The sequence below is a fragment of the Rhodococcus sp. 05-2254-2 genome, assembly GCF_002259095.1.
In the GTDB taxonomy this organism is placed as follows: Bacteria; Actinomycetota; Actinomycetes; order Mycobacteriales; family Mycobacteriaceae; genus Rhodococcoides.
The window spans coordinates 346030-403700 of record NZ_NOZJ01000006.1; the positions used below are offsets into that span (position 1 = coordinate 346030).

At 63.1% G+C, this 57671-nt stretch carries 44 protein-coding genes (2 of these 44 only partly in view); 19 read left to right on the plus strand and 25 right to left on the minus strand.

Annotation, left to right across the window (positions count from 1 at the left end; all coding sequences use genetic code 11):
* Positions 1 to 3406, plus strand: the 3' portion of a protein-coding gene (locus CH283_RS09245; RefSeq protein ID WP_176460582.1) for a non-ribosomal peptide synthetase. It extends 3398 nt beyond the left edge of the window; the window shows 3406 of its 6804 coding nt (coding positions 3399-6804); its start codon lies off the left edge, out of view; the stop codon is at positions 3404 to 3406.
* A complete protein-coding gene (locus CH283_RS09250; protein WP_094641662.1) occupies positions 3403 to 9807 on the plus strand; it encodes a non-ribosomal peptide synthetase in 6405 nt (2134 codons plus the stop codon). Before CH283_RS09245 ends, CH283_RS09250 begins: the two co-directional genes overlap by 4 nt.
* Positions 9808 to 9872: 65 nt before the next feature.
* Here the strand turns inward: CH283_RS09250 and CH283_RS09255 are convergent, their stop codons facing one another.
* From CH283_RS09255 to CH283_RS09280, 6 genes are all read right to left on the minus strand, one after another.
* Positions 9873 to 10907, minus strand: coding sequence for an ABC transporter substrate-binding protein (locus CH283_RS09255; protein WP_176460526.1), 1035 nt, complete (start codon positions 10905 to 10907; stop codon positions 9873 to 9875).
* A 96-nt stretch (positions 10908 to 11003) separates the two neighbouring features.
* The gene (locus tag CH283_RS09260) at positions 11004 to 12995 is read right to left on the minus strand and encodes a TerD family protein (RefSeq protein ID WP_094641658.1); all 1992 of its coding nucleotides are present in this window, start codon (positions 12993 to 12995) and stop codon (positions 11004 to 11006) included.
* 132 nt (positions 12996 to 13127) lie between these two features.
* Positions 13128 to 13916: an amino acid ABC transporter ATP-binding protein gene (locus CH283_RS09265; protein WP_373557661.1), complete on the minus strand. Its 789-nt coding sequence runs from the start codon at positions 13914 to 13916 to the stop codon at positions 13128 to 13130.
* The gene (locus tag CH283_RS09270; RefSeq protein ID WP_094614187.1) at positions 13913 to 14653 is read right to left on the minus strand and encodes an amino acid ABC transporter permease; all 741 of its coding nucleotides are present in this window, start codon (positions 14651 to 14653) and stop codon (positions 13913 to 13915) included. Before CH283_RS09270 ends, CH283_RS09265 begins: the two co-directional genes overlap by 4 nt.
* Positions 14654 to 14683: 30 nt before the next feature.
* The gene (locus CH283_RS09275) at positions 14684 to 15544 is read right to left on the minus strand and encodes an ABC transporter substrate-binding protein (RefSeq protein ID WP_094641656.1); all 861 of its coding nucleotides are present in this window, start codon (positions 15542 to 15544) and stop codon (positions 14684 to 14686) included.
* Between the two features lie 228 nt (positions 15545 to 15772).
* Positions 15773 to 16777 (minus strand): LacI family DNA-binding transcriptional regulator, encoded by a 1005-nt coding sequence (locus CH283_RS09280; protein WP_094642335.1) that lies wholly within the window; start codon positions 16775 to 16777, stop codon positions 15773 to 15775.
* Positions 16778 to 16949: 172 nt separating this feature from the next.
* Here CH283_RS09280 and CH283_RS09285 point away from each other — a divergent pair, with 172 nt between their 5' ends.
* The 4 genes from CH283_RS09285 to hydA are packed head-to-tail and all read left to right on the plus strand — an operon-like array spanning position 16950 to position 20835.
* Positions 16950 to 17912 (plus strand): dihydrodipicolinate synthase family protein, encoded by a 963-nt coding sequence (locus CH283_RS09285; protein ID WP_094641654.1) that lies wholly within the window; start codon positions 16950 to 16952, stop codon positions 17910 to 17912.
* Complete coding sequence (locus CH283_RS09290) at positions 17902 to 19050, plus strand: NAD(P)/FAD-dependent oxidoreductase (RefSeq protein WP_094641653.1); 1149 nt, start codon at positions 17902 to 17904, stop codon at positions 19048 to 19050. Before CH283_RS09285 ends, CH283_RS09290 begins: the two co-directional genes overlap by 11 nt.
* Before the next feature lie 13 nt (positions 19051 to 19063).
* Positions 19064 to 19450, plus strand: a complete 387-nt coding sequence (locus CH283_RS09295) for an allophanate hydrolase-related protein (RefSeq protein WP_094641651.1) — start codon at positions 19064 to 19066, stop codon at positions 19448 to 19450.
* A complete protein-coding gene (gene hydA / locus CH283_RS09300) occupies positions 19420 to 20835 on the plus strand; it encodes a dihydropyrimidinase (protein WP_255183159.1) in 1416 nt (471 codons plus the stop codon). The genes CH283_RS09295 and hydA overlap by 31 nt, the downstream gene beginning before the upstream one ends.
* A gap of 55 nt (positions 20836 to 20890) precedes the next feature.
* Here hydA and CH283_RS09305 read toward each other — a convergent pair whose 3' ends face one another.
* The 5 genes from CH283_RS09305 to CH283_RS09325 form a co-directional block, all read right to left on the minus strand.
* Complete coding sequence (locus tag CH283_RS09305; protein WP_094641649.1) at positions 20891 to 21313, minus strand: phosphate acetyltransferase; 423 nt, start codon at positions 21311 to 21313, stop codon at positions 20891 to 20893.
* Positions 21314 to 22146: 833 nt separating this feature from the next.
* Positions 22147 to 23361: an acetyl-CoA C-acetyltransferase gene (locus CH283_RS09310; RefSeq protein ID WP_094641648.1), complete on the minus strand. Its 1215-nt coding sequence runs from the start codon at positions 23359 to 23361 to the stop codon at positions 22147 to 22149.
* Positions 23362 to 23409: 48 nt separating this feature from the next.
* Positions 23410 to 24138: a 3-oxoacyl-ACP reductase FabG gene (gene fabG, locus CH283_RS09315; RefSeq protein WP_094641646.1), complete on the minus strand. Its 729-nt coding sequence runs from the start codon at positions 24136 to 24138 to the stop codon at positions 23410 to 23412.
* A 31-nt stretch (positions 24139 to 24169) separates the two neighbouring features.
* Positions 24170 to 25384, minus strand: a complete 1215-nt coding sequence (locus CH283_RS09320) for a CaiB/BaiF CoA transferase family protein (protein ID WP_094641644.1) — start codon at positions 25382 to 25384, stop codon at positions 24170 to 24172.
* Entirely contained in the window at positions 25381 to 26559 is a 1179-nt protein-coding gene (locus tag CH283_RS09325) for an acyl-CoA dehydrogenase family protein (protein WP_094641642.1), read from the minus strand. Before CH283_RS09325 ends, CH283_RS09320 begins: the two co-directional genes overlap by 4 nt.
* 87 nt (positions 26560 to 26646) lie before the next feature.
* On the opposite strand from CH283_RS09325, the gene CH283_RS09330 reads away from it, so the two are divergent.
* The gene (locus CH283_RS09330) at positions 26647 to 27543 is read left to right on the plus strand and encodes a LysR family transcriptional regulator (RefSeq protein ID WP_094641640.1); all 897 of its coding nucleotides are present in this window, start codon (positions 26647 to 26649) and stop codon (positions 27541 to 27543) included.
* Between the two features lie 7 nt (positions 27544 to 27550).
* On the opposite strand, the gene CH283_RS09335 is transcribed toward CH283_RS09330, so the two are convergent.
* Positions 27551 to 29275 carry a sigma-54-dependent Fis family transcriptional regulator gene (locus CH283_RS09335; protein ID WP_094641638.1) on the minus strand — a complete coding sequence of 575 codons (1725 nt, stop codon included), beginning with the start codon at positions 29273 to 29275 and terminating at the stop codon, positions 27551 to 27553.
* A 221-nt stretch (positions 29276 to 29496) separates the two neighbouring features.
* On the opposite strand from CH283_RS09335, the gene CH283_RS09340 reads away from it, so the two are divergent.
* The 5 genes from CH283_RS09340 to CH283_RS09360 all read left to right on the plus strand — a co-directional run bounded on the left by CH283_RS09340 (position 29497) and on the right by CH283_RS09360 (position 35566).
* The gene (locus tag CH283_RS09340; RefSeq protein ID WP_094641636.1) at positions 29497 to 31128 is read left to right on the plus strand and encodes a flavin-containing monooxygenase; all 1632 of its coding nucleotides are present in this window, start codon (positions 29497 to 29499) and stop codon (positions 31126 to 31128) included.
* Between the two features lie 89 nt (positions 31129 to 31217).
* Positions 31218 to 32588 carry an NAD-dependent succinate-semialdehyde dehydrogenase gene (locus CH283_RS09345; protein WP_094642333.1) on the plus strand — a complete coding sequence of 457 codons (1371 nt, stop codon included), beginning with the start codon at positions 31218 to 31220 and terminating at the stop codon, positions 32586 to 32588.
* 37 nt (positions 32589 to 32625) lie between these two features.
* Positions 32626 to 33675 (plus strand): 2,3-butanediol dehydrogenase, encoded by a 1050-nt coding sequence (locus tag CH283_RS09350; protein WP_094641634.1) that lies wholly within the window; start codon positions 32626 to 32628, stop codon positions 33673 to 33675.
* A 45-nt stretch (positions 33676 to 33720) separates the two neighbouring features.
* On the plus strand, positions 33721 to 34494 hold the full coding sequence (locus tag CH283_RS09355; protein ID WP_094641632.1) for an SDR family oxidoreductase: 774 nt from the start codon (positions 33721 to 33723) through the stop codon (positions 34492 to 34494).
* Positions 34495 to 34519: 25 nt separating this feature from the next.
* Positions 34520 to 35566: an LLM class flavin-dependent oxidoreductase gene (locus CH283_RS09360; protein WP_255183160.1), complete on the plus strand. Its 1047-nt coding sequence runs from the start codon at positions 34520 to 34522 to the stop codon at positions 35564 to 35566.
* Here CH283_RS09360 and CH283_RS09365 read toward each other — a convergent pair whose 3' ends face one another.
* Together CH283_RS09365 and CH283_RS09370 are read right to left on the minus strand one after the other, a co-directional pair.
* On the minus strand, positions 35567 to 36547 hold the full coding sequence (locus tag CH283_RS09365) for an NADPH:quinone reductase (protein WP_094641630.1): 981 nt from the start codon (positions 36545 to 36547) through the stop codon (positions 35567 to 35569). It abuts the gene before it with no gap.
* Positions 36544 to 37155, minus strand: a complete 612-nt coding sequence (locus CH283_RS09370; protein ID WP_094641628.1) for an isochorismatase family cysteine hydrolase — start codon at positions 37153 to 37155, stop codon at positions 36544 to 36546. The genes CH283_RS09365 and CH283_RS09370 overlap by 4 nt, the downstream gene beginning before the upstream one ends.
* Positions 37156 to 37256: 101 nt before the next feature.
* Between CH283_RS09370 and CH283_RS09375 the strand changes: the two genes are divergently transcribed.
* Positions 37257 to 37784, plus strand: a complete 528-nt coding sequence (locus CH283_RS09375) for a PadR family transcriptional regulator (RefSeq protein ID WP_094641626.1) — start codon at positions 37257 to 37259, stop codon at positions 37782 to 37784.
* Positions 37785 to 37793: 9 nt separating this feature from the next.
* On the opposite strand, the gene CH283_RS09380 is transcribed toward CH283_RS09375, so the two are convergent.
* From CH283_RS09380 to CH283_RS09410, 7 genes are all read right to left on the minus strand, one after another.
* The gene (locus tag CH283_RS09380; protein ID WP_094641624.1) at positions 37794 to 38510 is read right to left on the minus strand and encodes a maleylpyruvate isomerase family mycothiol-dependent enzyme; all 717 of its coding nucleotides are present in this window, start codon (positions 38508 to 38510) and stop codon (positions 37794 to 37796) included.
* Positions 38511 to 38522: 12 nt separating this feature from the next.
* The gene (locus CH283_RS09385) at positions 38523 to 39350 is read right to left on the minus strand and encodes a fumarylacetoacetate hydrolase family protein (RefSeq protein ID WP_094641622.1); all 828 of its coding nucleotides are present in this window, start codon (positions 39348 to 39350) and stop codon (positions 38523 to 38525) included.
* Positions 39351 to 39355: 5 nt separating this feature from the next.
* Positions 39356 to 40432 (minus strand): cupin domain-containing protein, encoded by a 1077-nt coding sequence (locus CH283_RS09390; RefSeq protein ID WP_094641620.1) that lies wholly within the window; start codon positions 40430 to 40432, stop codon positions 39356 to 39358.
* Positions 40429 to 42114 (minus strand): (2,3-dihydroxybenzoyl)adenylate synthase, encoded by a 1686-nt coding sequence (locus CH283_RS09395; protein ID WP_094641618.1) that lies wholly within the window; start codon positions 42112 to 42114, stop codon positions 40429 to 40431. The genes CH283_RS09390 and CH283_RS09395 overlap by 4 nt, the downstream gene beginning before the upstream one ends.
* On the minus strand, positions 42114 to 44225 hold the full coding sequence (locus CH283_RS09400) for an acetate--CoA ligase family protein (RefSeq protein ID WP_094641616.1): 2112 nt from the start codon (positions 44223 to 44225) through the stop codon (positions 42114 to 42116). The genes CH283_RS09395 and CH283_RS09400 overlap by 1 nt, the downstream gene beginning before the upstream one ends.
* Entirely contained in the window at positions 44222 to 45919 is a 1698-nt protein-coding gene (locus tag CH283_RS09405) for an FAD-dependent monooxygenase (RefSeq protein ID WP_094641614.1), read from the minus strand. Before CH283_RS09405 ends, CH283_RS09400 begins: the two co-directional genes overlap by 4 nt.
* A gap of 105 nt (positions 45920 to 46024) precedes the next feature.
* Complete coding sequence (locus CH283_RS09410; protein ID WP_094641612.1) at positions 46025 to 46837, minus strand: PaaX family transcriptional regulator; 813 nt, start codon at positions 46835 to 46837, stop codon at positions 46025 to 46027.
* 261 nt (positions 46838 to 47098) lie between these two features.
* On the opposite strand from CH283_RS09410, the gene CH283_RS09415 reads away from it, so the two are divergent.
* From CH283_RS09415 to CH283_RS09430, 4 genes are read left to right on the plus strand one after another with little or no spacing between them, the layout of a single operon-like run.
* Positions 47099 to 48388, plus strand: a complete 1290-nt coding sequence (locus tag CH283_RS09415; RefSeq protein WP_255183162.1) for an MFS transporter — start codon at positions 47099 to 47101, stop codon at positions 48386 to 48388.
* Positions 48385 to 49491 carry an NAD(P)-dependent alcohol dehydrogenase gene (locus CH283_RS09420; protein ID WP_094641608.1) on the plus strand — a complete coding sequence of 369 codons (1107 nt, stop codon included), beginning with the start codon at positions 48385 to 48387 and terminating at the stop codon, positions 49489 to 49491. The genes CH283_RS09415 and CH283_RS09420 overlap by 4 nt, the downstream gene beginning before the upstream one ends.
* A gap of 42 nt (positions 49492 to 49533) precedes the next feature.
* Positions 49534 to 50979: an aldehyde dehydrogenase family protein gene (locus CH283_RS09425; protein ID WP_094641606.1), complete on the plus strand. Its 1446-nt coding sequence runs from the start codon at positions 49534 to 49536 to the stop codon at positions 50977 to 50979.
* A 45-nt stretch (positions 50980 to 51024) separates the two neighbouring features.
* A complete protein-coding gene (locus CH283_RS09430; protein ID WP_094642331.1) occupies positions 51025 to 51852 on the plus strand; it encodes an alpha/beta fold hydrolase in 828 nt (275 codons plus the stop codon).
* A 113-nt stretch (positions 51853 to 51965) separates the two neighbouring features.
* Here the strand turns inward: CH283_RS09430 and CH283_RS09435 are convergent, their stop codons facing one another.
* On the minus strand, positions 51966 to 52712 hold the full coding sequence (locus CH283_RS09435) for an SDR family NAD(P)-dependent oxidoreductase (protein WP_176460527.1): 747 nt from the start codon (positions 52710 to 52712) through the stop codon (positions 51966 to 51968).
* A 416-nt stretch (positions 52713 to 53128) separates the two neighbouring features.
* On the opposite strand from CH283_RS09435, the gene CH283_RS09440 reads away from it, so the two are divergent.
* Entirely contained in the window at positions 53129 to 54493 is a 1365-nt protein-coding gene (locus CH283_RS09440) for an MFS transporter (protein WP_094641602.1), read from the plus strand.
* A gap of 93 nt (positions 54494 to 54586) precedes the next feature.
* A complete protein-coding gene (locus CH283_RS09445) occupies positions 54587 to 55690 on the plus strand; it encodes a mandelate racemase/muconate lactonizing enzyme family protein (RefSeq protein WP_094641600.1) in 1104 nt (367 codons plus the stop codon).
* 64 nt (positions 55691 to 55754) lie between these two features.
* Here the strand turns inward: CH283_RS09445 and fabG (CH283_RS09450) are convergent, their stop codons facing one another.
* The 3 genes in view from fabG (CH283_RS09450) to CH283_RS09460 are tightly spaced (at most 45 nt apart) and all read right to left on the minus strand, a layout consistent with a single transcriptional unit that may run on beyond the window.
* Entirely contained in the window at positions 55755 to 56510 is a 756-nt protein-coding gene (gene fabG / locus CH283_RS09450) for a 3-oxoacyl-ACP reductase FabG (RefSeq protein ID WP_094641598.1), read from the minus strand.
* A gap of 45 nt (positions 56511 to 56555) precedes the next feature.
* Positions 56556 to 57554, minus strand: a complete 999-nt coding sequence (locus CH283_RS09455) for a cyclase family protein (protein ID WP_094641596.1) — start codon at positions 57552 to 57554, stop codon at positions 56556 to 56558.
* Positions 57551 to 57671, minus strand: partial view of a VOC family protein gene (locus tag CH283_RS09460; protein ID WP_094641594.1) — the 3' end only. The gene runs 338 nt beyond the window's last position; only the last 121 of its 459 coding nucleotides appear in the window; its start codon lies off the right edge, out of view; its stop codon occupies positions 57551 to 57553. Before CH283_RS09460 ends, CH283_RS09455 begins: the two co-directional genes overlap by 4 nt.

The window sequence follows — 57671 nt, forward strand, 5'->3', positions numbered from 1 at the left end:
CTTGCAGTCTACGAAGGTGGCGCAGGCGATCGAGCAGTTCCTGCAGGAACGATTCGATCCCTCGGAGTCGATTGCGCTGCGCGCCGGCGTGTTCGTTCACGACGACGAGCAGGACTGCGCGACACTCGTTCTCGCCGTGCATCACATCGCGACGGACGAATGGTCGGAGCCGGCGTTGCTGCGCACCCTCTCGCGCGCTTACGCTGCGCGCGGTGCCGGCCGGACACCGCTGGACCTGGGCACAGCACCGCCCCCGACGGCGGTGTTCGAGGAGGATCACGAGTCCGAGATCGCCTCGTGGCGAGCACATCTGACTCCACTACCGCCGGTCCTGGACGTACCGGGCTGGCGCGCTGCCCGCCATACCGGTGCACGGACCGGGCGGACGATCAGACGCGTCGTTGCCGACGACGTCGCAGCGGCGGTGCGGTCCACGGCGCGCGAGTGCGGGGCGAGCATGTACATGGCCACTCAGGTTGCGACGGCGATCGCACTGCGCGCGTGCGGATCGGGTGAGCAGTTCCTCACGGCGTCGCCGATGTCGATCAGGTCCCCGGAAACAGGCCACGACGACGCGAGCGACGAAGTGGGTTTCCACCTGAACACCGTGCTGCTGCGAGCAGATCTACGCGGAAACCCCACGGTACGAGAAGTGTTCGCGCGTACCCGGGACCAGACGCTGCACGCGCTCGCGCATTCGAGGGCGCCGTACGAGGAGGTCGTGGCTGCGGTGCCGGCGCTGCGCGAGCAGCCTCCGGTGCGCGTGATGGTGGTCCACCAACCACACCGGGACGGCGGGGGCACTCTCGCTCTCGGCGATCTGGTCACCGAACGGCTGCCCGTCGACACCGGTACGGCCAAGTACGACGTGAGTGTCACTCTGTACGAGAACGATTCGGCCGTCGGTCTTGCTGTCGAGTACGCAACCGACGTCGTCGACACCGACGCCGCCGACGCACTGCTGCGGCGCCTCGAAACGGCGTTGCAGCGTATGCCTGCGTCGCTGGACCTGCAGGTCGACGCGGTCGATCTGCTCGACGCTCAGGACCGCGCCACGCTGTCGCGACTCTCCGGCGCTCGACGAGACATCGAACCCGGCCTGACGCTCGACCGAATCATCACTCGCGCATCCCCGGTGGACGGCGCGGCGCTGATATTCGAAAATCGTCGCCGAGACCTGAAATCCGTTCTCGGCGAGGCGTCCGCCTTGGCACGGTTGATCATCGACTCCGGTCATGGACCCGAGGACGTCGTGGCGGTCGCACTCGATCGGTCACCCGAGCTGATCGTCACGATCCTCGCCGTGACCTTCTCGGGAGCCGCCTACGTGCCACTCGATCCAGCACTGCCCCAAGCACGGCTTCGCTACCTGCTCGAAGACTCCGGTGCCGCCACGATCGTCACCACCGCCGATATCGCGGCACGTTTTTCCGATTCGGATGTGCCCCTGATCGATCTCGCCGACCCAGCGGTGGCCACTCGGCTGGCCGCACTTCCTACACATCCGGTCGTCGACAACGAACGCCGACGCCCGCTGCGCGGTGATCATCCGGCGTACGTTCTCTACACCTCGGGTTCGACCGGACGACCGAAGGGCGTCGCGGTGTCCCATTCGGCCATCGTGAACCGTGTCCTCTGGGCCGCAGAACATCACGAGATCACCGATACGGACGTGTTCCTGCAGAAGACCCCCGCGTCGTTCGACGTCTCGGGCTGGGAGATCTTTCTGCCGTTCGTCACTGGAACGTCGGTCGTCGTGGTGGAAGACGGCGGCCACCGAGATCCACGGCGGCTGGCGGACCTCATCACGACGCACGGAGTGAGCATCGTCCACTTCGTTCCCTCGATGCTCGGCGAATTCCTCACCACGGCGACGTCCGAACCTGCGAACCCTGTCCTCGACGCCAGTGCGCTGCGGCTGATCGTCTGCAGCGGCGAGCCGTTGACCGCGCAGCACGCGCAGTCGGTGGCCACGGTCTTCCCGCGGGCGACCCTGCTGAACCTGTACGGCCCCACCGAAGCGGCAATCGACGTGACCGCCGAGAACGTCTCGGCGCGCGGACCGGTCGCAGGGCTGTCCGTCGCGATCGGCACGCCGGTGTGGAACACCCACTGCCGCATACTCGATCACACGCTCGCCGAGGTGCTACCCGGTGCCGAGGGAGATCTCTACCTCGGCGGAACGCAACTGGCCCGCGGGTACCACGACAAGGCCGCGCTGACCGCGAGCAGGTTCGTGGCCGACCCCCGGGCCGACGTCCCCGGTGCCCGCCTCTACCACTCCGGCGACCGTGCGCGGCAACGACGTGACGGCAGTATCGAGTATCTCGGCCGCACCGACGGCCAGATCAAGCTGGCCGGCCAACGTATCGAATTGGCCGAGGTGGAGGCCGCGCTTCGCGCCCATCCCGGCGTCCGGTCGAGCGCCGCGGCCCAACAGATCACGGCAGCCGGGCCGCGACTCGTCGGATACGTCGTCGCAGATGCCGGAACGACTCTGCTCGAGAACGATATTCGCCTCACGGCCACCCGTATCCTCCCCGCGTCGTGGGTTCCGGCTCGCATCGCAGTCCTGGACGAGATCCCGCTGACCTCGAGCGGAAAGCTCGACCGCAACGGCCTTCCCCCCATCGAATTCCATGTCTCGGCGTCGAGTGATCGAGTACCGACAACCGACAGCGAGATCGCGATCCGTGCCTCCATCGCCGAAGCCCTGGGACTCGAGGCCCACGACATGGGAATCGACGACGACTTCTTTCGGGTCGGCGGCGACAGCATCAGCGCAATTCGCACGGTCACCCTCGCGCGCAGACGCGGCTGGCGCATCACCGAGATGCAGATCTTCGATCTCCGCACAGTCGCCGCACTCGCCGAGGCCGCGGTACCCGACGGCGCGACGAAAGATGCTCCACACGAACATGTTTCCCGTGCCGATGTCGCTGTGCCGCTGCCCGATCTCGCCAGGACCGCGGTGAAATCCGGCCTGGACATCGACGACCGTATCGAGACGGTTCGGGTCGAGATCGACGTCCGCGCCGAGCTGACCGCGGTCGAGCTCGACACGGAGGTGCGCCGGGCGACAACAGCGCTGATGGAGACGTTCCCGGCACTGCGCACCCGCATCGACCGCTCCCGGCGCAGGTTGTGGAAGGCCTTCGAGGTACATCCCGACTCGGTGAACCTCGAGACCGTCGTGCACATCGCAGGTGAAGAGGACACGGCGAGCGTCGTGAACGGGATCGATGTCGGCACCGGCCCGTTGCTCCACATCCACGTCGAAAAACACGAGAGCGACGGGTGGTCCGCCTTGCTGTCCGTGCATCACCTCGCGCTCTCGGACACTCTCACCGCGTCGACAGTGGCGGAACACTTTCTCGGCACCCTCGCATCAGGAGTCCACCGATGACGAACACCCACGCGTCCGCACGTACCGGGCCGGCGTCGAGTGCACAGCAGCGGATGCTGTTCCTCGATCAGATGGAAACGGACCGCCATGCGTACACCATGCCGGTTCACCTCGATCTGACCTCGGATCCGGATCTGGACGTCCTGGCCGACGCCCTGGCCGATGTGGCAACACGCCATGCGTCGCTGCGCAGTGTGTACTCGAACGACGACGGCAGGGTGCTACGCCACCTGAAACCCGCTGCCGCAGTGGAGGTAGCGGACCGTCGAGGTGAGCCGTACAGCCCCCGCACATTCGACCTCGGTGCCGAGATCCCCTTCGCCGCAGATCTCTACGACCGGTCTCGATTGGTCCTGACGGTGCACCACATCGCCGCCGACGGCGGTTCGGTGCCGATCCTGTTGGAAGACATCCGGATCGCGTACGACGCGCGTGCGCGAGGCGAGGAACCGATCTGGCCGGCGTCGGCGGTGGACTACGCGCAGTATGCGGAGGACGAAGGCTCCATCGACGTCACGGCAGATCGACCGTTCTGGACGTCCACTCTTGCACCGTACGTCGAGCCCGTCGCTCTCCCGCTCGATCACGCCCGCAGCGAAGTGCCGTCCACCGCGGGGCGGATCATCGAAACGGTGCTGCCCACGTTCCTCGCCGACGACATCGAGCAGTTCTGCTCGAGGAATCGCATCAGCCGACTGGTCTTTCTCCAGATCGTCACTGCTCTCGCACTGCGTGCCCACGGCGGCGGCGACCTGATCCCGATGGGCACGGCCGTCGATACTCGGCCACCCGACGCGCTGACCGATGCGGTGGGGCTCTACGTCAACACCATGGTGCTGCCCACCGACCTCACCGGCGACCCCACCGTGACCGAATTGACCGCGCGGACCAGGAGTTCGACGCTCGACTGTGTCGACCGTCGCGCCACCCCGTTCCACGAGGTCGTCGAGTGGCTCCGGCCCGCGAGGACGCCGGGAGTGCATCCACTGTTCCAGGTGATGATCGCCGAGGTGGACACGCGACCGAAACCGGTGTCGCTCGGGCCCGTAGACGGAGTCCTCCGCCCACCGGACGACGCGTCGGCAAAGTTCGATCTGATTGTCGCCATCGGTCCACGAGGTGAATCGGGTCGACTCGGACTCGACATCCTCTACCGCCGGGAACTGTTCGAGGACAGAACTATTCGATCGATTCTGGACGACATGACACTGATCGCAGCTCAGGCCGTCGCAGATCCGAACCGGCGGATCTCCGAACTGGCCACCAGTCCGAACGACTCGGCCCCGCAACGGACCCCGATACTCGCTCGGCCGCGCCCCGGCCGGTGGTCACGCACACTCACCCTGTCCGAGCGGCAGATCCGCCGTGCCCAGGCAACGCTCATCGGCCTCCACCTTCGACACGACATGCTCTCCACCGGACTCGACACCGACGGTGACATGCCGGTGCGTACCTCTCTGACGGCAACGGAGATTCTCGAGCGGTCTCGGATCCACAGTGCAGAAACGGAATTCGGGGCTGTCGCGAACGGGGGTCTCCGAGCCGGTTGGACGGGCGAAGGTGTACTGCGAGTGGAGATGACGCACGCGGCGGTCGACGAGGAGTCGTGGCCGTCCGTTCTCGATGCGTTGACGAGTGATCGATCGGTGGTCGACGTGGCGGTCGGCTCCTCGGCACGATGGACACGCAACGATCAGGAACTGGCAGAGGACCTTTCGATCGTCGACCACGCCGAGACATGGCTCGATGTCGTGGATGCGGCCGTGGACGTGATCGACCGGCGAGAAACAGCGTCGCCCCTCTTCTCCGTCCCGACAGCACCCGCGAGTAGTGGTGCCGAGAGTTCTGCACCGCTGACCACGACCGGACTTCCCGGCATCGTCGAGACTCGGACGGCTGTCCTCGAGTCGGTGCGCGAGGTGATGACGGAGGTCGCCGGACACGAGTCGATGGTGGTGTGGGTCGACGAATCCGACCGAGACCGAAACGTCGAACACGGTTCCCGAACAGTGGGTTGCCTGCGCCGCGGGCTACCCGTCGTGATCGACGCGGGCACCCTGCTCGGCGGAGAGGCCGACCCCGAGCACGCCGCATCCTTCGGGGTTGCCGCGCACCTCAGCGAACACACCCCTGGCGTGTTCGACGACCTACCGCCTGCCGATCTGCAGGTCCGCATCCACATTTCGAGTGCCGAAGGGCAGCACCTCGTACAGAGCGCCTCCGCGCCCGAGATCGACGTCAGGTTCCTCCGAACCGAGACCGGATCGTGGTCGTGCGCGTGTTCGGTGTCCGCCCTCGCCGACACCGACGTCGCCCACGTCGCCGCACGCCTGGCGACGGCTGTCGCGACCAGGGTGAACGCAGTAGGTTCCGGAGTCAATCCAGTGGTGGACAGCGCGTTCGCGGACGGCGTCGATCGCAGTACCGACATGGCCGGACTCGACCCGCGGGAGCGTCGATCAGTGGAGTCGATTCTCGGCCCACTGCGAGCGATCTACCCGACGACGTCGTTGCAGGACGGGCTTCTCTTCCATCAGCAGCTGGGCGGACAGGGCGAGGGGATCTACCTGTCGCAGACGGTGATGCGACTCTCCGGCTCACTCGACACGGATCTGTTGCGACGTGCCGCGGACGCCGTGCTCGCCGCGCACCCGCAGGTCGGTGCTGGATACGTCCAGCTCGGTGAGCGCACCGTTGCCGCAGTGCCGAGGACGGTTCGGATGCCCTGGGCGACGACGGATCTGCGACATCTCGACGCCGATGCGGCTCAGGTGGAGCTGTCACGCTTCGAAAGGCGCGAGGCTGCACAGGGGTTCGATCCTGTTCAGCCGCCGCTCGTCCGACTGGGCGTGGCGCTGCTCCCCGAGGGCCGGAGTGCACTGGTGTTCACCATCGAACATCTCGTTCTCGACGGGTGGTCCATCTGGAGATTCCTACGGGCCGTTCTCGACGAATACACGCGGCCCGGCCGCACCGAGTCGAGTCACCGTGCGTCGTACGACGACTACGTGATGTGGCTGAGAACTCGTGATCGTGATGCGGGCCTGCAGATGTGGCGACGCCAGCTCGCAGGCACGCCGGGGCCGACTCTGCTCGCTCCCCGGCGCAGCGCGGCATCGGTCGATCCGGCCGGTTCGGCGGAGACGGTCTTCCATCTCGATCGCTCACTCACCCGAGAGGTGAAGGAACTCGCTGCGCAGACCGGCGTCACGACGAGCATCGTGTACGAACTTGCGTGGGCGCTGACTCTGCAGAAGTTCACCGGCCAGAACGATGTGGTGTTCGGCACCGTGGTGTCCGGTCGACCGGCCGAGATCCCCGGTATCGACGAGCTTCTGGGGTTGCTGTTCAACACGGTCCCGCTGCGGGTGCGCATCGATCCCGCTCTCGCCGTTCGTGACCATCTGGCCCGTATTCAGGACGAGCGACGTCCCCTGCTGACCCATCCGTATCTCGCGCTGTCCGACCTGGAGGAGTGCGCCGGGCACCGTGGATTGTTCGATACGTTGTTCGTCTTCCAGAACATCCCGGTCGTCCCGCCCGACGAGCGTTTGGGTCCCGATGGCGCACTTCGGGTGATCGACCAGAAACTCAGTGATGCAACGCATTACGCACTGACGGTGGTTGTCGCGCCGGTGGAGTCCGGTGCCCGGGTGCGAATGATGCATCGACGGAACGCTCTCGACGATGCCCGGGCAGCAGCGATTGCCGACACCTATCGGGCGGCGTTGGCCGCGCTGACTGCGGCACCGGACGAGGCGGCGGCGAGCATCGCTCTGCTCACTCCGCGTGAGCTCGCGTGGACGCGGCAACACTCGGGCGCACTCGGGTCGGCTGTACCCGAGCACACGGTGTGGGATCTGTTCGCTGCACGCGCTGCAGACCGACCGAACGACCTGGCACTGGTGGCCGGGGATGTTCGGTGGAGCTTTGCCGATCTGCATTCACGCGCGCTGAATCTCGGTGCGCTGCTGCGATCGAACGGTGTCGTCGGGGAATCGCGGGTCATGCTCTTCCTCCCCCGCACCGAGCTCATGGTCGAGGCGCTGTTCGGTGTCTTCGCTGCAGGAGCTGCCTACGTTCCGGTCGATACCGAGATGCCCGCCGACCGCATCGAGTACATAGTGCGCGAATCGCGCCCGCACGTCGTTCTGACGACGAGCACGCTGGCAGAACAGCTCCAGAGCATCACGACCGAACAGCCCGCTGTCGTCATCGAACTCGACATCGACGGTGTCGGGAACCGACTGCCGGCACCCGGCGATGTCGCGCGGCGACTCGACCAGCTTGCCTACATCATCTACACGTCGGGATCGACCGGGCGCCCCAAAGGGGTTGCAGTCCCGTACAGCGGGTTGACGAACATGTTCGTCAACCACCGCAGGGAAATTTTCGAGCCCGTCGTCGCTCGGGCCGGGCACAGACAGTTGGCGATCGCGCACACCACGTCGTTCTCGTTCGACGCATCGTGGGAGCAGTTGTTCTGGCTGTTGGAGGGCCACACGGTGCACGTGATCGACGAGCAGACGCGACGCGATCCGGCAATTCTCCTCGACTACTTCGATGCGGAGAGAATCGATGCCTTCGACGTCACACCGACCTACGGTGAACATCTCGTCGACGCCGGTCTGCTGGCCCGCCCGCGGTGCCTGAACACGTCCCTGCAGGACGACGACTCCGCGGGTCTGGTGTTCGTCTCGCTCGGCGGCGAAGCGGTGGGAGACCGTCTGTGGTCCGACCTGCGAGACGCACCAGGAACGGGAGGGTACAACCTCTACGGGCCCACCGAGTACACGATCAACGCGCTCGGTGCCGACGTGCAGGACCGATCGACGCCGACACTGGGTCGGCCCATTCTGAACACCACCGCGCATGTACTCGACACCGCATTGCGGCTGTCGGCACCCGGCGTCATCGGCGAGCTCTACCTGTCGGGTGCGGGCCTCGCGCGTGGATACGACGGACGGCCTGGGTTGACTGCGGAACGTTTCGTGGCAAACCCGTTCACGGACAACGGTTCTCGAATGTATCGAACCGGTGACCTGGTATCACGCGACCCGGACGGGTTGATCTCCTATCACGGCCGCGCCGACAATCAGGTGAAGATCAGGGGCCACCGCGTCGAGACCGGGGAGATACAGGACGCGCTGCAGCGGCTCCCCGGCATCGTGCGCGCCGCGGTGACCGTGTTCGAACGGGCCGGCAGTACGGAACTGGCCGCGTACGTCCTCGTCGACGGCCCGGAAGCGTCGGACATCACCGCGTCATCGGTCAAAGACGGGCTACGGGAACTGATTCCGAGCTACATGGTCCCGGCATCGGTGCAGGTGGTCGACAGCCTGCCGCTGACGGTCAACGGCAAGCTCGACGTCGCGGCGCTGCCTGCACCGTCGGAGAGTGCCGAGCCGGTGGACCGTCCGCGGGGCGATGTCGAATCGCTGATCGCCGATGCGGTCCACGAAGTGTTGGGCGTGACCGAGATCGGCAGAGACGACGACTTCTTCGCGTTGGGTGGGCATTCGCTGGCCGCTGTCCGGTTGGCGTCTCGTCTGCGCGCGGTGGATCTCGAGCTCGGTGTGCGCGACATCTACGCGCAACCGACAGTCGCGGGTCTGGCACGTGCGGTCATCGACGGTGGCGGAGACGGCATGCTCGCACCGTTGGTGGAGTTGCGTCGAGCCGGCGATCCCGCTGTGTTCTGTCTGCAGCCTGCCGGCGGTCTCAGTTGGTCCTACATCGGAGCCTTACGGTTCCTCGATCCCTCGATATCGGTGTACGCCATCCAGGACCCGGCGCTGCAGAGCGGCGACGACGCGATCGAGTTGGCGTCGATCGAGGCCTTGGTCGACGACCATGTCGAGCGGATCCGAGCCGTCCGACCACATGGTCCGTATCACCTGCTCGGATGGTCTTTCGGCGGGCAGCTCGCACACGCGATCGCGGCGCGTCTGCACGAGCGGGGCGAAGAAGTGGCGTCGCTGGTATTGCTCGATTCCTACGCAGACGTCGCCGGCGCAGACACGGCCGAACGTGAGGATCTGTCGCAGAACGGCATAGAGGAGGCGCAGAACAATTTTCGACGCCACATGCAGACGGATCCGCTGCTGTCGAGCTTCGCTTGCGAGGTACAGGACCGGTTGGTGCGCACCCTCGGTCGGCACCTCGCTCTGTCGATTCCACCGACGGTCGGCCACCACGCGGGCGACGCGTTGCTGATCGGAGCTTCTCGTGGAACGCCCCTGGAAATGCAGCGTCGCCGAGACCGCCAGTGGCAGGACAGAATCACCGGGACCGTGCACGTGCACTCCGTCGACCTCGAGCATGCACAGCTAGGTCAGGCGCACAACTGGTCGGTGTTCGGGCAACGAGTGGCCGACTACATCTGGGCTCGCATCGAATGACGTACCCCCACCTCGGTGTGCCGAGGTGGGGGCAGTGACTCGGTCTTCGATCCGAAGTGGTGGATCTAGACGGTCGTCTTGTCGATCGCCGCCGTCAGGTCGACGATCTGCGCGGTGTAGCTCGCGTAGTTGTTGGTCGCATCGGTGGTCCAGTCGACGATGTTTCCGGCCTCCGCAGCGTTCACCAGGGCCCAGGTCGGACGGTCGGCTTCCAGTTCGGCCAGCGGGGTCGAGTACGAACGAGTGTCCAGCAGAATGAGATTCGGCTGATACTGACCGACATTCTCCCAACTCACGGGCGTGAAGGATCCTGAGTCGGCGGCGCGGGGAACGTCGGACTCGAGGAGCGTCAGACCCCAGTTCTGGTAGTCGCGCAGTTCGGGGAACTCGTCGTTGATCGCGACGTAGTACTGGTCCGATGGGGAGATGGCCATCGCGGTCAGACCCGGCTTGGCAGCAATTGCTTCCTTCAGGTCTGCGACAGCGGAGTCGTAGGCCTCACGGTCGGCCCGGTTCGCGTCGGTATCGACGTCGGCGCCGAGTTCGGTGGCCAGTGTCTCGTAGTCCTGCAGGGTCTCGGAGGAGGGCTTCTGAGCGGAGACAGCAAGGAACGGTGCGACCTGCTCGAGTTGGTTGGCGAGGTCGGATGTTTCGAGACCGAGGCCGCCGTATGCGTCCCCGGCGTACCAGCCGGTGATGAGCACATCGGGATCGAGGGCCGCGACCTGTTCCACGTCGATGTCGCCGTATGCCTGTCCCACGCTTTCGATGCCGTCGAGATCGAGTCCGCGCAGCGGGATCGACGACTCGAAGGAGCTCCCTCCCCAGATGCCGACCGGCTTGATGCCCAGCGGGATCAACGCTGCGGCAGCCTGTTCGCTGGCCACGATGCGCGACGGCACCGCGTCGAGTTCGACGGTTTCGCCGCGGCCGTCGACGTAGCTGAAACCGGACTCCGAAGTGGTCGTGTTCGACTCCCCCGGCTCGTTGTCCGAAGAGGAACATCCGCTCAGCGCGGTGACGCCCACCATCGAGAGCACTGCGAATGTCGTCGCCAGTGTGCGTCGAGATCCCCGCGTTCGAGTCGTTGAAATTCTCAAGGTCCGCATTCTTTCCCCATCATCCAAGTTAGGCAAACGTTGCCTATGTTGGGATAGACTAACCAACACGACGGGGGTTCGGTGTGGTTGGTCCGGTCAGTCGACCACGGTGTCGACCGAGGACGTTCCCGGTGCCGACGGGACCCATGGCTTCAGAGGTTGAACGACATCGCGATAGAAGGCGTCTAGACCATCGGTCACGCTACCGATGAAGCTGGCCGCGGATCCCGAGCGCTTGCTGCCCATCTTGGTCGGTGACGTCAGCGTGAAATACTGCAATTCGCTGGATCGGCCTGCGGTCAACGATTTGGCATCCGCTCGCACGGTCGCCAGGTTCTCGCACGATATTTCGCTTGCGTCTGCGAACACGGCTTCGACCAAGATATCGGCGGGAGCGTTCTTCAGTTGCTTGAGTAGCCACGACGCTCGCCGGAGCGCGGTTCCGTCGGTCGGCGCGTCGACTGCGGTACTGCACTGAATCTTGTTGGTACGCATATCCGCTTCGACAGTGACATCTCCGGCGGCATCCGGAATGCGCAATGTGGCCGAGAGACACCCGGAGACAACGAGCTGCTCGACGATGCACTCGTTGCGCGCCTGGGGATCTCCGCTGAATTTCCTCGGGAGGTGGTGCTTCACCGGAACGCCGAGATCGGCGGTCATCCGCAGGGCCAGGTGCCTGGACAGCGACGCCCACGTGTTCGCGACCGACAACGCTTTGACATCACTCGCGCGGAGGGTTCCGGCGGTGACGGAGTCACGAACTGCCACCCAATGGCGACCCATGTCGACGAACTCCGTCGCGCCGGACTTAGGGTGCGTCAGGTACCGGACGAATTCGCTCAGAATCCATACCTGAAGAGAATCGGCAAGGTCGCCGTGTGACAACAACATGCGAGCCTCGTGAATGACCTCGGACCATGAAATATGCCGCAGCGATACCTTGTTCAGCTTGGTCTTGTTCACCTGGACCGGAAGCTCACCGGCGGAGGCAGGTATGTCGTTGGACAAACTCAGAACGGTCTCGTACCTGTGCCTCTTCGCGACATCGAGGTAATTCTCGAGCTGCTCTTTCTGCAGCTTGCCGGTGCCGGTCTTCACTTCCAGCAACGCGGTCCACACTTGGCCCGCGCGCGATACCCGGAACACACCGTCGGGGATGACTTTGCCCTCGCCCTTGGCGAACTGCACTTCGAGATAGCCCTCGAAGGGACCGGATGGCGCTCCGGCATGTGCGCAGATTGCGCGAGCGAACGGACGAACCGCCTGCATCGTCGCGATCAGTGCCGAGGTGGCCCTTTTCTCCTGCTCCTCACCGGATCCGACACCGGAAACAGAGAACAGGCGAGCCGTCTGCCACGATTCTCCTCCGGCCAGGGTGAACCGAGGCGGCGTGACCTTCTTGGCAATGGGCTTCTTGGTGCGAACGCCACGTTTCGGCAGTTCGACATCGACGACCGAGACGTCGACGATCTCACCGGTCGTGTCCACGGCCTGAACATGCGAGTCAGCGACCTCGACCACGACCACGTCGTTCTCCGAGGTTTCGGGCTCGCTGTCGTCGACGTCGACTCCGAAGTCCTGCGCAAGACCGCCGAGACCGGTTTCCCAGCCCTGTCCGACCGCCCGCAGTTTCCATGCGCCGTTCCGCCGATACACCTCGCCGAACACCAACGCACGTTCCGACGACGCATCGGCGGTGAGGAACTCCCCGAGCACAGAACCGGTTTGATCCCGCACCTGCATCGACAGTTTCCCGAACTCACCCAACGGAACGTCGTCGGAGCTACCCGCGATGACCACCTTGTCGACTTCGGCTGCGAGAGAATCGAGGTGAATCGACACTCGTTCCTGTTTGCCTTCGTCGGTGCTACTGCTCCCGCGGTATCGTACGGTCGCGTCCTCGGACTCCGGCTGGTTGTAGAAGACGAAGTCTGCGTCGGACCGAACGTGCCCGCTCGAATTCACCAGCAGCGCAGACGCATCGAGATCTCGCTCCGGATCGACCCACGACACGATGACATCCAGCTCGGTCACCTCGTCCGGCAGGGAAATGTTCTGGCCCTTGGCGAGGATGGGTGAACTCACGCTGACACGCTCCTGTCGGACAAAACGGACTCCGACTGCTCACCCTATGCACCGGGTGGCAATGTGAGTCGTCCTCGCTCGACATTCATTCATTCGACCTACGGCACGCATGGTCGGCGCCACTTACGCCCGTCAGAGAATACGACTCAAGAATTGTTGTGTACGAGAGCTTTTGGGATTGTCGAAGAACTCACCGGGAGGTGCCTCTTCCACGATCTTCCCGTCGCTCATGAAGACGACCCTGTCTGCGGCCGCTTTCGCGAAGCCCATTTCGTGGCTGACCACCACCATCGTCATGCCCTCGTCGCGCAGTCGAAGCATGACGTCGAGGACCTCGTTGACCATCTCGGGATCGAGGGCTGACGTGGGCTCGTCGAACAGCATCACTTCGGGCTTCATCGCCAACGCTCGGGCGATCGCCACGCGTTGCTGCTGACCACCGGACAGTTGTGACGGGTAGTTCTCCCCCTTGTCCGCAAGGCCGACGAGGTCGAGCAGTTCCTGAGCTTGCCTGCGCGCCTTGTCCTTCTGCATACCGAGGACATGACGTGGACCCGATGCGACGTTGTCCAGCGCCGTCATCATGGGAAACAGGTTGAAGCTCTGGAACACCATTCCTGTGTGGTGCCGCTGCTTGGCGATTTGCGCCTCCGACAGCGGCGTTCGCTTGGCGCCTTCCGAGAAGCCCATCATCTCGCCGCACACTCGGACGGTCCCGGATTCGATCGTCTCGAGGCAGTTGAGCGTGCGCAGCAGGGTGCTCTTTCCACTTCCTGACGGCCCGAGGAGCAGGACCACTTCCCCTTTGTCCACCGTGAAATCGATGTCGTCGAGGACGACGAGATCGTTGTAGGCCTTCGTCATATTCCTGACCTCGACCATCGTCGTGGCCTTCGTGGTCGCAGACGTCGCACTCGTCATCGGTTCACAGCCTCGGCTTTCATCGCGCTGTCGTCGAGCTTCGGACTCGACGGACCGCCCTTACGGCGGTAATTGCGGTCGTATCCACGTCCTACTCGTACTTCGATCATCTTCTGAATCAACCCCCACAGAGTCGTCAGCACCAGGAAGTACAACGCTGCCGCGCAGAGCCCCTCCAGCACTCGGAAATTCACCTGCACCAAGAACTGTGTGCGTCGCAGCAATTCCTGTACGGAAATGACCGACACCAGAGTTGTGGTCTTGAGCAACCCGTTGAAGCTGTTGCCGAGTGGAGGAATCATCACCCGCAGCGCCTGTGGAAGAACCACCACGCGGAAGACCTTCGTGGGTGACATACCGAGGGCCCGTGCCGCTTCCGTTTGTCCGGTGGGAACCGACAGCAATCCGGAACGCACTATTTCCGACAGGTATGCGGCTTCGTTGAGAACCAGGCCGACGAGTGCCGCCTCGATCACGCCCAGTTTGATGCCGACCTGAGGCAGTCCGGTGTAGATGATCACCAACTGCACCAGTAGAGGCGTGCCGCGCATCAGCCACACGTAGAACCCGGCGACTATCCGCAGGGGTACGAGCTTGGACGATCGCGCGGAGGCCACCACCACTGCGAGAGCGAGTCCGAGGATCATGCTGACTACGGTGAGCCAGATAGTGACCCATGCGCCTTCGAGCAGCTGGGTGCTCGTCAGGATGGAGAAGAATGCGTCCCAGGACCACATGGGGGTGCCTTTCGACTTGCGTTGGTCGGATCAGCTGTCGAGAGGACCGGTGCTGACGGCGATATCGCCCTCGTATCCGGTGACGTCGTACTGCTCGAACAGATCGGGCAGATAACCATCGCTCCTCATCTCCGAGAGCACACGCGCCACCTCAGCGGACGATTTGCTGCCCTTGGCGAATCCCATGGCAAGGGGTGCCTCGTTGATTCCACCGACGGCTGTCTCGAAGCGTCCGTCTTCCTGGTAGAACGACGTGACCGACTCGACGATGGAGGTGCCGTCGAGCTGTCCCGCCGAAAGCGCTTGATAGGCATCGGCATTGGTCTTGAACGTCTGCACCGTCAGCGCCGGCTTTCCTTCGGCTGCAAATTCCTCGGCCATGGCGGTCAACGTGTCGAACTCGTATCCGGGCGCTTCGACCCCGATGGTCTTGCCCGCCAGATCGTCCACGCTCGAGATCGATTCGGGGTTGCCCGAGGGCACCGAGATCGAGACTGCCTGCACCTCGTACGGAACGAGATCGATGGTCTCGGCGCGTGCGGGCGTGTAGAACATGCCGGTGTCGATCATGTCCCAGCGGCCGGCCTGCACACCGGGAATCTGCGCCTCGAACTCTATGTTGACGAACTTCGGCGTCAGACAGAGGCGCTTGGCGATCTCCTTACCGAGGTCGACGCGCATGCCGATCACGTCCCCGTTCGGATCGACGTACTGCATGGGCGGAAGAGTTGCGTTGGTGGCCATCGTCAGTACGCCTTCTTCGGCGAGGTCCGAAGCACCGAGCGTGGGTGTGCAGTCCGTCGGTGCGGCTGCGGAATCGTCCGAGGAACTACAGGCAGTGAGGCCGGCTACCACGACAGCGATAGCGGCGAGTCCTGTTAACTTGCGCATTGAGCGAGCCTTTCGATATCGACTGCAGCACTACACGTTCGAGGACGGGGCGGCAGCGACGATGATGGAGTGGTTCGAGAAGAGTCGATCCTTTGGGATCGATTGCATCAAGCGTCGCAGACGAATTCGGAGGCGTCAACGCGGTTAACACTGCCGACACGCGGTACATCAACTGTTAACCGTTCGCACGTGATCGCGCTCCTCATTCCTGCGATCCGAGAACGTCGATCACAGTTCGGCACACGACGCCCGCTCCACCAGACGAGCGCCGATTCGATACGTACGCCCGTCGGGTTCGACCGAGTCCTTGATCTGCTGGAACAACAGGTCCATGGCCACGTTGGCCAATTGGGCCGCGCCGTTGTCGACGACTGTGATTGCCGGATGCCACATCGCGAGCCACGGCATGTCCTCGTGGCAGATCAGCGACAACTCGTCCGGCACCGAGACACCCCTGCCGACGAGCGTGGGCAGGATGCCGAAGACAGCCTCGTGGTTGGCCGCGTACAGCGCAGTCATCGCCTGGGGTGCATCCAGTAGCGAGTTGATCGCTTCGGCACCGAATTCGGTGGTGAACGGACCTTTCCGGACGATCGTCTCGTCGACCGGGATACCTGCGTCGGCCAGCGCCAGTCGGTAGCCCTCGTAGCGCTCACGTCCGGACGTCGCATCCTCGTTTCCACCGATGTAGCCGATCCGGCTGTGCCCGAGCTCGATCAGGTGCGCCGTCGCGTCGCGAGCACCCGTCACGTCGTCTGCCAGCACCGTCGACGCCGAACTCCCCTTGACCGAACGGATCAGGTTGACCACCGCGCGGCCCTGTTCCAGAAGCGCATTCGACGCCGCCGCACTCCGTCCACTGCCGATCACGATCGTGCCGTCCACGCCGTGTTCGCCGAGCATGGCCAGGACGTCGTTCTCACGCGCCGGATCGGCATCGGTGATGCAGAGCAGGACTTGAAATCCGCCGGCTGCCGCCCTCTTCTGGACCACCTCGGCGACGGTGTGAAAGGTCGCATTGAGCAGGTTGTTCATGACCAGACCGATCAAGTGCGATCTGTTGGAGCGCAGCGCACTCGCAGCCCTGTTCGGCCGGTATCCGAGAACCCGGGCCGCATCCTCGACCGCTGCGCGGGTCTCCGCGGAGATCAGCGACGATCCACTCAATGCGCGTGATGCCGTGCTGCGCGAAACCCCAGCAGCGCTCGCAACGTCGATCAAGGTGACCGCCATCGGTTCTCCGTTCTCTTGCTTCACGCCTCGGACAGACATATTCGACCGCGGTCGCGTTACAAGTACGTTTCCGGCTTGACGACTCGACCACCCCGAAGGCAGTCTATGCAATCGATCCCACAAATGCGGGTACGACGCGTCGTCGATCGTCCCGAGCCCGAAAGGCACTCCCATGAATCGCGATGATGTCGCGTGGTCCGGTTACTGGCCCGCTGCTCCCACACCGTTCACGCAGTCGGGTGAAGTCGACACCGAGGCAATTTTCGACCTGGTGAATCTCTACGCGCAGACGGGTGTTCACGGTGTACTCGTGAACGGCAGCACAGGCGAATGGTTCAGTCAGAGCGACAACGAACGAAAGACCGTCGCGGAAGCGTCGATCGATGCAGTCGCAGGCCGCTTCCCTGTCGTGATCGGTGTCAGTGCGTACACAGCTGCGCAGTCCTCCGCGCTCGCGAAGCACGCTGCTTCCGTCGGCGCAGACGGCATACTCGCGACACCTCCGCCGTACGTGCACACCTCGGCGGAAGAGACATTCCAGTACTACCGAAGCGTCAGTGCCGCAACATCGTTGCCGTTCATGGCCTACAACTGGCCTCGTGGCGTTGCGGTCGACATGGGCACCTCACCCGACCTGTTCTCTCGACTGGCCGACCTGGAGAACGTCGTCGCGATCAAGGACAGCACCGGTGATTGGCTCGCCATGCTCGATACCGTCGAGGCCGTGTCCGACCGCGTCCGTGTCTTCGGGAGTTTCCTGCATCGACGCGGCCTTGCCACGCTGCTCGAACTGGGTGGGGACGGCAACATCGACGGCGGTGGGGTGGGCGCGCCCTTCGCGGTGCCGTTCTACGAGGCCGTCGCTGCACGTGACGCCGACACCGCGCGCATGTGGGTCGATCGTTATCGCGCGTTCTCTGGCCGGCTCATCGCGTCCGACTACAGCGGCGTGTACGCCTCCCCCATCCCCCAGTTGAAGGCCGTGATGAACCTTCTCGGCCAGCCGGGAGGCACCGTGCGCGAACCGCTGTTGCCGGTCACCGACGCCGACACGCTTGCGGCGCTGCAATCGGTCATCGTCGAATCGGGTATCGACGATGCCTACGCGACCGCAGGAGCTGTCCATGCGGTCTGAGGTCGACGTTGTTGTCATCGGAGCCGGAATCGTAGGTGCAGCAACGGCTCTCGCCCTCACCCGCGCGGGATCTCGCGTTGCTGTGCTCGATCGCACCCTACCCAACACCGCCGGCTCCGGTACGACTGCGGGCAACCTGCACATCCAGACCATCCATACGCGCAGGCCCGGGCAGGGCACAGCCGTCGATGTAGAACAGCTGCTTCCACTGCAGAAATCGACGAGCTCGCTGTGGAACACACTCGACGAGACGGTGCCCGGTCTCGGGCTGAACCGGTGCGGCGGGTTCATGGTGGCCGAAACCGAGGAGCAGGTCCACGCCCTCATCGCGAAGCACCGATGGGAACGAGCTGCGGGGATCCCGACGGAGGTACTGAGCGGCGACGAGGCTCGGCAGGCACTACCTCTGCTCGGCCCGAGCGTTCAGGCCGCAACTTGGTGTCCGTGGGACGGATTCGCAGAACCCGACCTCGCCGGTCCTGCCCTGTTACGTCAGGCCGTAGCCGAAGGAGCGTCTGTACACCCGTCGACACCGGTCACCGGATTGACCCGCGACGGTGATGTCTGGACAGTGAGCACCGACGGTGGAACGTGGATTGCACCCGTAGTGATGAACGTTGCAGGTCCGTGGATGGCTCCGATCGCGGCTATGGCAGGGGTATCGCTCGATCTCGTCCCGACCTCGTTGCAGATGCACTCGCTCGATGCCGCACCCGGGACACTCGAAGTGCTGGTGCAGCACGTCGGCGAGGGAATGTCGATCAAGCAGAACCGAACGGGACGCCTCGTCCTCGGCGGCGGTTGGCCAGCAGGTGCGTTCCACGACAGCGAGAAGGCCCCGAGCAGATCCGACAGCACCACAGGAAATCTGGAGCAGGTTCGACGGCTTCTGCCTGCGCTCGCCCGGAATGCGCTACTCGATACCTGGACCGGGCCCGTGGTCACCACCCCCGACGAGATGCCGGTCATCGGCGAACTCGCCGGAGCCCCGGGACTTTTCGTGGCAGGCGGCACGTACTCGTTCACCTTCGCACCGTTGTGGGGACACATCCTCACCGAGCTGGTGCACGGTAGAAAACCAGAACTCGATATCTCGGCGTTCTCCCCGGACCGTCTCGTCCGTCTTCACACTCACTGAAAGAGGGCTTCACATGGCACTGGTCACGATGTTCGTCAACGGACAAGCGATGTCCGGCGGCACCCTGAACGACGCGTTGCACAAGGCGCGATTCGTGGGGAGAGTCGATACCGCACCGAAATACCGATTCTTTTCCGTGCGTGACGAATTCCCCGGTTTGCACCCGGTCCCAACCGATGGGTTCGTAGTACCGGGCGAGCTGTACGAGGTCGAGTACGACGTATTGCGCGACGAGCTCCTTCCCCGAGAGCCGAAGGAACTCGAACTCGGGGTCATCGAGTTGGCGGATGGCTCGGGCTCCCTGTCGATGCGAATGCGCGAGAGCCACCTGACGGCCGCGGGCGTCACCGACATCAGTGACCGCGGCGGATGGCTGACCTACCTCGCGAGCCCACGATGAAGGTCGTACGCGGCGGAACGGTCGTCGAATCCCATTGGGCCGCTTCGGCAGACCTGCTCCTCGACGACGGCAGAGTCGTTGCGGTGCTCACCCCCGGGAGCGAGGTCGACGCGGCAGCGGAAGTCATCGACGCAACCGGCAAGCTCGTCATGCCGGGTGGAGTCGATCCACACTGCCACGTCGGATTCACCTCCGGCGAATTCACCTCGCTCGACTCGTATCTCGAGTGCACGACGGCGGCCGTGTTCGGCGGCACCACCACGATCATCGACTTCGCTATCCCCCGTCCCGGGCAACAGCCGCTGGACGCTGCCGAGGTGCAGCGAGCGAAAGCGTCGAGCGGACTGTGCGATTCGGCTCTGCACGCCTGCGTCGTCGAGTGGACCGACACCATTGCCGACCAACTGAAAACGCTGGCGGACGGCGGTATTCGGACGGTCAAGATGTTCACCACCTACGCGGGCGAGACGATGGCGAACGAACACACCATCCTCAACACGATGCAGGTCACTCGCGATCTCGGCGGAATGGTCATCATCCACTGCGAGTCCGACGCGATCGTCACCGACGCGCAGAACCTCGCAGCCGCATCGGACGGAGTCGATGCCGCACACATGTCGCAGACGCGGCCGGAGCTCGCCGAGACTGCCTCTGTCGCCGCCATTCTCGCGATCGCCGAATCACAGAATGCGCCGGTCTATTTCGTGCATCAGTCGACTCCGGCTGCCGTCGAATTGGTCGCGGACGCGCGCAAACGAGGGCTCGTCGCCTTCACCGAATCGGTCGCCCACCATCTGATCCTCGACGACTCGGCCTACGAGGGTGAACGACCCGAACGTTTTGTCTGCTGCCCACCGCTGCGCTCGGCCGAGGTGGTCGAGGAACTCGGGCGTCACCTGTTCAGCGGACACATCACCACCATCGGTTCCGACCATTGCTGCTACGACACCGCTCAGAAGCAGGTGCACAGCCACGACGTGCGGCACATGCCCAACGGACTGCCCGGAGTCGAGACGCGTCTTCCGGTGATCTACTCGCACTATGTGGACGGATTGGGTCTGACTGCAAGCAGATTCGTGGAGTTGACCTCGTCGAATCCAGCGCGCACCAACGGCTTGTATCCCCGCAAGGGATCACTGATGCCGGGGTCCGACGCCGACATCGCCATCTGGGATCCCGAACTGGAATGGACGGTGACCACCGAAACACAGCACATGGCGACCGACTACACCCCCTACGAGGGACACCGACTTCGAGGAAAGCCGGTCACCGTGATCGTGGGCGGCGAGATTGTCGTCCACGACGGCGAACTCGTCGACGCCACTCCCCGCGGCCGACATCTCGAAGCGGCACCCCTCGACTTCAGCGGGGCATTCAGCATGTGAGGCCCGGACTTCTACCGTCGACGGGTTCGCTGCCTCGACGTGGTGCTACTTCGGACTACTCATCGGCGAGAGCTACTGCCGCCGCCAGGTATTCACGTGCGTCGCGAAACGTCTGTGCGACCCCACGTCCCGCGATGGCGTGATACCGACTGATTCGGTCGTCATCGAGAGCCTCGAGGACGGTGCTGGAATCCGCGTGCATCCACCCGCCGTCCCGGACCAGTTCGTGGGCACGCTTGCCGTGCAGGGCAGAAATTCCCTCGACCCTGATCCCCTTCGGATCGGTCGACGCCGCGAGGTAATAGGCCTTCTTGCCGGAGTAGCCGGCCTTGACCTTCTCGCGCAACCGGAAGACGGCATCGGCGGCATCGGCGATCGCCGATGCGTGTTCGTCGGAGCCCGATTCGGCGGCGGAGATTCGCGCGATCTCCCCATCGATCGCAGAAAGCAAAGTGGCGAGGTATTCGGGATCGCTCATAGGCCCATGATGCCCTAGAGCAGTGATCTCTAGAACCAGCACCCGACGGAGAAGATATCGACACCTGTACAGCTCGGGGATCGACCTGACCGACTGCACAGTTCAGATGCCTGCCGGCAATGTCATGGGCCACTGACGAGGCGGAGCTGACCGAACGGTTGCCCGCACCACCTGCAGCTTCCACCGACGTAGTCGTGGCCGTCTTCACGTTCGCATTCGGCCACTGCACATCCGCTGCCGCACGAGAGCATCTGGCCACATCGGCACCGCTCACCGTCACAGCCGGGGTGATGAAGTGCTCCCGGCGGCCCAGCGCAGTCGTGGCACTTTTTCCGTCCATTGGGTATTCGACTGGGTCGTCACGTGCAACCCACCGAATCGAGCATTTCCAGTTCACACGCCATGCAGTCGAGAATCGCACAGGGCACCGACATCGGAATTTCTCGAAGTTCACGCGTCGATGCGCCTCGGCAACGCAGACAAAAAGACGGCTCCGGATTACTCCGAAACCGTCTTCGACCTGCAATGTGTCGGGCTGACAGGATTTGAACCTGCGACCACTTGACCCCCAGCTGGATCGACCAACTTTCGATGGTCCCACCCGGACCCAACGCACATCCCCTGAGCAGGGTTTATAGTCCACAGCCGTACATCCCGATCCACCGCCTGTTGCACCGAGTAGTGACACGCTCGCGGCACTCTCGATACCGGAGACACCGCGGGGAACGGTTTACAGCCACCAAGCACCAAGGGTGTCCACCACTCTGTGCAGCCTCTAGTAATTGGAGTCCACAACTCCGAGTTTGTCGAGCACCAGACGGGGACTGACGCTCCTACCGAGAGATGTTCTCGAAGACAGCAGCAAGACCCTGCCCGCCACCTATGCACATCGTTTCCAGTCCATACCGGGAACCACGCCGCCGCATTTCGCGAAGGAGAGTCGCGAGAATCCGGCCACCGGTGGCACCGACCGGGTGGCCGAGTGAAATGCCCGAACCGTGCGGATTCAGCCGATGATCGTCCGGCTCGATCCCCCACGTTCGCAGGACTGCCAAGGTCTGTGCGGCAAAGGCTTCGTTCAACTCGATGACGTCCATATCGGCCATGGTCAACCCTGCACGCCCGAGAGCCTTCTCGGACGCCGGGACCGGTCCGATTCCCATCGTCCGTGGCGGTACACCGGCAACGGACCAACTCACCAAGCGCGCGATCGGACGTAGCCCGAGCTCGGCTGCGCGCTCCGGAGTCGTCACGATCGCGAGCGCAGCACCGTCGTTTTGCCCGCTGGCATTACCTGCTGTGACGGTCGAGGCCGGATCGATTTTCCCGCGCATCGGACGTAGCTTCGCAAGACTCTCGACAGTGGTGTCGGCACGCGGATGTTCGTCGGTGTCGACCACGATCGGATCACCGCGCCGCTGCGGAACCGGCACTCCCACAATCTCTTCTGCGAACACTCCGTTCTTCTGCGCGGCCACTGCGCGCTGATGCGACTGGACGGCGAGCTCGTCCTGGTCCTCACGGCTGATCGAATACTCTGCCCGCAGGTTTTCGGCAGTTTCGATCATTCCGCCAGGAACAGGAAAATTAGTCCCGCCTGCAGTGACACGGGCTCGAGCCAGTCGATCGCTCAGCGCCACCGATTCGCCCTTGATCCCCCATCGCAATCCGGTCGCGTAGAACTCGGCCTGACTCATACTTTCCGCGCCACCGGCCAACACCAGATCGCTACCGCCCGTTTGTACTTGCATGCACGCCTGCAGGACGGCCTGCAGTCCGGATCCGCACCGACGGTCGACCTGTAGACCTGGAACCTCGATACCGAGGCCTGCATCGAGTGCGGCGACCCGTCCGATTGCAGGTGCTTCGCCGTTCGGCGAGGCCTGTCCCAGGATGACGTCGTCTACGACACCGCCCTCCAGTCCGGTACGCGCACACAGTTCTTCGATCACCACGGCGGCGAGCTGCTGCGGTGACACATCGCGGAGCACTCCCCCGAATCGACCGACAGGTGTGCGTAGCGGTTCACAAATGACAGCGTCTGGCATGAAGTTCCTTATCAGGGCGGGATGGGATTACGAAGGGACGATCGATCGCTACATGTAGCGCCCGCCGGTGACCTCGGAGACGGTGCCGGTCATGTACGACGACAGGTCGGACGCGTAGAACAGAGCTACCGATGCCACTTCCCGCGGATCCCCGGCACGCTGCATCGGTATTTCCGACATCTTCTGGTCCCACGCCTTCTGCGGCATGGCCTCGGTCATCGCCGTCTTGATCAGTCCCGGCTGAATGACATTGACCCGAACACCCAGGTGTGCAACCTCTTTCGCTGCCGCTTTGGAGAGTCCCACAATTCCGGCCTTGGCCGCCGAGTAGTTGCTCTGCCCCACGAAGCCGACCTTGGCCGAGATCGACGACAGGTTGATGATCGATCCACCGCCGTTCTCACGCATGACGCCTGCTGCGATCCTCGTGCCGTTCCAGCAACCCTTGAGATGCACGTCGATCACCTGATCGAACTGCTCCTCTGTCATTTTCCGCATGGTCGCGTCGCGAGTGATTCCCGCGTTGTTGACCATGATGTCGATAGACCCGAACGATGTGACGGCAGTGTCCACCAGGGCCTGTACGTCGGAGGCGGACGTGACATTGCAGCGAACGCCGACTGCAGGGGTGGGTAGAGCGTCTGCGGCTTCCTTGGCCTTGGACTCGTCGAGATCACCGATGACGATGTTCGCGCCGTTCTCGGCGAACATCGTGGCGATGGCCAAACCGATGCCCTGAGCGCCACCGGTGATGACGGCTGTACGACCTGAAATCATGAAATGTCCTGTTCTTTGGTGGTGCCGACGGTCATCGTGCGAAGTACGCATCGAAGGCTGCGTTCTGCACGGCAATACCCTGGCGCAGAATGCCGTCCGCTTCGTCGGGGCCGCAACCGGATTCGATCAGCAGTGCGCGGGTGTGTTGACCCAGTGCTGGAACATCTCCCATCGGAGCTTCGTGATCGGCGAATGTAGCCGGAGGCAGCAGCGCCTGTGCTGTGGCGTGTTCGGTACCGACCGTGCGCCAACGGTCACGTTCGACGAGTTGAGGATGGGCAACGACCTGATCCATCTGTTTGACCTGGGCCGCAGGAATACCGGCCGCCGCCAGTTTCGTGTCGAGCTCGACTGTCGTGAAGAGCGATGTGCGGGCGGCGACGACAGCGTCGCATTCGGTGCGGTTCTGTACGCGCAGCACGTTCGTCGCGAATCGAACATCGTCCACCAACTCGGGGACGCCCAGTACCTCCGAGACGAGCGTGTACCAGCCACGGTCGTTCTGTACACCGATCAGGATTTGACCGTCGCTCGTCGGATAGGCGTCGTACGGAGCGATGGAACTGTGGCTCACACCCATACGCTGCGGTTGCGTGCCGGTGTACATCTGTGTGTACATCGCGTGGCCCATCCACTCCACGGTCGAATCGAGCATGGACACGTCGATGGTCGCGCCTTCGCAGGTTCGTCCGCGCCGCAGCAACGCCGCGAGAACCGATTGTGCGCAATACATTCCGGTGGCGATGTCGGCGGTGGGTATTCCGGTCTTGGCCGGCTCGTCCGGTGTTCCGGTGATGGAGATCAAGCCCGACTCGGCTTGGATCAGCATGTCGTAGGATTTCCGGTCCTGCATGGGACCACCTTTGCCGAATCCGGACATGTTCACCACTACCAGTTGCGGGTTCGCAGTCCTCAATTCGTCGGCACCGAAGCCGAGACGCTCTGCTGCACCAGGGGCAAGGTTCTGCACGAACACGTCGGCTCGGTCGATGAGTTCTCGAACGATGTGGCGTCCCTGCACCGATTTCAGATCTACCGCAAGTGATTCCTTGCCCCGGTTGAGCCACACGAAGTGCGCTCCGGTGCCGTGGACGGCGTGGTCGTAACCCCGCGCCAGGTCTCCGCCGTCGGTGCGTTCGACCTTGATGACACGAGCACCAAGATCGGCGAGATTTCGGGTGGCGAGCGGTGCTGCGACGGCCTGCTCTATCGCGACGACGGTGAAGCCTTCGAGTGGTGCGTTCACGAGTTGCGTTTCTGTTCGGCCCGAATCAGGCCGCCGCCGACGATGAGTCGCTGAATTTCGCTGGTGCCCTCGTACAGTCGGAGCAGTCGTACATCCCGGTAGATGCGTTCGACCGGAACCTCCCGCATGTATCCGGCACCGCCGTGAATCTGGACAGCGAGATCGGCGACCTTGCCGACCATCTCGGTGCAGAACAGCTTCACTGCGGACGGCGCGATACGTCGGTCGGTCTCCTGCACCCACGCTCGCGCAGCCTCACGCACCATCGCGCGGCCCGCCATGACACCGACCTGCTGATCGGCGATCATCGCCTGCACCAGCTGGAAGTTACCGATCGGCTCGCCACCCTGCGTGGATGCCGCGGCATAGGACACCGACTCGTCCAAGGCACGCTGCGCCTGGCCGACGGCCAGCGCGGCAATGTGCACCCGCCCCCGGGCCAGCGACGTCATCGCCGCCTTGTAGCCGATGTCGCCGTTCCCGCCGACCAATGCGTCGGCCTCGACGCGTACGTCGGTGAAGTTCACATCGGCCGTGCCGGAGCCCTGCTGCCCCATCTTCGCGTCCTTGACGCCCACCTCGATCCCGGCGGTGTCGGCAGGAACCAGGAATACTGCAATACCGTTGCCGCTCTGCGGTTTCGGGTCCAATTTCGCGAAGACGACGAACATGTTCGCGATCGGCGCATTGGTGATGTACCGCTTGCTGCCGTTGATCACCCACCCGGTGCCGTCGACTTTCGCGGTGGTCCGTAGCCCCGCCGGATTGGACCCGGCCCCGTCCTCGGTCAGCGCGAAGGACGCAACGACGTCGCCGGATGCCATGCCCGGCAACCACGTCGCCTTCTGCTCCTCGGTACCGAACCCCACGAGCACCTGCCCGGCGATCCCGTTGTTGGTGCCGAACATCGATCGCAACGACAACGAGGTGTAACCGAGCTCCATCGCGAACTCGACGTCCTGAATCAAATTCAGGCCCACACCGCCCCACTCCTGCGGGATCGCGTAGCCGAACAGTCCCATCTCGGCGGACTGTTTCCGCAGATCGTCCGGAATCGAATCGTTGTTCATGATCTCCACTTCACGAGGAACCACACGTGAGCGCACGAACTGCGAGATCTGCTTCAACACGTCCGCGAAGACGTCGTCCGGTACATCGGGATTCAGCGTATCCATGGGACAACTATCGGTTACTGCATTACCATCAGTCCAATACTTAATTGGTACTTCTGTTTTGACAATTTCGGCAATAAAGGAGGGTCGGTGGACGTCGAGCAGCTCCGCGCGTTCCTGGCCGTAGCCGAGGAGCTGCACTTCGGCCGTGCCGCCGCGCGCTTGCATGTGGCGCAGCCGCCCTTGAGTCGCACGATCAAGCAGCTCGAGAAGCACCTCGGTGCCACCCTGTTCGACCGGAACACGCGCTCGGTGAAATTGACTGCCAGCGGTCAGGCCTTGATAGATCCCGCCCGGGCAGTGCTCGAAGCGATGCGCACCGCCGAGAACGCCGTCCTATCGGCCGACGGCGGCGAGACCGGACTCGTCCGGATCGCGTTCGCGGGTGTGTCGACGCATCGCATGGTCGCGAGACTCGCTCGACTCGTTCGGTCTCAGCACCCGGGTATCGAACTCGAACTCTCCAGCCAGAACTTCGCCCAGCCGGCCATGAAACGGCTTCTGGGTGGAGACACCGACATTGCACTCGGCAGATGGGACGTCATTCCGTCCACCGTCGAGTCCCAGGTCGTGATGCCAGATCATCTCGTCGTCGCAATCGCCGACACACATCCGCTGGCCGACGCACGGCACGTCGGAATCGGGCAGCTGGCACAGGAACACTTCGTATCCCTGCCACTGCACGAAGGGTCGGTACTCCCCGATCGACTCCGCCGATTGGCGGACGCGCACGGCTTCGTCCCCGACCTCGTTCAGATCGCTCCCGACACTCAGACTGCCCTCGCCCTGGTATCCGCCGAGGTGGGGTGCCACCTGACCCTGGCCTCGGTGGCCAGCAACGTCACCGACCCGCACGTCGTGTTCGTCCCCCTGGACGACACCACAGCAGATGTGGACATGAGAGCCGCGTGGCGCCGAGACAACACCAACCCAGCGCTGCGCGTGGTACTCGACAAAGTCGTCGCTCTCGACGAGAGCGGCTCGTGAGCGGCACCTACAGCGACGCCTCACCGTCGTCCAGACCGAGCTGACGTAACCGGCGGTAGAGGGTAGTTCGGCCGATCCCGAGGAGCTCTGCTGCCATCGACTTGTTGCCACCAGCGCGGTCCAATGCCTCGACGATGGCATCACGCTCGGCCGATTCCATCATCGTCATCTTCCGACGTGACGGCGCTCGTTGTAGGTGTTCGGGGAGGTGGTGGCGCTCGATCACCGACGCAGTCACACTCGACGCAAGGGTGGTCACGGTCGCCGTCAACTCTGCGATGTTGCCGGGCCATTCCCACTGCATCAACGACTGCAGAGCTGTCGGAGACATCGAATGCCGCCGCGTTGTATCCACCTGATCGAGAATGCTACGGACGAGCCCCGGAATGCGATCCGGCGCGGCGGAGAGAGCTTCCGTTCTGGCGTCGATACCCCAATGATCGACCAGTGCAGCGACTTCCGGTGAGGATGCCTCGGCACAGCTGGTGATCAACAGTTGATTCCGCCTACCGGCTGCGACAGCCGCGCGGTGTTCCCGAACCAGGGTCGCGACCACCACCGCTTCGTGGTCATGTACCGACTCCAGTCTTCGTACCAGGACATCTCGGCCGCCCGCGAGCAGGTCTGCCACCGCAGACCAGGGCGTTGCGGTGTCTGTCGACAGAACGACTACCTCGAGTTCTCCGCCTTCTCCTCGACCGGCGCGTGCATCCAGCGCCCGCGATGCACGACCGGATCCACGAGGACCGTCGATCACCGTCACCGCCGCCTGTGCCGCCTCTCGCGAAGCACTGTCTCCGTGTGCACTGGGACCGATGGGAGCGGCCGTCGGCACCTCGTCTCGAGGAACGGGAGCGAAGTGCAGCACGTAGTAGTCGCGGGCTCCTTCGACGACTCGCCGAGCTGTCACCGCCACCGCGCCTGACTCGATATCCCAGCGGGCCGTGCTCGCGACCGTCCAGTTGTGTGCGCTGAGGCGATCCCACAGGAGCACGTGCGAGTCGACGCTCACGTAGGGCAGTCCGGGTGTATTCGCCAGCAGCGACTCACGATCCATGATGACCGTGGGACGACGAGAGTTGGCGTAACGCATGAACGACATTGCCAACGCGAGGTCCTGCGGTCGTGCTGCCGCCTTCAATCGTTCTTCGATCTGCTGACCGATTTCCTTGGTGAGGGTGACCATCAGAGAATTCGCAATGGCCAACGGTCCCCCGAGCGAGACCGATCCGATCACCAGGCCCGACGGTGTGTAGACCGGAACGGCGGCACACGCCAGCACGGACAGCGACTCGTTGAAGTGCTGGCTGCCTTCGATGTACACCGCTCGGCCTTCGACCATCGACGTACCGAGACCGTTGGTCCCGATCGAGTCTTCCGAATAGTCGAACCCTTCGGCCGCGTTCACTCGGTCCAGTTTTCGCTGCAATCCTCGATCGCTAGCGCGTCTCGCCACGATGCTGCCTGCGCGGTCGCTGAGAAACAATGTGGTGCCGGTGTCCACCAGCTGGTCCTGCCATCGGTCGAGTACCGGATCTGCTGCGCGGCGCAGAATCGAGTCGGTATCGATCTCGTCGAACTTCTGCGATGGCAGCGTGCTGTCCGCGCTGCTGCCTATCGAGCGACGCCAGCTGCGCAAGATCAGGTCCGGAACCACCCCCTCGTCGGGAGCACCGGACAGCAGGCCTGCGCGCATCAGGTGCCGCTTCGCCTCGCGCACCGCATCACTCATAGGTTCTCGCCCTCTAACCAGTTGTTCATCCGCCACCTGAACACTCACAGGTCGCAACAATCACTATGCCATTACTGCCATACGCGCATAACTGCAGTTCAGCACCGTCGTATCCGAGTGTTCCAGATCGGTACACACCAGACACCTGTGCCCCACCTCACCATTGTGACCAGAGGAAGTGAACTACACCACACAGGTCGCAAGACCGGAGGAGCAATCACATGGCGTCACACGAACCCGATCAGATCCGTGAGATCGACGCGCTTGTCGTCGGATGCGGCTTCGGCGGGATCTACATGCTTTACAAGCTACGGCGTGAACTGGGCCTGACCGCCATCGCTATCGACAAGGCCGCCGGTGTCGGCGGTACCTGGTTCTGGAACAAGTACCCGGGGGCCCTCTCGGACTCGGAGAGCTTTGTCTACCAGTACTCGTTCGATCGAGATCTGTACGACCAAACCACCTGGAACACGAAGTTCGTTCGCCAGCCCCAGATCCTGGAGTACCTCAACGGCGTCGTCGACCGCTACTCGCTGCGCGAAGACATCGCGCTCGAGACCACCATGACCGCGGCCCGATTCGACGAGGTTGCCGGAACCTGGACCGTGTCCACCGACCGCGGAATCACCTACAAGGCCAAGTATCTCGTCAACGGCCTCGGCCTCCTGTCGGCGACGAACGTGCCGAATTTCCCGGGCATCGAGAACTTCGCGGGCCGGTTGGTGCACACCGGCGCATGGCCCGAGGATTTGGATCTGACCGGCAAGCGCGTCGGAGTCATCGGCAACGGGTCCACCGGAGGCCAGGTGATCACCGCGGTCGCGCCGATCGCCGGGCATCTCACCTCGTTCCAGCGCACCCCTCAGTACAGCGTTCCTGCGGGCAACCGCGTGTTGTCCAACGAGGAATTGGCACGGCAGAAAGAGAACTTCGAGGCCAACTGGGACCAGGTCCGCAATTCCAGCGTCGCAATGGGATTCGTCGAAAGTGAGATCGAGACGTTCAGCGTCTCTGCCGAGGAACGCCAGCAGATCTTCCAGCGGACGTGGGACGAGGGCGGCGGCTTCCGCTTCATGTTCGAGACGTTCTGCGACATCGCTACCAATCCCGAAGCGAACGAGGAAGCGGCGAAATTCATCCGTTCCAAGATCGCCGAGATAGTCAAGGATCCGGAGACTCGACGCAAGTTGACGCCCACCGATCTCTACGCCCGCCGACCACTGTGCGATTCGGGCCTTTACGAAACGTTCAACCGGGACAACGTCTCTCTGGTTCACGTCGGCGAGAACCCCATCCGCGAACTGACAGCCGAAGGCATCGTCACCGAAGATGGGGAACTGCACAAGATCGACGTTCTGATTTGCGCCACCGGCTTCGACGCCGTCGACGGTAACTACGTCAAGGTCGACATCCGCGGACGCAACGACGAAAGCCTCAAGGAACACTGGCAGGACGGGCCGACCAGTTACCTCGGAATGGCCACCACCGGGTTCCCGAACATGTTCATGATCCTCGGACCGAACGGACCCTTCACGAACCTGCCGCCGTCGATCGAGACACAGGTCGAGTGGATCTCGGACACCATCGGGACCATCGAGAACAACTCCATGGGCTGGATCGAGGCCAAGCCGGACATCGAAACAGAATGGACCGATATCTGCGCCGACATCGCCGACCAGACGTTGTTCCCGAAAGCTGCGTCGTGGATCTTCGGTGCCAACATCCCCGGCAAGAAGCGCACGGTCATGTTCTACCTCGGCGGCATCAAGGAGTATCGCTCGGTGCTCGACAACGAAAAGGCATCCGGCTACCCGAGCTTCCTGACGCAATCGGACGCGCTCGAGCCTGCCTGACCCTTCACTCGAGGACACTGCATCGACCACGCCGGCCGGGTGACCTACACCGGTCGCCCGGCCGGCGTCCTGCAACGAAAGACATGCCGATGAGCAAGTACGCAAGCACCGATCCCACTACAGGCACCATCGTGGCGAAGTTCGAGACCGAGTCCGACGAGCAGGTGATGGCATCGCTCTCCGCCGCCGACGCCGCGTACCGAACATGGCGGACCGCCGAAGTGGCCGAACGCGCTTCGGTTCTCCAGCGAGTCGCCGATCTGCATCGCGAACGCGAAACCGAACTCGCCGAGTTGATGACGCTCGAGATGGGCAAACCGATCGCACAGGCCCGAGGCGAAGTGAAACTCTCCGCGTCGATCTTCGAGTACTACGCGACCAAGGGCACGGACCTGCTCGCGGACGAGGAACTCGACATTGCCGGTTCCGGACGAGCACTGGTGCGTACGGCACCCATCGGAGCACTCGTCGGCGTCATGCCGTGGAATTTTCCCTACTACCAGGTTGCCCGATTCGTAGCGCCGAACCTGTTGCTGGGCAACACGATTCTTCTCAAGCATGCCAGCAACTGCCCGCAGCAGGCGTTGGCCGTCGAATCGATGTTGCGTGATGCAGGAAGCCCGGAGGGTGTGTACCGGAACATTTTTGCCTCCAGCGACCAGATAGCCGATCTCATCGCCGACCCACGAATTCAGGGGGTCTCGCTCACCGGATCGGAACGCGCGGGCAGCATCATCGGCCAGCTCGCCGGCAAGTACATGAAGAAGGCAGTACTCGAACTCGGCGGCTCGGACCCGTTCCTCGTGCTCGCCGGTGCCGACCTCGATGATGCTGTCGCCGCGGCAGTCCCCGGTCGATTCGGCAACGCAGGCCAAGCATGCACCTCGTCCAAGCGGATGATTGTCGACGCCTCGGTGTGGGACGAGTTCCTCGATGGGTTCGTTTCGGCGGCGCAGTCGTGGTCGATGGGTGACCCGACGGATCCCGCTACACGACTGGGTCCGATGTCGTCCATCGGCGGACGCGACGAAATCGCAGAGCAGGTCGCGGACGCCGTATCGAAGGGTGCCACGGTGCACCTCGGTGGCACCGTCCCCGACGGCGACGGTGCCTACTACCCCGCGACCGTGCTGTCCGGTGTCACCCCGGATATGAGGGCATACCGGGAAGAACTGTTCGGACCGGTTGCGGTGCTGCACAAGGTCGACTCGACCGACGCCGCCATCGATCTCGCCAACGATTCCCCGTTCGGTCTCGGCAGTGCCGTGTTCACCACGGACGACAGCGAAGCGGCGTACGTCGCCGACCGGCTCGACGTCGGCATGGTAGGCATCAACACCACCATCAAGAGCGCGCCCGACATGCCGTTCGGCGGAGTCAAGACTTCCGGCATCGGCCGAGAGCTCGGTCGATTCGGGCTCGACGAATTCGCGAACAAGAAGCTCGTTCGCACCCTCTGACTCGTCAACTGCATCAACTCATCTCAGGAGAAGAACCATGCGCGCAGCTGTGTACTACGGCAATCACAAGGTAGAGATCGAAGACGTCCCCGAGCCCGAAGCCGGTCCGGGGCAGGTCAAGATCCGCGTGTCCCGTAACGGTATCTGCGGCACCGATCTTCACGAGTTCTACGACGGTCCTATCTTCATCCCGCCGTCCGACCCGCATCCGTTGACTCACAAAGCCATGCCGGTGGTTCTCGGGCACGAGTTCTCGGGCATTGTGACCGCTGTCGGAGCGGGCGTCGACGACGTCGCCGAGGGTGACGCGGTCACCATAGAACCCATCTACCGCTGCGGCGAATGCCGCCCGTGTCGCAACGGCCAGTACAACCTGTGCAAGTCGATCGGCTTCCACGGATTGATGGCCGACGGCGGGATGGCCGAGTACACGGTGGTTCCCCGCAACCAGGTTCACAAGCTTCCGGATTCGATTCCGGTCGAGATGGGCGCGCTGGTCGAACCCATGTCGGTGGCCTATCACGCAGCCGTACTGGGCGAGGTCGGCGACCAGAGCCGCGCACTGGTCTACGGCGCCGGGCCCATCGGCATCGGCATTTGGTTTGCGTTGCGCGGCATGGGATTGACCGAGATCGATGTCGTCGAACCCTCCGAAACTCGCCGTAGGTCCATCGAAGCACTCGGGGCTCGCACCCTCGATCCGATGTCGGTCGACGTTCCCGCCCTCATCGCCGATCGCACCGACGGAGACGGCGTCGACGCCGCGTTCGACGCAGCCGGCGTAGCTCCCGCAGTCGAGTCGGCACTGGAGTGCGTCGGCGAGCGACGCCCCCTGATCAGTGTGGCGATCTACGACAAGCCTCTCTCGACACCCCTGATCAACCTCGTCCTACGCGAGCGGCGCATTCAGGGGACCATCTGCTACACCGGCGACGATTACCGAGCGGTGATCGACCTGATGGCCAAGGGCCACTACGACACCACGGGGTGGGTCGACACGATCGCTCTCGGAGACGTCGTCGACGGCGGGTTCGAGGAATTGCGGGCCGGCCGCAAGATGAAGCTCCTCGTCGATCCGACAGCCTGACATCCACCACTTCACATCTCACACAACCCGATTCAGGAGACGACCATGACCGTCGCACACATCACCGGCTCGGCACGCGGCATTGGCAAAGCCATCGCGCTGCGCCTCGCACAGGACGGACACGACATCGCACTGTCCGACCTGCCCTCGATGTCGGAAGAGCTGGAGAAAACTCGGACCGAGGTCGCCGCACACGGAGTGAAGACCGCCGCGCTGACCGGCGACGTCAGCGATCCAGATTCGGTGCGGGCGCTCATGACCGACACCGCCGAACAGCTTGGATCGCTCGACATCCTGGTCGCCAACGCCGGGATCGCCCAGACGAAGGCACTTCTCGACGTGACACCGGAGGAGTACGACCGCCTCCACGCTGTCAACGGCCGCGGAATCTTCCTCTGCTACACCGAAGCAGCGCGTCAGATGATCAAGCAGGGGCATGGCGGAAAGATCATCGGAGCCTCGTCGATCGCGGGCCACAAGGGATTCGCGTTGCTCGGCATCTACAGCTCGACCAAGTTCGGAGTCCGCGCCCTGACCCAGGCAGCTGCGCAGGAGTGGGCGGAACACGGCATCACCGTCAACGCCTACTGCCCCGGCATCGTCGATACCAACATGTGGGTCGAGGTGGACCGCGACCTCGGTGCCATCAACGGTGTCGGAAAGGGCGAGTCGATGAAGGCAATGGCTGCCGGCATCACCCTCGGACGCGTCTCGACCGGCGACGACGTTGCGGCGTACGTCTCGTACTTGGCCGGACCCGACTCGAACTACATGACAGGACAGTCCGCCCTCATCGACGGCGGCATGCTTTTCGTTTGATGTTCGCCTTACTCAACGTGGAGGAATGATGAACTCGCTCAACCCAACTGCTTCGCACTACCAGGTTCCGACCTTCGGTCTGTGGTACGACTTTCGCAATCCGGCTCAATGGCGGAAACCATTGGGTTCTCTCTATCGAGAATCGGTGGACCAGGTCGTCTGGGCCGAATCACTCGGTTTCGGGTCAGCATGGTTGAGCGAGCATCATTTCGCCGAGGACGATTACGCGTCGTCTCCCCTGGTCGTTGCCGCGGCAATCGGTGCTCGCACGAAGACCATGCGCATCGGTACCAACATCATCGTGGCGGGACTACACGAACCGATGCGTCTGGCCGAGGATGCGGCAGCTCTGTCGTTCCTCACCGACAACCGTTTCGAGCTGGGACTCGGCCTCGGCTATCACGAGAAGGAATTCGCCGCGTTCGGGCGAAAAGTCAAGCAGCGCCCCAGTCTTCTCGAGGACGCCATTGCCGTGATTCGGCACGCCTGGGCCGGCACCGGTGAAGCCTACGAAGGCAAGCGGTTCTCGGTACCTGCGTTGCCGGTGACGCCGCTACCCGAGACGCCCCCGAGGATTCTGATCGGAGCACAGTCTCCGGTGGGAATCGATCGCGCCGCTCGACTGGCAGACGGTGTCATCACTCTGCAGAACGCCCACTTCACGGACTACCAGCAGTCGATCGAGCGGCACGGGAAGAACGTGGACGATGCCCGCATCTACGCCAGTCAATGGACAGTGGTGGCCGACGATCCGGAACGCACGTGGGCCGAGGTCGGCGAACACGCGCTCTACCAGATGAACAAGTACATCGAATGGGGCTCATTCGAGGGCCCCGATCAGCCGTCGTCGTTCGACAGCCCTCAGCACCTACTCGATGCCGGTGCCTACAAACTCATGGACGCCTCGATGGCGATCGACGAACTGGTGACCATGGCCACCGAGTTCCCCCAGATCCGCGACTTCCACTACTGGGCTCAACTCCCGGGCGAGTCCGTCGAATCCGGTTCCGCACGAATCCAATACATCGCCGACAAAGTCATTCCCGAGGTCACCCGCAAGCTCGGTGGTTGATCACTCCGGAATCTGCAGGACGACTCTCGACCGAGTGCCCGCGTCGACTCGGTCGTGAGCGTCGGCGATTCGGTCGAGAGGCAGCGGGTCGTCGACGGAGAGGGACAGCGCTCCCACGGAAGCGGCGTCGGTGAGATCGCGGGCGGCCGTCATCTTCACTTCCTGCGAGAAGTCGTCGCTACCCAGCAGCCGAATGGTGACGTTTTCGAACAACATCGGCCAGAACGGCAGGCTCGGTCGCGCGTCCCGTGTGCCGTACGCGGCAATAACGGTGTCGTTCTTCGCCACTGTCGCATCGAAGTCGATGTTGTCCGAGAACGACACTTCGACGATGCGGTCGACTCCACCTCCGGCGAATTCGCGTACCTGGGTTACTGCGTCGGGATCGTCCAGCGCGACCGCGAATTTCGTTCCTGACGCCCGGGCCTGTTCGAGGTCCGCACCGGTACGCACCGTTCCGATCACGGTCGCGCCTTTCCACCGCGCGAGCTGAGCAGCCAATGAACCGACACCGCCCAGTACTCCGTGGATCAGAACAGTTTTTCCCTCGACACTGCCGTCGCCGAACACGGCGCGGTGGGCGGTGATACCCGGAATCCCCAGGCAAGCGCCCACTTCGGGCGCTACGGAAGCCGGCAGCGCGACCGCCTGCCACTCGGGCACGACGGTGAATTGCGCAGCTGTTCCGAATGCGCGATACGACTGGGCACCGAACACCCAGACGCGCTCCCCCACCCGCGATTGTTCGACACCCGACCCGACAGCGTCGACGAACCCTGCACCGTCGCTGTGTGGCACGACTCGCGGATAGGACATCGATGACCCGAGCCATCCGCGTCGCTTCTTGGTGTCACCGGGATTCACCGAAGTAAGCTGCACCCGTACCCGGACCTCTCCGGGCCCTGGCTCGGGCGTCGGCAGCGTTCCGACCTCGAGAACCTCGTGCGCCGATCCCTGCGAGTCGTACCACGCGGCGATCATGCTGTTGCGGTCTGCGCGAGAACCTCTGCGGTGGTCGCGAATTCGGAAATATTGGTCAGTGCGAAGCTTTCGGCGGCATGCTGCCATTCCTGACTGAGGCTCGAGGTCGCATCGGTGACGAGGATCGGACGGTAGCCGTGGTCGGCCGCATCGCGAACGGTGTGCTCGACGGCCATGTTGGTCCAGACGCCCGCGACCAGAACATCCTTGATTCCGAGGTTACGAAGAAGTGTGTCGAGCATGGTGCCGTTGAAGGCGCTCATGCGGTTACGAATCAGGACCGGCTCGTCTTCACGCGCTTCGAGACCGTCGAGTCCTCGAGCTCCCCACGAACCCAATTTGAGCGAGTCCGGTCCGATCAGCTTGAAGATCGGAGCGTTGCTTCCGCCGAACGGTCGGCCGGGTAGAGACACGATGTGATTGTGAATCACCGGGATGGACTTCTCGCGAGCGAAGGCCAGCAGCTCGCGCACGTGCTTTTCGAGGTTCTGGTGTTGGGCGTGGTCGGCCGCCCCGAACGAGGCATACGCGCCGTCCGCGTGGACGTTGTCGTTCTGCAGATCCACAAGAACCAGCGCGGTGCGTTCGAGATCGAAAGTGGTAGTCATCGAAACCCTTACAGAGGAGGAGAGAAATCCGTCGGTACCCGACCACAGTACCTCGGTTCGATGTACGCATCGAACCGAGGTAGTTCTGACACAATGGCCACATGTTGGAACTCACCATCCTCGGGTTTCTGTCCGAAGGCTCCCTGCACGGATACGAACTCAAGCGCCGGGTCGCGCAGCTGACGGGATATGCCAGGCCGGTGAGCGACGGCACCCTGTATCCGGCGATCAAACGCCTGCACCGGGATGGATTGCTGGAACGACGTGCCGAACCCGGCGCGGGCCCGGCACGGTACGTGCTGACCATCACCGACGACGGGCGAGATGCGTTGGTGGCACGGCTGCGAGATCCACAGGCCAACGAAGTCTCGGATTTCTCGCGGTTCATCGTGGTGTTGACCTTCTTGTCCCTCGTACCGTCGGTCGAGGAACAGCACGCAGTGCTGCGCCGACGACTGGACTTCCTGGAGCAGCCGGCCAGTTTCTTCTACGACGAGGATCGAACCGTTCGAGCCGAAGAGATTCCGGACCTCTACCGACGTGGCCTGTTGCTCGTCGCGCGCGAAACGAGCCGCGCAGAACGAGCCTGGCTCACATCGATACTCGAGGGTTCTGCTGCGCGTCGCTGATCCGTTGCCTCACAGCCACCGAGGCGGTTCGTCGATCGCGCCGTCGACCGTCGAGCCGATCGATCCACGCCCTGCCGCCCACCTGGTCACTGCCTCGAGTCCACCGCTGACGGTCGTGGTCGTCGCTTCGTCGGTCACTGCGATCGGCTCACGCCCGTCCACTGCCAGGACCAACCCACTTCCCTCACCCTTCTTGCGCCACATCCCGACGATGTCGGTGAGCAAGCCCTCGTTCACCACCTCGGGAAAGTCCGCGAACCGCCCACCGTTGCCGAGATCCACCGCGTGGATCCACACTTCGCGAGTCCGCATCCAGATCGTTTCCGACGCTGGGACCGTGCGGCCCTGAGCCGTCCTGACCTCGGCCGCCCACGCTGACTCGGACGCAGTTCGCCACTTCTCGTCGAGCCGCGCGACCGTGTGGTCGAACAGGTTTCGAATGGCTGCGGCCGACAGCGTGGAACCCTCGTCGATCTCACGGCCGCGCTGCTGCGGTGACTCGTACATCGGCGTCTCCTCACCCGACGACGCCCAGTCCATCAACCTGCACAAAGCCGCAGCGTTGTAGCCGACGTGCGCAACCAGGTGGCGCCTGGTCCATCCCGCCAGCAGCGTCTCGCCGTCGAGTTCGGAATCGGTGAGCTCGGAGAGCCGCTGCGCGAAATACGAGGTACCGCGCCGGGCGATCAGAAGCCGCTCGACGAGCGACATGTCGTGAAAGGTCACCTCGAACGCGCCTTACTTGACGATGGTCTTGTTGCGGACCGAGCCGAGACCGTCGATGGTCACCTCGACGGTCTGCCCGTCCTGGATGTAGACACCAGGCTTGCGGGCATGTCCGACGCCTCCCGGGGTACCGGTGATCACGACGTCTCCCGGCTGCAAAGTCACGATGTGCGAGATGTACCCGACCAGCTTTGCAGGCGTGAACACGAGGTCGTCGGTGGTGGTCGTCTGCATGACTTTCCCCTCCAACGTCGTCTCGAGCGTGCCGCCGAAGGTGTACGAATCCGTCGTGGTGAGGAAGGGGCCGAAGCCGCTGGTCTTCTCGAACGTCTTGCCCTGGTCCCACTGCAACGTGCGGTACTGGTAGTCGCGCATCGTGTAGTCGTTCATGATCGAGTAGCCGGCAATGTATCTCTCGGCATCGGCCTCGGCCACTTGGTAGGCCTGCTTGCCGACGACGAAGGCCAGCTCGCCCTCCCAATCGAGCTGTGCTGCTGCGTAACTCGGGACCACGACGTCGTCGTACGGGCCCGTCAGCGCCTCACGGAACTTGGCGAACAGCGTCGGGTACTCGGGAAGATCACGGCCCATTTCTTTGATGTGGTTCGCGTAGTTCAGCCCGACGCAGATGATCTTGCCCGGTCGCGGAACCACGGGAGCGTAGTCCGCATCGGTCAATCGGAGCTGTTCGCCGTGCGCGTTCTCGGCCAGTTCACGCCAGTTCCCTTCGTCCAGGAGGGCGGACAAGTCGACGTAGCCGTCGATGACGGTGGCAGAATCGTCGCTGTCGACGCGCACTGCGGTAGTGGTGCCGTTTCGGCGCAGAGTAGCGAGTTTCATTGAGGTCAAGCTCCTTCGGAAAATACGGTGCGGGCAAAGTGCAGCTTCTCGACGATCGGTGCATCCGAGAACGCGAAGAGGTCGAACTGTGTGTCGGCTTCGATGGACCATTCCGTCCATGACGGGACGACGATCATGTCGCCCTTCGACACCGAACGCTGTTCGCCGGCGAGAACGAACCGTCCACTCCCCTCGAACACCTGATACACCGTGGAGCCGACATCACGTCGGGGTCGGGTGTGCGCACCCTGACGAAGTCGGTGGAACTCGGCTCGGATCGTCGGCATGACGTCGCCGCCATTGGTGGGATTGGTGTATCGAACTGCGGCATGCCCCGGTTCGGTGGTCGCCGCGAACCCCTCGTCCTCCAGGTCCAACTGTGCCTTCAACGCAGCATCGGTGTGCTCCCACCGATACGCGCTGATCGGCGAACTGGATTTGCTGTCGAGCCCGACGAGCGGGCGCAGGCCCGGATGAGCCCACAGACGCTCGGACCGAGAGATGTCCGGTGTCGAATCGTCGGTGACGTTCTCGGACCCGAACTCGAAGAAGCCGGTGTCGGTGTAATGAACGAACGGAATGTCGAGTCCGTCGATCCAGGCCATGGGCTGATCGGTCTCGTTGTGGTGCCCATGGAAGTTCCAACCCGGAGTGAGCAGGAAGTCGCCGCGCCGCATGGCGACGGGGTCGCCGTTGACCACCGTCCACACCCCTTCACCCTCGACGACGAAGCGGAACGCGTTCTGCGCGTGGCGGTGTTCCGGTGCGACCTCTTTGGGGCCGAGATACTGGATCGCTGCCCACAGCGTGGGAGTGATGTACGGGACCCCCGCCAGACCGGGGTTGGCCAGCGCGATGGCACGGCGCTCGCCACCTCGACCGACGGCAACGAGATCGCCTGCGCGCTGCGCCAGCGGGTACAGCGTCGACCACTTCCACACGAAGGGAACAGCTTTGGATTTCGGTGACATCGGCATCAGGTCGCCGAGCTGGGTCCACAGCGGCATGAGATTCTCGGACTCGAAGTCACGGTAGAGCTGCTCGAGTGCTGGGTCCTCGGGGTGCACTTCGGTGTCGGTCATAGGTTGCCTTCCTGATCTGCGTCGAGTCGTGTGCGGATGTCCTCACGCATGGCCTTCTTGTCCAACTTGCCTACTTTCGTGGTGGGTATCGCATCCACGATCACCAACCGCTCGGGGAGTTTGAACCGAGCGACACCCGCGGAATTCATCACCGCGAGAACGTCGTCCAGAGTCACGTGGGCACCCGCGGCAACGGAGACGTACAGGCACAGGCGCTCGCCCAGGACTGGATCCGGCATTGCCACGGCCGCAGCCATCTCGATGCCGTCGACCTGGTAGGCGAAGTTCTCCACTTCCTCGGCCGAGATCTTTTCGCCACCCCGATTGATCATGTCCTTGTCGCGACCTGCCACGACGAGGTTCCCGTCGGGTCGGCGGATAACGATGTCGCCACTGGCGTACCACCCGTCCGCAGTGAAAGCGCGAGAGTTGTGTTCGGGCGCCCGGAAATAGCCGCGTGGGGTGTACGGACCGCGGGTCAGTAGCGCTCCGGGAGTTCCGTCGTCGACCGGCTCTCCGAGCTCGTCGACAACGGCGATCTCGTCGGCCTCGCTGACCGGCCGCCCCTGGGTATTGGTGATGACCTCGAGGTCGTCGTTCAATCGGGTCATGTTGATCAGGCCCTCGGCCATCCCGAAGACCTGCTGAAGACGTGCGCCCAGGACCGGTTCCACTCGCGCCGCCAATTCGTCGGGCATCCGGGAACCACCGACCTGGAGAACCTTCAAGCTGGATCCGGTCAACGTGCCATGCTCACGCTGGTACTCGATCCAGGACTGGGCAACGGCGGGTACGACGGTTGCCACGGTCACCGACTCGCTGTCGATTGCGAGCAATGCCCTGTCCGGTCTCGCCGACGGAAGCATCACCGTGCGTCCACCCGCGAACAGGGTGCCCAGAATTCCTGGACAGGCCAACGGGAAATTGTGACTGCTCGGTAGTGCACCGAGGTACACGGTGTCCGAGGTGATTTCGGAGATCGCGTTACAGCGGATGATGTTGTAGGCGTAGTCGTCGTGCGTACGAACGATCAGTTTGGGAAGCCCGGTCGTCCCACCGGACAGCAGGAAGCACGCAACATCCTCGCCCGCGGGGTCGTAGTCGGCATCGGAAAACGAGGGAATCGTCGTCGAGGCGTCCGCCAGGCTGAACTCGGGAGTCGACGTATTTTCCCCGGAGCTCAGGTCACCGTGGACCAACACCGCCCGCACGGACGGAACCTCGGCCGCAACCTCTTGCGCGGTGGACCTCAGGTCGGTGTCCTTGTCGGTGTCTGCGACCACGATGGCCACGGCGTCCGAGAGAGCCGCCAGGTGCGTCAGCTCGTGTCGTCGGTGAGCAGGCAGCGCCATCACCGGTACGGCACCGATGCGGAAGCACCCCAGGGTGAGAGCAACAAATTCCCACGAATTGGGAAGCTGCAGAACAATTCTGTCGCCAGGTTCGACATCGAGATTCAGAAGCGCTTGCCCCATCGACGCCGACCGGTCCCACAGTTGGCGGTACGTCAACCTGATCGAGCCGTCGACCAGCGCCTCGGCGTCTGGATGCAGGTCGACCTGCTCCGCGATGTGCGAGCCCAACGATCGACCGCTCCAGTACCCGGCTTCGCGATAACGGCGAGCATCGTCGGCAGGCCACGGCACGACACCGTCGATCGAGACGGGGGTCCGGGTACTCATCACCGATCTCCTTCTGTAGCAGTGTGTCCGGCCCCGACGACGACGGCGTCGAGCGCGATCAGACCGTCCGAGGTCAGTCGCAACGGATTGATTTCGAGATCGCCGATCTCGTCGTGATTCGAGACGTAGGCCGCCAACGCGACTGCTGCGCGGCCGAACTCGTTTCTGTCCAGGCTCGGTCCGCCGCGCCATCCGTGCAGGAGAGCGGCCGTGTGGAGATCGTCGAGCATCGTCGTCGCAGCGGACAGCGTGAGCTCACCACTGCGGATGGCCACGTCGCCGATCGCCTCTGCTGCGGTTCCACCCAAACCTGCCACGACGATCGGTCCGAACACTGCGTCTCTCCGCACACCGAGGAAGAGATCGACGCCGGAGCCGGCCATGGTCTCGAGCAGGTACGCCGGTGCCCCGATCGAATCGAGGGCGTCCAACGCGGTGTCCAGTTCCTCTGTCGTGCGAACGAACAGGTGGACTCCGCCGATTTCGGTCTTGTGCAGAACCGACGCGTCGAGGATCTTGACTGCAACGGGATGTTCCAGTTCGGCGAATGCACTGTGCGCATCTGCTCTGGTCTTCGCTACCCGCCGGTCGGGTGTCCGAATACCCAACGCGTCCAACAGGTCCTTACCCGCAGACTCATCGAGAGGAAGCGTGATGGGTGGCCCGGCCGGTGGACGAAAATCCTCCGTGTGCGCTCGACCGTGTCGGAGTTTGGCGTCGTCGACGAGAGCTCGCACCCCGTTGGCCAACGATGTGGGGCTCGAGAGCACCGGCAGGTCGAGGACAGCGGCCGATACGGTCGCTGCGCGCACTGCTTCTCTCGGTCCGCCGATACCGAGTACGACGGGCAACTGCTCGTGCACCGCGGACGTTCCGACAGCGCCTGCGAGGTCGATCGCGTCGGGTTCGGCAAGGGCGTACACGGCCAGCGCGTCGACTTCCGAGTCGTCCGCCGTGGCCTGGAGGACATCCGCGAAGGTGGCCGCGGGCCTGCCGGTGTCGACGGGGTTTGCCTGGTAGGTCATCGGCGGCAGCAGGTCGGACAACCGACGCTGCGTGGTGTCGGACAGCGTCGGAACACGTACCCCGCCGGCCAGCAGCGCATCGAGAACCATCAATCCGGGACCGGCTTGTGCGGTGACGAGGCCTATTCCCGGAGATGCGGACGCGGGTAGGCGCGTACGGCCGAGTACGGCGAGGGCATCCACCAGGTGGTGTTCGTGCTCGACGACCACGGCACCCGCTTCGGTGAGCAGTGCGCGCGTGGTCCGCCACGACGTGGCGAGCGCACCCGTGTGAGACTCCGAGAACGCGGAGACATCACTTCGACCCACCACGATGGCCACCACCGGCTTCACTGCACTCACGTCTGCGACCGCCGACAACAGCGCGCGGCCGTCGTCGACGGACTCGACGTGCAGTGCGATTGCCGTGATCGCATCGTCGTGCTGGAGGTAGCGCAGCACGTCGACATTCGTGACGTCGACGCTGTTTCCGAGACCGACACCGAGGCCGACGCCGACGCCGTTCTCGGACAACAGGAACGACAGCGCGTGGTTCATGCCCCCGCTCGCTGCGACGACGGCGACCGTACCCGCGGCGATGTGCTCGACAGTCGGGACGAAGCTGACCGTGGAATGACCGGGGCGGAAGAAACCGGATGTGTTGGGACCGAGCAATCGAATGCCGGTTTCGGACGTGATGTCGTGGAGGCGGCGTTGCAGCTCGATGCCGTCGTCGCCGGCCTCGGCGAAGCCGCCGGAACAGATCAATGCTGCCCGTACCCCGGCGTCGGCCGCTTCCTGCAGCGCTGCGGGCGTCGCGGCAGCAGGGATGCACAGAACCGCCAGATCGATTGCTGTGCCATGGGATCGAACTGCGTTCGCGATCGACGTGCTGAATCCCTCGGCGGAACCGCGTGGATTGATTCCGTACGTGGTGACAGCGCCGCGGCTTCCCTTGTCGATGGCAGCGAGCATCACCGAGCCGAGCTTTTCGGGTGCACTCGAGGCACCGAACACCGCAATCGACGTTGGACTGAACAGCGCGGAGAGGGAATCGGTAGCATTTTCCACGCCCGGGACAGACGGCGGAACGTGTGTCGTTGTCATGATTCCGACCTCGACGGTGCAGCGCCGCTCTCGGGTTCGTCCAGCTCGCCGAAAGCGACCGCGTCAGCGCGCCCGGACAGGACCAGCGTTGCTGCACAATCTCTTCGGTCGACCGCGCGGCGGGAGCGAACGGACGATTCCTGCTCGATCACAATTGCCGCAACGTGGTGTCGCAGCCGTACGTACTCCGAGGCGAGTACCCGCGACAGTTCCGTTCCCCCTCTGATGATCACCGCCGCCGGCCCCGTTTCACACACGTCATCGAGGCGTGACACAGAAGCGTCGTCCAGAGCGGTGCGGTCGGAATCGGGTGCAGAGAACAGCGGCTCGGCCTCGTGCGCAGACTGGTTCGCAACGAGAATCGACGTGCCATCGGTCAGGGTCACCGAGTCTGCCGTGGCAGCGGTGACGGACAACAGCCGCGAGTCGAGCGCGACCGCCCCGACTTTGAGAGGAGTCTCGAGCGGGGCAGCACCGTGCTGCTCGTGCCACGCGCGTTCGGCAACCTCGACGAACTGCGGGTCTCGAACTCGTATCTTCTCGGCGGAGATGGACCGCGTGAAGAAATGGAACCCGAACTGCCACGGTTCCAGTTCGCGGTAGTACTCCCCGAAGTGGTCCCACCACGCGAGGCTGGGAACCGACGAATTCTGGACCTTGGCCACCTGGGGGCGCCGAATCTGCTCGAACTCCGACAGAGCCGCATCGAGATCGGACGCGTGTTCGGCTACGGTCTGCGCGAGGACGGCTGCATCCTCCATGGCCATCTTCGTCCCTGACCCGACCGAGAAGTGGGCGGTGTGCATGGCGTCGCCGAGGAACACCACCGGCGTTCCTCGTTCGGTGCGACTGTGCCAGCGTCCGGTGCGCCGCGTTTTGAAGTTCGCCCACCGCGAGTTGTTCGCTACCAGTTTCGCACCGTCGATGCGATCGGCGAACAGGTCTTCGAGGTAGCGCTGCGAGATGGCATCCGACTCGCCGGGAGGGGACGACATGTCGAAACCGTCCAGACCCGCTTTTCGCCATGTGTCTTCGTCCGTCTCGACGATGAACGTACTCAGATCGGATCCGATCGGGTAAGCGTGTACGGCGAAATTTCCATGCTCGGACTGCTTGTGCAGGAAGGTGAGTCCGTCGAATTGGAATGTCGTGCCGAACCAGATGAATTTCACGGTCGCTTCCTCGACCGAATGGTCCAGATCCGCCGCGAACGAGTCTCGAGAAGCGGAGTTGGTGCCGTCGGCTGCGACGATCAGGTCGTACCCGCCGTCCTCGTCGAGTGACTGCACGGATGCAGTGGTCGAGTAGTGCAGTTTCGCGCCCAATTCGAGAGCACGGTGCCGAAGTGCACCGAGCAACACCCGACGATGCACGGCGGACATGCCGTTGCCCCCAGCAGCGGTGACCTCACCTTTGGCGTGGACTTCGATGCTGTCCCAATGGCGGCCGTGATCGGCGAGGGTGTCCCGGAGGACGGGGTCGACTCGATCGATGTTGTCGAGAGTGGCATCGGAGAACACGACACCGAAACCGAACACGTCGCTCTCGTGGTTTCGTTCGTACACCTCAACGGTGGCGTCAGGTGCGCTGTGCGCCAATGCGATTGCTGTGAAGAGACCACCTGGACCGCCTCCGATACACGCAATTCGCAGCGGCGTCGAAGTGGCAGTTCGGTGTTGTTCTGGGATGGACATCGATGTCGGCCCCTAGCGTGGAGTGAGGGCCCGGATCTCGGGCGACCAATTTATTGTGTGTCATAAAACTACTCAAAGTCAATCTTTTTGTTACATATAGACCGTCTAGGGCCTTGGCGGCGACGCATCCCCTGAGGCTTGGAGCACGAACGCCTCGGCACTCGTCCGCAGTTCGTCGTGACATTCGGTGAACACCTCGTGCGCAGCACGACCACGCCAACCCGGCGGCAACAAAGTGTCGGGCAGGTCGGGATCACGGAACGGGTAACGACGGTAGTTCTGAATCAGTTTCATTCGTTCGACCAGCGCCTGCCGGCCTTCGAGACCACGACGGAAGCCCGCCAATCGCGGCTGGAACTCCTCGATGAATGCCTGATACTCACTCCCGAGTTCGGCGAGGTCCCAGCAACGATCGGCTATGGAGCGATCGTTCGTCAGCCCGGATGTCTGACTCCGCAGGAATTGGATCCGCAATTCGTCTTCCCCGCTGAGCATCTCGCGCAACTGCTTCTCCCTGTCATGCGGCGAGAACCATGCCGCAGAACCGTATTCGCCGAACCCGTACCAGTTCAGGGCCGTCTCGATGCGCTTGCGCTGCTCTCGCCCCAGCCCCTCCTCATCGACCAGGGCCTGCGTCCAAGTACGGTCCCAATCGTCGAAGTGCCGCTCGAAGATACGAGCCCGACCGTCGTCGAGAAGTCGCCAACTCTTTTCGTTGAGCAGGTAGGAGACCTCTCGACCACTCTTGGTCGAGTCGAACCACCCCTCTTTGCGCAACCGCGCCATCACGACGCGCACCGTCGCCGATTCGATACCGAACACCTCCATCAGCTCCGTCAGAGTGCCCAACTTGGCCGCTCCCCCGGTGTAACGGAAGTACTCCCCGTACAGGTCGAACACCAGAGCACGTGGTCGCATCGACCTCTCCTCCCACCTGCGTCGATCACCGATCGACTTAAATGTGTCATTCCTCTTGACTTTCATGACCATTCTGTCACATAGTGACTGTACTCACATAGCCGACTCGCACATTCGATGCAATCCGAAGCTGCGCGAGATCGCATCGGCCGGTGTTCCAACACCTATCATCGGAGGAATCAGGTGAATCCCCTGGCCACGAATGGGCCAAGCCCGTCGGGCACCCGCCGTTCCAGCTCGACCGTCGTAGCTCTCTGCTTCGTGATCATCGTCTTCGACGGCTACGACCTCGTCGTCTACGGAACCACTGTCCCCTCTCTTCTCGCGTACCAGCAATGGGAGCTGACACCGGGCCAGGTCGGCACCATCGGTAGCTACGCGCTGATGGGGATGCTTCTCGGCGCTCTGCTGTCCGGCTGGCTCGCACCCAGAGTCGGAGCACGCGCGATCATTCTGACCTCGTTGATCTCCTTCTCGGTTCTCATGGGCCTGACCGCACTGGCCCCCAACCCGGAGATCTTCGGTCTCCTCCGCTTCCTCGGCGGTCTGGGACTCGGCGGTGTCGTTCCGACGGTCATCGCCCTGACCATCGAGTATTCGCCCCCTGCACGTCGCCAGTTCAACAATGCTCTGATGTACAGCGGTTACTCGGTGGGCGGCGTGCTGGCCGCGCTGTCTGCCCTGGCATTGCTTCCCGAGAACAGTTTCCGCGTCATGTACGCGCTCGGACTGCTTCCGCTCGTCACCATCGTCCCGCTGACGTGGCGCTACCTTCCTGAATCGGCCGCATTCCTTGTCGGCAAGGGCAGGAACGACGAAGCCCAGGCTCTCGCCGAGAAATTCGGCATCACTGCCGCCCCGGCCACTACATCCGAGACCCGCGGCACGATGTCCTCGTTGTTCACCGGGGCACGCAGAGTTCCGTTGGCGTTGCTCGTCGTGGCATCCTTCTGCGGTTTGCTGCTCGTATACGGCGTCAATACCTGGCTACCCAACATCATGCGTCAGGCCGGTTACTCGCTCGGCAGTTCTCTGACATTTCTTCTCGTACTCAATCTCGGTGCGATAGCCGGGGCTCTGATCGCGTCCCGAATCGCAGATCGATTCGGCAGCAAGCCGGTGACCGTAACCTCCTTCCTGCTCGCCGTCCTCGCCATTCTTTCCTTGAGTCTCGGGTTGCCGCTCTATGCCGCCATGATCGTGGTCGCCATCGCAGGGCTCGGCACAGTGGGAACGCAGATACTCGTCAACGGTTACGTTGCAACATATTTCGGTGACAGAGATCGAACGTCCGCCCTCGGATTGTCCCTGGGGCTCGGACGAGTGGGTGCGATATTCGGGCCGATTCTCGGAGGATGGATCGCATCCTCGGCACTGGGCGTCGACTGGAACTTCTACTCGTTCGCAGCATTCGCCGGAATCGGTTGCCTCGCTGTTCTATTCGTCAGTGATCGACACTCCGCCAACCGGCAGCACGCCGACCGTTCCACCGCCACCACCGTGTCGCCCGCTGTGCGGGTGGACACCGAATCGAAAGAAGCACACTCGTGAGCACCACCGTTACCGCCGCTGTAGCCCGCGCCACCGGCGATCCTCTCACCATCGAGAAGCTCGAACTCGACGACCTCCGAGCCAACGAGGTGCGGGTCCGCATCGTCGCGTCCGGCGTGTGCCACACTGACGCCATCGTCCGGGACGGCATCTACCCGACGCCCCTGCCCGCCGTCCTCGGACACGAGGGTGCAGGCGTCGTCGAAGCGATCGGCTCCGATATCACCACCGTCGAGGTCGGCGATCACGTCGTCCTCTCCGCTGCCTACTGCGGCAAGTGTGTGCAGTGCCGATCGGGACGAGTTGCATACTGCGAGAACTTGTTCGCCGAAGATTTCGGAGGTGCGCGCCGCGACGGCTCCACCTCACTGTCTGCCGGCGAGGAAGCCATTTCCTCGCACTTCTTCGGGCAGTCCGCATTTTCCACTTACGCCAACGTGGTGGAGACCAGCGTGATCAAGGTGGACAAGAAGGCACCGCTCGAGATCATCGCCCCTCTCGGCTGCGGCTTGCAGACCGGCGCGGGCGCGATACTCAACGACCTGCGGCCGGCACCCGGCACTTCGATCGCAGTATTCGGCACCGGTGCCGTCGGATCTGCCGCCATCATGGCCGCCCAGATCGCAGGCTGCACCACGGTGGTGGCCATCGACCTGCACGACTCGCGACTCGAACTGGCCAAGACCATCGGAGCCACTCACACCATCAACGGCAAGAGCGAGGATGTGCTCGCTGAACTGGACAAGATCACCGGAGGCAAGGGGCTCGACTATGCGCTGGACACCACAGCGGTTCCCTCAGTGCTTCAGCAGGCGGCCGCGTCCCTGGGCATCGGAGGAACTGTGGCGCTGGTCGGTGCGGCAGCACCGGGCACGGACGTCACTTTCGAGATCGGCGCGTCACTGGTCAAGGGATGGACGTTCAAGACCATCATTCAAGGGAGCTCGGTGCCTCAGCAGTTCATTCCGCGGCTGGTTCTTCTCTGGGAGCAGGGACGCTTCCCCTTCGACAAGCTCATCAAGAACTACACGCTCGAGGACATCAATACCGCGTTCGCAGATTCCGAGAACGGATCGACCGTCAAACCCGTTGTCGTCTTTTGATCACGTCACCCCCACGTCGCACAACAACCAGGAGAAACGCACATGACCACCATGAACGACCTGCTCACTGTCGGCCATCTCATCGACAACGAGTTGACCGACTCCGATCGATACGACGACGTCGTGGATCCAGGCAGGCTGAGTGACGTAGCCGCCCGCGTCGCCGTCGGCACACCCGACGATGTGGATCGCGCAGTGAAGGCAGCGCACCGCGCGTATCTGTCCTGGCGCAACGTCGACCCGGCGGAACGCGCACGCCTGATGCTCGCTGCTGCAGATGCGTTGGCGGGCAGCGGTTCCGATCTCGCAGCGCAGCTCGTGCGTGAGCACGGAGGAATGCTGTGGGAAGCGCAGACCGACTTCGGCCTCGGCACCGGCGTCATGCAACATACTGCCAGCCTGGTCGACGGATTCTTCGATCCCGTCCAGTTCGACGACGACGAAAGCTTCATCAGTGTCGAGCGGGTGCCCCGCGGCGTCGTCGGGGCCGTCGTTCCGTGGAACATGCCCGTGGTGCTGACCATGATGAAGCTCGCTCCCGCGTTGGCCACAGGGAACACGATCGTCATCAAGCCGTCGCCTTTCGCGCCGGCCGCACTGACCGTGGCGTTGCATCGCATGGCCCAAACCCTCCCCGCCGGCGTCATCAACGTCGTTCACGGCAATGCCGATGTGGGACAGGCTCTCACCTCCCATCCACTCGTTCGCAAGATCGGCTTCACCGGGGGTACGGCAACTGCAGGCCGGGTGATGGCGGCAGCTGCGGGGACCATCAAGAACCTGACCCTCGAACTCGGCGGCAACGACCCGGCCATTGTGCTCGACGATGTCGACATCGATGCAGCTCTGGACCGGATGCTCAAGGGTGTATTCACTCGCTCGGGCCAGATCTGCTTCGCCGTCAAGCGAATCTACGTTCCACGCGCCCTGTACGGCACATTTGCCGACGCCTTCTGCGAGCGTGTGGACCAGTACTCGGTCGGCCACGGCCTCGACGAAAGTGCCAGCTTCGGGCCGATGAACAACAAGACTCAGTACGACTCGGTGAACGCACTCATCGAAGAGACGAAGAACTCGTCCGCGAAGATCGTGCAGCTCGGACGTAAGCTCGATTCCGCATCCGACGGTTACTACATTCTTCCCCACGTAGTCCGCGACGTGGAACATTCCGCACCGGTCAGCAGCTGCGAGCAGTTCGGACCGGTCATCCCGTTGATCGCGTACGACGACGAGAACCAGGTCGTCGAGTGGGCGAACGACTCCGAGTACGGGCTCGGCTCCTCGGTATGGACCACCGATCCCGATCGCGGTCTTGCCATTGCGCGTCGAATCGAAGCCGGCAGCACGTTCATCAACACTCACGCCTTCGAGTCACTCGATCTGCGAATGCCGTTCGGCGGGGTGAAGCAGAGCGGAATCGGCCGTGAATTCGGTGAAGCCGGAATGCGCGAGTACGTCGACGAGCACTCGATTCGGCTGCTCAAGTGACCGCCACCCGTATCCTGTTTCGACCTCGATGATGGGAGTGTGTTCATGGCACAGCCTGATTCACCCGTAGACGACATCACCACCGAGACGGTCACGTCGGCCGATGGAACCTCGCTGGGGGTACATTGCCTCGGTTCCGGTTCGCCTGTCGTGATTGTGCACGGCAGTATCTCGACAGCGGAGTCGTGGCTGCAGGTAGCCTCACATCTCGCTGCCGACCACCGGGTCTTTGTTCTCGATCGCCGAGGACGAGGTCTTAGCGGCGACGCACCGCAATACACGCTCGAGACGGAGGCCGCCGACATCGCAGCTGTCCTCGCCCTGGCGGCCGAGTCGACCGGAGGCGTACCGACCCTGGTCGGTCACTCCTACGGTGCGATCTGCACCCTCGAAGCCGTTCGACGAGGTTCGCAGGTGGCCTCCCTGGTGTTGTACGAGCCGCCACTACCGGTGGACGGGCCGGTCGCGGGGCAGCATCTCGCCCCGTATGCGGCAGCGATCGCAGCGTCCGACAACGATGGGGCGATGCGTATCGCCATGGAGCATTTCATTCGCGCACCTGCAGCCGAGACGGAAGCCATTGCCGCAACACCGTTGTGGGGGCAGTTCCTCGAGTTGGCACCCACCTGGACTCGCGAGTTGGAACAGATCGACGCATGTGTGTCGGTGATGCCGGAATACGGCGAATCGACAAACAGGACACTGCTTCTCGTGGGCGAACAAAGCCCCAAACATCTCGTCGGTGCTTCGGCCTACTTGGAATCCAGGCTCCGCAACGTATCGAAACACGTTTTGACGGGACAAGCCCACTTCGCGAACCTCGTCGATCCGGGTCAGGTTGCCTCGGCGATCACCACGTTCCTCGACCGCTGAGACTCGTAACGAGGCCTTCGACATCGCCGCCCCGACACTCCCTTCCAGGAGTGCCGGGGCGGCGATGTCGATCCGGGGTCCTCTGACGACCCAAGTGGCCCGACGTCAGCGCATCAATCGAAGACCAAGCCGCCGTCGACGTTCATGGACTGCCCGGTGACTGCATTCGCCATGAGCAGGTACGCAACGGCGGCAGCGATATCGGATGGTTCGCTGAAGCGGCGCAGCGGTACGTGCTCGACCATTTCTGCGATTCGTCCCTGCGCTTCGGGCGTATTGTGCACGTTGAGCAGCGGCGAGTTGGTGGGGCCCGGGCACACGGCATTGACTCGAATGTCGAACGGTGCCAACTGAATCGCAGCAACCTTGGTTAGCGCGAGAACAGCACCCTTGGTTGCGGCATAGGCAGCGTTGGACGTTTGCCGGTAGCCCTTCCCCGCGATCGAGGCGACGTTGACGATACTTCCGCCGGCACCCGCATCCCGCATGCGAGAACCTACGGCCTGCATGACGTGCATCGTTCCCAACGCATTGATATCCATCATCCAGTTCCAGTCCTCGGTCGAGATCTCGAAGAAGTCCATCAATCGAGTCACGCCTGCACAGTTGACGACACCGCGGATGGCAGAATGCTCTTGGACGACGGTCTCGACGGCGGCGTCGACGCTTGCGCGGTCGCGGAGATCGACCGTCACGTAGTCGCACTTCAGACGACCTGCAACGTCCTCTGCGGCCTGCTCGTTCGCGTCTGCGACCACAACGGAGAGTCCCATGTCCACCAGCCGCTCACAAATGGCAGTACCGATGGCACCAGCCCCACCTGTGACCAGGTAGGCACCCTCATGTCGGGTAGTACTCACTTTGAACTCCTGAAGTCGATGGCCGCCACCGTCATCTGGGCATCGATGACCACACGGTGCTGCGCGGTGTTGCGCTGACTTCGAGCGTCCACCCCACATGGGATGACGTCCAATACTCGATCGCGACGTATTCATATCCGCGACGGATAAACGGGCCCATCCGGATCAGGGGTGCTGTCGGCTGCCGACGTGGCGGCCGCGTCCGGGATTCATCAATTTTTGCACTGAAAGTACAGCTGATTGGTATTGGTCAGAGATGGCCGCGCGTACCTATAGTCGCCTGAGCAGCAAGTGCTGTGGATCACATGAGCACATCGAACGCGGCGCGCGGGAAGTCCAGCAGTTACAACACCCCGACTGCAGCCGCCACAGCACCGGACACGCACCGCACAATCGTATTCCCGAGGAGCCAACCGATGAAAAACCAACTCACGTCGGACGATTCACCCGTCGACGACATCGAAGTACGGATCTACAAGAAGACTCTTCGCCGGGTGATCCCGGTCATCATGCTGGGAATGTTCATCTCGTACATCGACAGAGCCAACATCGGTGTTCTGGCCGGACCCATGTCGGAGGACCTAGGACTGTCTGCCGCAACGTTCGGGCTGGCCGCCGGGCTGTTCTACATCGGCTACTGCTTCTTCGAGATCCCGTCCAACATGGCAATGGCCAAATTCGGAGCTCGAGTGTGGCTCGCCCGCATCATGGTCAGCTGGGGTGCCTGCACAATGCTCATGGCGTTCGTCCAGAACGACGTCACGCTGTACATCGTGCGAATAATGCTCGGCGTCGCCGAGGCCGGATTCTCGCCCGGTGCACTGCTGTTCCTGGCCTTCTGGTGTCCCCCACGCATGCTCCCCAAGACGTACTCGATGCTGAACCTGTCAGTGCCGATCGCACTCGCCGTCGGATCCATCCTTACCTCGTCGCTGCTGTCGTTGGATGGACTCTTCGGGCTGGCAGGATGGCGCTGGGCATTCCTCATCGAGGGCATCCCCGCCATCGCACTCGCGGCCTACATCTACCTCCGCCTTCCGAACGGACCGTCGGAGGCAAAGTGGCTCGATGACTCCGAAAAGGAGTACCTCGCCAAGCATTCCGCACAACGTCCCGACGGTCCCGGCCACGAGATCAAGTACCTCTGGGCTGTGCTGCGTCGCCCCGCCGCATGGGCGTTCACAATCCTGTACTTCTGCATGACGATCGGTTACTGGACGATTGCGTACTTCCTCCCCACGATCGTTCGCAGCCAATTCGATCTCGGCTTCGTGGCATCGGGAATGGTGTCGGCCATACCGTGGGCATTCGCGGCCGTGGTCATGATCCTCGTCTCGAAGAACGTGTCCAAGACCGGTGAGCGCACTTGGCACATGACCATCCTTCAGATAGCCGGTGCAGTAGGACTGGCGACCGCAGCCCTGACCGGTAATCCCTACCTCGCACTGCTCGGCATCAGCCTCGCGGCCGGTGGATTCTTCGGCTCACTTCCTTCGTTCAACTCCATGCCTGCGCAGGTGTTCACTGCAGGTCTGGCTGCTGTGGCCCTCGCGATGATCAACGGCCTTGCCAGCCTCAGCGGGCTGATCGGCCCGTACCTGTTCGGCTTCCTGCAGGACAGAACAGGATCGAGCGAGACCGGCCTACTCATCATGTCCGGCTTCTTCGTCGCCGCAGCCGTCCTGGTTTTCGCGATGAGTCGTTGGACGGACAAGGTCACCGGAGGACTCCACACCAAGACGACGGTGGCTCTGGATCCGACTGCAATCGATGCTCGCTGAAAATTCACTCCCACATGGGTGTGCGGTCGGACCCGACGGGGCCGACCGCACACCCATGCTCGACGCACACTGGATCGAAAGGTGCACCACATCATGAAGATCGAAAAGATCGAGGCAATTCCGTACGCCATCCCGTTCCGAAAGCCCTTGAAGTTCGCCAGCGGCGAGGTGACCGTAGCGGACCATGTTCTGATTCGGGTACACACCAGTGACGGCGTCATCGGTATCGCCGATGCACCGCCGCGGCCCTACACGTACGGCGAGACCCAACGCTCGATAGTCGCTGTCATCGACGATGTATTCGGACCAGCCCTTGTCGGACAGTCGATTCTCGAGCGCGAACGAATCAGCGCGATCCTCGACCGAACAGTGCACAACGACGTCGCCAAAGGAGCGATCGACATCGCGATCTGGGATGCAGTCGGCATCACCCTGGGAGTGTCGGTCTCGAAGCTGTTGGGTGGCTACTCGGATCACCTGCGGGTGTCACACATGCTCGGGTTTCACAGCGCGCAAGAGGTATTGGACGAAGCCCGATACTTCGTCGACGAACACGGAATACGAGCATTCAAGATCAAGGTCGGTCGCCGCCCAAAGGAGCTGGACCTCGAGCTGTGCGCGATACTCGCGCGCGAACTCGACGACGATATCGAACTGTACGTCGATGCCAACCGAGGCTGGACTGCAAACGAAGCGATCGCGGCGTTGCCGGCACTGGTGGATTCCCGGACGAGCCTCTTCGAAGAGCCCTGCGACGCAAGGGAAACCATGGGTAGACGTCGGCTGGTAGCGACGTCCACGATTCCCATTGTGGGCGACGAAAGCGTTCCACGCCCCGGTGACGTGTCCCGAGAACTGATGTCCGGCGGATGCGATGCCGTGAGCATAAAGACCGCGCGCGGGGGCTTCACCAACAGTGTTGCGGTCCTGGGCCTCTGTCAGGGCATGGGCGTCGATGTCCTCATGGGAAATCAGATCGACACTCAGATCGGTTCAGCGGCAACTGTCGCCTTCGGCTCGGCGTTCAAGGCCACTCATTCGCGACCCGGAGAGTTGTCGAACTACCTCGACCTCGCCGACGATCTGATCGCCGAGCCCTTGGTCATTCGCGACGGTCTCATGAAGATCCCCGTCGGTCCGGGCGTCGGAGTCAGCGTCGATCCGGACAAGTTGAGTCGCTACCGCACCGACAAGTAAGACCGATGCCGGTGCAGGAACGTTGTCCTGCACCGGCATCGGCGATTACCGGTGTCCGAGAGTCCTAGATGTGTCGGCCTCCGGTGACCTCCAGGACCGTGCCGGTGACGTAGCTGGACATCGGACTGGCAAGGAATAGCACCGCCCCGGCAACTTCGTCCGGTCGACCGAAACGGTTCATCGGAACTTCCGCCAGCTTGGACTCCATGACCTTCTGCGGCAATCCGGATGTCATCGGTGTGTCGATGATTCCGGGCTGCACGGCATTGACTCGGACACCGGCGAACCCGACTTCCTTCGCTGCAGCCTTGGTCAGACCGACGATGCCGGCCTTGGCTGCGCTGTAATTGCTCTGTCCGATCATGCCCACCTTCCCCGAGATAGACGACATGTTGACGATCGACCCGCCGCTGTCCTGTTCGCGCATGATGGCCGCAGCTTCCCGGGTTCCCAACCAGGCACCCTTGAGATGTACGCGGATCACGTCGTCGAATTCGTCTTCGGTCATGCGGCGCATCGTGGCATCGCGCGTGAAACCCGCGTTGTTGACCCAGATGTCGAGTGAACCGAACTGATTCACCGCAATTGCACCAGCCGCCTTCACGTCGGACGCCGACGACACGTCACCGGAGACGCTGATGAGTTTGTCGCCGGCATCGAGATCCGCGCGCGCCCGGTCGAGGGCTGCCTCCGAAATATCGGTGAGGACCACATTCGCGCCCTGCGCGAGAAATGCAGACGCGATAGCCCGGCCGAGCCCTCCCGGCCCTCCGGTGACAACGGCGGTCTTCCCTTCCAACAGCACAGTATTTCCCTTCATGAGGCAGGGCGCAGCGGCTGCGGCCTGCACGTACGTCGGCAGAACTCAGAGAATGGCCAGAGCATTTGCCGGAGAGCCGACCCCGCCGAGCAGATTCAACGGCTCGGCCGTGACGAAGAATTCGAAGCGCCCGGTGTCCTTGCATCGTTGCGACAGTTCTTCGAGATCCCACAATTCTCCGATATAGATGCCCAGCAGGGGAATCAAGATGCGATGCAGCATTCCAGTATGCGACGAATGTGGCAGTGCTCCGGTGGCTTCTGCCTGCACTGTTGGCAGACCCGAGTGATCCGACGGCCAGGCCTCCAACGCGACATTGTCCGCGGCAACCAGCGCAAACTGGCTGTCCCACAACCAGGCGGCCATCTCCTCGGACTGCTCGAGTCCCACCGACCGACCCTCGTACGGGTTGGCATCGACGACGAAATGCTCGGTCCAGCCGAATCTCAGGACCAGAATGTCTCCGGGCTCGAGAACGACGTTCTGCCAGCGCGCCGTGGCTTCCAGATCCTCGACACCGATCTGTTCGTTGGTGCTGTGGTCGATGGGCTTCCCACAGGACTTCCGATATCCAGAAACGTCGAGGAGTACGCCACGACCGGCGATTCCGGCGGCAGCGACGTGCTGGATTCCAAGGGACTCGTTGCCTGCGACGATGTCGTCCGGGTCTGCCCCGTTGTAGAAACCACGGTCGGGGTGGGCGAAGTGTCGAAGACTGTCGATCTGTGTCGACGCTTGTGGGTAGAAGCTGTCCACTCGATCGTCTCGATGAAACTCGTTGAGCCCGAACACTTCGTGCACTGGGTTACCGCGGTGGGCGATGAGCGGTATGGCGAAGGCCGACAGCGACAGATTGAGGTTGACGCGATGGCCGGTCGTGACCAGACGCGCCGCAGCGACGACCCGAGCGGCGGTCAGATGATTGAGGCTCCCCAACTGATCGTCCCAGCCGAAAAGTCCCCACGCGGTGCCGCGTACATCATCGGGTCGTTGCTGCAGCTGTGCGTAGGTCGGCAACCCTGGTCCCGACGACGCGCCACTCATGACTGTTCTTCTGCCTCCATGACTTGATGAACCTCGATCATGTTTCCGGCGGGGTCGGTGAAGAAGATCTGATACCACCCCTCCACCGACCAGATACCCCAGTCGTCGAAGGGGATG

Bases quoted from the DNA above. Each gene is read 5' to 3' on its own strand.
- CH283_RS09325 (WP_094641642.1), bottom strand. From the start codon at position 26,559: ATGGATACGCTGAATCCCGATGTACCGGACGACGTCTTCGCGGACGTG.
- CH283_RS09390 (WP_094641620.1), bottom strand. From the start codon at position 40,432: ATGACCGACACCGAAGTGCACCCCGAGGACCCAGCACTCGAGCAGCTC.
- CH283_RS09305 (WP_094641649.1), bottom strand. From the start codon at position 21,313: ATGAGCGATCCCGAATACCTCGCCACTTTGCTTTCTGCGATCGATGGG.
- CH283_RS09375 (WP_094641626.1), top strand. From the start codon at position 37,257: ATGTTGGAACTCACCATCCTCGGGTTTCTGTCCGAAGGCTCCCTGCAC.
- CH283_RS09290 (WP_094641653.1), top strand. From the start codon at position 17,902: ATGCGGTCTGAGGTCGACGTTGTTGTCATCGGAGCCGGAATCGTAGGT.
- CH283_RS09345 (WP_094642333.1), top strand. From the start codon at position 31,218: ATGAGCAAGTACGCAAGCACCGATCCCACTACAGGCACCATCGTGGCG.
- CH283_RS09425 (WP_094641606.1), top strand. From the start codon at position 49,534: ATGACCACCATGAACGACCTGCTCACTGTCGGCCATCTCATCGACAAC.
- CH283_RS09365 (WP_094641630.1), bottom strand. From the start codon at position 36,547: ATGATCGCCGCGTGGTACGACTCGCAGGGATCGGCGCACGAGGTTCTC.
- CH283_RS09445 (WP_094641600.1), top strand. From the start codon at position 54,587: ATGAAGATCGAAAAGATCGAGGCAATTCCGTACGCCATCCCGTTCCGA.
- CH283_RS09285 (WP_094641654.1), top strand. From the start codon at position 16,950: ATGAATCGCGATGATGTCGCGTGGTCCGGTTACTGGCCCGCTGCTCCC.
- CH283_RS09385 (WP_094641622.1), bottom strand. From the start codon at position 39,350: ATGAAACTCGCTACTCTGCGCCGAAACGGCACCACTACCGCAGTGCGC.
- CH283_RS09350 (WP_094641634.1), top strand. From the start codon at position 32,626: ATGCGCGCAGCTGTGTACTACGGCAATCACAAGGTAGAGATCGAAGAC.
- CH283_RS09455 (WP_094641596.1), bottom strand. From the start codon at position 57,554: ATGAGTGGCGCGTCGTCGGGACCAGGGTTGCCGACCTACGCACAGCTG.
- hydA (WP_255183159.1), top strand. From the start codon at position 19,420: ATGGCTGACCTACCTCGCGAGCCCACGATGAAGGTCGTACGCGGCGGA.
- CH283_RS09335 (WP_094641638.1), bottom strand. From the start codon at position 29,275: ATGAGTGATGCGGTGCGCGAGGCGAAGCGGCACCTGATGCGCGCAGGC.
- CH283_RS09405 (WP_094641614.1), bottom strand. From the start codon at position 45,919: ATGTCCATCCCAGAACAACACCGAACTGCCACTTCGACGCCGCTGCGA.
- CH283_RS09430 (WP_094642331.1), top strand. From the start codon at position 51,025: ATGGCACAGCCTGATTCACCCGTAGACGACATCACCACCGAGACGGTC.
- CH283_RS09355 (WP_094641632.1), top strand. From the start codon at position 33,721: ATGACCGTCGCACACATCACCGGCTCGGCACGCGGCATTGGCAAAGCC.
- CH283_RS09275 (WP_094641656.1), bottom strand. From the start codon at position 15,544: ATGCGCAAGTTAACAGGACTCGCCGCTATCGCTGTCGTGGTAGCCGGC.
- fabG (WP_094641598.1), bottom strand. From the start codon at position 56,510: ATGAAGGGAAATACTGTGCTGTTGGAAGGGAAGACCGCCGTTGTCACC.
- CH283_RS09410 (WP_094641612.1), bottom strand. From the start codon at position 46,837: ATGCGACCACGTGCTCTGGTGTTCGACCTGTACGGGGAGTACTTCCGT.
- CH283_RS09340 (WP_094641636.1), top strand. From the start codon at position 29,497: ATGGCGTCACACGAACCCGATCAGATCCGTGAGATCGACGCGCTTGTC.
- CH283_RS09250 (WP_094641662.1), top strand. From the start codon at position 3,403: ATGACGAACACCCACGCGTCCGCACGTACCGGGCCGGCGTCGAGTGCA.
- CH283_RS09360 (WP_255183160.1), top strand. From the start codon at position 34,520: ATGATGAACTCGCTCAACCCAACTGCTTCGCACTACCAGGTTCCGACC.
- CH283_RS09295 (WP_094641651.1), top strand. From the start codon at position 19,064: ATGGCACTGGTCACGATGTTCGTCAACGGACAAGCGATGTCCGGCGGC.
- CH283_RS09400 (WP_094641616.1), bottom strand. From the start codon at position 44,225: ATGACAACGACACACGTTCCGCCGTCTGTCCCGGGCGTGGAAAATGCT.
- CH283_RS09270 (WP_094614187.1), bottom strand. From the start codon at position 14,653: ATGTGGTCCTGGGACGCATTCTTCTCCATCCTGACGAGCACCCAGCTG.
- CH283_RS09265 (WP_373557661.1), bottom strand. From the start codon at position 13,916: ATGACGAGTGCGACGTCTGCGACCACGAAGGCCACGACGATGGTCGAG.
- CH283_RS09395 (WP_094641618.1), bottom strand. From the start codon at position 42,114: ATGAGTACCCGGACCCCCGTCTCGATCGACGGTGTCGTGCCGTGGCCT.
- CH283_RS09310 (WP_094641648.1), bottom strand. From the start codon at position 23,361: ATGCCAGACGCTGTCATTTGTGAACCGCTACGCACACCTGTCGGTCGA.
- CH283_RS09370 (WP_094641628.1), bottom strand. From the start codon at position 37,155: ATGACTACCACTTTCGATCTCGAACGCACCGCGCTGGTTCTTGTGGAT.
- fabG (WP_094641646.1), bottom strand. From the start codon at position 24,138: ATGATTTCAGGTCGTACAGCCGTCATCACCGGTGGCGCTCAGGGCATC.
- CH283_RS09440 (WP_094641602.1), top strand. From the start codon at position 53,129: ATGAAAAACCAACTCACGTCGGACGATTCACCCGTCGACGACATCGAA.
- CH283_RS09280 (WP_094642335.1), bottom strand. From the start codon at position 16,777: ATGGCGGTCACCTTGATCGACGTTGCGAGCGCTGCTGGGGTTTCGCGC.